Source organism: Afipia birgiae 34632, from assembly GCF_000308295.2.
Classification (GTDB): Bacteria; Pseudomonadota; Alphaproteobacteria; order Rhizobiales; family Xanthobacteraceae; genus Afipia; species Afipia birgiae.
The window spans coordinates 294393-350788 of record NZ_HG326655.1; the positions used below are offsets into that span (position 1 = coordinate 294393).

55 protein-coding genes and 2 pseudogenes are annotated in these 56396 nt (G+C 62.1%); 23 read left to right on the forward strand and 34 right to left on the reverse strand.

The features are described 5' to 3' along the window. Positions 1–219: 219 nt before the first annotated feature. On the reverse strand, positions 220–756 hold the full coding sequence (locus BN32_RS24420; protein WP_040427588.1) for a MarR family winged helix-turn-helix transcriptional regulator: 537 nt from the start codon (positions 754–756) through the stop codon (positions 220–222). Positions 757–934: 178 nt separating this feature from the next. Here BN32_RS24420 and BN32_RS24425 point away from each other — a divergent pair, with 178 nt between their 5' ends. From BN32_RS24425 to BN32_RS24440, 4 genes are all read left to right on the forward strand, one after another. Continuing rightward, the gene (locus BN32_RS24425; protein WP_019199830.1) at positions 935–1975 is read left to right on the forward strand and encodes a branched-chain amino acid ABC transporter permease; all 1041 of its coding nucleotides are present in this window, start codon (positions 935–937) and stop codon (positions 1973–1975) included. 167 nt (positions 1976–2142) lie between these two features. Beyond that, positions 2143–3915: a branched-chain amino acid ABC transporter ATP-binding protein/permease gene (locus BN32_RS24430; protein ID WP_082773503.1), complete on the forward strand. Its 1773-nt coding sequence runs from the start codon at positions 2143–2145 to the stop codon at positions 3913–3915. After that, on the forward strand, positions 3912–4646 hold the full coding sequence (locus BN32_RS24435; protein WP_019199828.1) for an ABC transporter ATP-binding protein: 735 nt from the start codon (positions 3912–3914) through the stop codon (positions 4644–4646). Before BN32_RS24430 ends, BN32_RS24435 begins: the two co-directional genes overlap by 4 nt. Positions 4647–5030: 384 nt before the next feature. Next, positions 5031–5981, forward strand: coding sequence for an adenylate/guanylate cyclase domain-containing protein (locus BN32_RS24440; protein ID WP_244438271.1), 951 nt, complete (start codon positions 5031–5033; stop codon positions 5979–5981). 73 nt (positions 5982–6054) lie between these two features. Here the strand turns inward: BN32_RS24440 and BN32_RS24445 are convergent, their stop codons facing one another. Then, positions 6055–7209 (reverse strand): ABC transporter substrate-binding protein, encoded by a 1155-nt coding sequence (locus BN32_RS24445; protein ID WP_019199826.1) that lies wholly within the window; start codon positions 7207–7209, stop codon positions 6055–6057. 317 nt (positions 7210–7526) lie between these two features. Here BN32_RS24445 and pobA point away from each other — a divergent pair, with 317 nt between their 5' ends. Both pobA and BN32_RS24455 read left to right on the forward strand, forming a co-directional pair. Beyond that, entirely contained in the window at positions 7527–8696 is a 1170-nt protein-coding gene (pobA, locus tag BN32_RS24450; RefSeq protein ID WP_019199825.1) for a 4-hydroxybenzoate 3-monooxygenase, read from the forward strand. A gap of 125 nt (positions 8697–8821) precedes the next feature. Next, on the forward strand, positions 8822–9250 hold the full coding sequence (locus tag BN32_RS24455) for a PaaI family thioesterase (protein WP_019199824.1): 429 nt from the start codon (positions 8822–8824) through the stop codon (positions 9248–9250). A gap of 12 nt (positions 9251–9262) precedes the next feature. Here BN32_RS24455 and BN32_RS24460 read toward each other — a convergent pair whose 3' ends face one another. Beyond that, entirely contained in the window at positions 9263–10162 is a 900-nt protein-coding gene (locus tag BN32_RS24460; RefSeq protein ID WP_019199823.1) for a LysR family transcriptional regulator, read from the reverse strand. 108 nt (positions 10163–10270) lie between these two features. On the opposite strand from BN32_RS24460, the gene BN32_RS24465 reads away from it, so the two are divergent. Further along, complete coding sequence (locus BN32_RS24465; RefSeq protein WP_019199822.1) at positions 10271–10897, forward strand: pyridoxamine 5'-phosphate oxidase family protein; 627 nt, start codon at positions 10271–10273, stop codon at positions 10895–10897. 181 nt (positions 10898–11078) lie between these two features. On the opposite strand, the gene BN32_RS24470 is transcribed toward BN32_RS24465, so the two are convergent. Then, positions 11079–11807, reverse strand: a complete 729-nt coding sequence (locus BN32_RS24470) for a glutathione S-transferase family protein (protein WP_040427692.1) — start codon at positions 11805–11807, stop codon at positions 11079–11081. 93 nt (positions 11808–11900) lie between these two features. Here BN32_RS24470 and BN32_RS24475 point away from each other — a divergent pair, with 93 nt between their 5' ends. From BN32_RS24475 to glnA, 4 genes are all read left to right on the forward strand, one after another. Next, a complete protein-coding gene (locus BN32_RS24475; RefSeq protein WP_019199820.1) occupies positions 11901–12599 on the forward strand; it encodes a helix-turn-helix transcriptional regulator in 699 nt (232 codons plus the stop codon). Positions 12600–12603: 4 nt separating this feature from the next. After that, on the forward strand, positions 12604–12921 hold the full coding sequence (locus BN32_RS24480; protein ID WP_019199819.1) for a YkgJ family cysteine cluster protein: 318 nt from the start codon (positions 12604–12606) through the stop codon (positions 12919–12921). A gap of 63 nt (positions 12922–12984) precedes the next feature. Then, entirely contained in the window at positions 12985–13167 is a 183-nt protein-coding gene (locus BN32_RS24485) for a hypothetical protein (protein WP_019199818.1), read from the forward strand. A gap of 178 nt (positions 13168–13345) precedes the next feature. After that, positions 13346–14776, forward strand: coding sequence for a type I glutamate--ammonia ligase (glnA, locus tag BN32_RS24490; RefSeq protein ID WP_019199817.1), 1431 nt, complete (start codon positions 13346–13348; stop codon positions 14774–14776). A gap of 27 nt (positions 14777–14803) precedes the next feature. Here glnA and BN32_RS24495 read toward each other — a convergent pair whose 3' ends face one another. The 12 genes and pseudogenes from BN32_RS24495 to BN32_RS24545 form a co-directional block, all read right to left on the reverse strand. Continuing rightward, on the reverse strand, positions 14804–15208 hold the full coding sequence (locus BN32_RS24495; protein WP_019199816.1) for a hypothetical protein: 405 nt from the start codon (positions 15206–15208) through the stop codon (positions 14804–14806). A gap of 298 nt (positions 15209–15506) precedes the next feature. Next, the gene (locus BN32_RS24500; protein ID WP_347335478.1) at positions 15507–16130 is read right to left on the reverse strand and encodes a haloalkane dehalogenase; all 624 of its coding nucleotides are present in this window, start codon (positions 16128–16130) and stop codon (positions 15507–15509) included. Between the two features lie 38 nt (positions 16131–16168). After that, positions 16169–16387: pseudogene (locus tag BN32_RS27950) on the reverse strand (alpha/beta fold hydrolase); the annotation flags it as partial. A gap of 9 nt (positions 16388–16396) precedes the next feature. Beyond that, positions 16397–16816 (reverse strand): nuclear transport factor 2 family protein, encoded by a 420-nt coding sequence (locus BN32_RS24505; RefSeq protein ID WP_019199814.1) that lies wholly within the window; start codon positions 16814–16816, stop codon positions 16397–16399. Between the two features lie 21 nt (positions 16817–16837). Continuing rightward, on the reverse strand, positions 16838–17530 hold the full coding sequence (locus BN32_RS24510) for a nitroreductase (protein ID WP_019199813.1): 693 nt from the start codon (positions 17528–17530) through the stop codon (positions 16838–16840). Positions 17531–17535: 5 nt separating this feature from the next. Then, on the reverse strand, positions 17536–18780 hold the full coding sequence (locus BN32_RS24515; protein ID WP_019199812.1) for an acyl-CoA dehydrogenase: 1245 nt from the start codon (positions 18778–18780) through the stop codon (positions 17536–17538). 14 nt (positions 18781–18794) lie between these two features. Continuing rightward, the gene (locus BN32_RS24520) at positions 18795–19922 is read right to left on the reverse strand and encodes an acyl-CoA dehydrogenase family protein (protein ID WP_019199811.1); all 1128 of its coding nucleotides are present in this window, start codon (positions 19920–19922) and stop codon (positions 18795–18797) included. 30 nt (positions 19923–19952) lie between these two features. Next, complete coding sequence (locus tag BN32_RS24525) at positions 19953–21827, reverse strand: AMP-binding protein (RefSeq protein ID WP_019199810.1); 1875 nt, start codon at positions 21825–21827, stop codon at positions 19953–19955. A gap of 55 nt (positions 21828–21882) precedes the next feature. Beyond that, a complete protein-coding gene (locus BN32_RS24530; RefSeq protein WP_040427694.1) occupies positions 21883–22692 on the reverse strand; it encodes an enoyl-CoA hydratase/isomerase family protein in 810 nt (269 codons plus the stop codon). 4 nt (positions 22693–22696) lie between these two features. Beyond that, positions 22697–23455 (reverse strand): SDR family NAD(P)-dependent oxidoreductase, encoded by a 759-nt coding sequence (locus BN32_RS24535; protein WP_019199808.1) that lies wholly within the window; start codon positions 23453–23455, stop codon positions 22697–22699. A gap of 44 nt (positions 23456–23499) precedes the next feature. After that, a complete protein-coding gene (locus tag BN32_RS24540; RefSeq protein WP_019199807.1) occupies positions 23500–24624 on the reverse strand; it encodes a CaiB/BaiF CoA transferase family protein in 1125 nt (374 codons plus the stop codon). Between the two features lie 92 nt (positions 24625–24716). Next, positions 24717–25439, reverse strand: coding sequence for a TetR family transcriptional regulator (locus tag BN32_RS24545; protein WP_019199806.1), 723 nt, complete (start codon positions 25437–25439; stop codon positions 24717–24719). Between the two features lie 139 nt (positions 25440–25578). Between BN32_RS24545 and BN32_RS24550 the strand changes: the two are divergent. Beyond that, positions 25579–26750: pseudogene (locus tag BN32_RS24550) on the forward strand (acetyl-CoA C-acetyltransferase). Positions 26751–26887: 137 nt separating this feature from the next. After that, positions 26888–28441 (forward strand): acyl-CoA synthetase, encoded by a 1554-nt coding sequence (locus BN32_RS24555; RefSeq protein ID WP_040427590.1) that lies wholly within the window; start codon positions 26888–26890, stop codon positions 28439–28441. A gap of 90 nt (positions 28442–28531) precedes the next feature. Here the strand turns inward: BN32_RS24555 and BN32_RS24560 are convergent, their stop codons facing one another. Further along, positions 28532–29269 (reverse strand): hypothetical protein, encoded by a 738-nt coding sequence (locus BN32_RS24560; RefSeq protein WP_430641976.1) that lies wholly within the window; start codon positions 29267–29269, stop codon positions 28532–28534. 11 nt (positions 29270–29280) lie between these two features. Continuing rightward, complete coding sequence (locus BN32_RS24565) at positions 29281–29742, reverse strand: Lrp/AsnC ligand binding domain-containing protein (protein ID WP_019199802.1); 462 nt, start codon at positions 29740–29742, stop codon at positions 29281–29283. A gap of 110 nt (positions 29743–29852) precedes the next feature. Between BN32_RS24565 and putA the strand changes: the two genes are divergently transcribed. Next, positions 29853–32864, forward strand: coding sequence for a bifunctional proline dehydrogenase/L-glutamate gamma-semialdehyde dehydrogenase PutA (putA, locus tag BN32_RS24570; protein ID WP_019199801.1), 3012 nt, complete (start codon positions 29853–29855; stop codon positions 32862–32864). Positions 32865–32873: 9 nt separating this feature from the next. On the opposite strand, the gene BN32_RS24575 is transcribed toward putA, so the two are convergent. Genes BN32_RS24575 through BN32_RS24585 form a run of 3 tightly spaced genes read right to left on the reverse strand, consistent with a single transcriptional unit; the run spans position 32874 to position 34925 of the window. Further along, a complete protein-coding gene (locus tag BN32_RS24575) occupies positions 32874–33371 on the reverse strand; it encodes a TPM domain-containing protein (protein ID WP_019199800.1) in 498 nt (165 codons plus the stop codon). A 14-nt stretch (positions 33372–33385) separates the two neighbouring features. Next, complete coding sequence (locus BN32_RS24580) at positions 33386–34255, reverse strand: TPM domain-containing protein (RefSeq protein ID WP_019199799.1); 870 nt, start codon at positions 34253–34255, stop codon at positions 33386–33388. A 22-nt stretch (positions 34256–34277) separates the two neighbouring features. After that, positions 34278–34925 (reverse strand): LemA family protein, encoded by a 648-nt coding sequence (locus tag BN32_RS24585; RefSeq protein WP_019199798.1) that lies wholly within the window; start codon positions 34923–34925, stop codon positions 34278–34280. Between the two features lie 209 nt (positions 34926–35134). On the opposite strand from BN32_RS24585, the gene BN32_RS24590 reads away from it, so the two are divergent. Beyond that, positions 35135–35986 (forward strand): enoyl-CoA hydratase, encoded by an 852-nt coding sequence (locus BN32_RS24590; protein ID WP_019199797.1) that lies wholly within the window; start codon positions 35135–35137, stop codon positions 35984–35986. A 12-nt stretch (positions 35987–35998) separates the two neighbouring features. On the opposite strand, the gene BN32_RS24595 is transcribed toward BN32_RS24590, so the two are convergent. Next, complete coding sequence (locus BN32_RS24595; protein ID WP_019199796.1) at positions 35999–37879, reverse strand: ABC transporter ATP-binding protein/permease; 1881 nt, start codon at positions 37877–37879, stop codon at positions 35999–36001. A gap of 165 nt (positions 37880–38044) precedes the next feature. Here BN32_RS24595 and rpmE point away from each other — a divergent pair, with 165 nt between their 5' ends. After that, positions 38045–38272: a 50S ribosomal protein L31 gene (rpmE, locus tag BN32_RS24600; protein WP_019199795.1), complete on the forward strand. Its 228-nt coding sequence runs from the start codon at positions 38045–38047 to the stop codon at positions 38270–38272. A 147-nt stretch (positions 38273–38419) separates the two neighbouring features. On the opposite strand, the gene rcdA is transcribed toward rpmE, so the two are convergent. Further along, on the reverse strand, positions 38420–38926 hold the full coding sequence (gene rcdA, locus BN32_RS24605) for a protease adaptor protein RcdA (RefSeq protein WP_019199794.1): 507 nt from the start codon (positions 38924–38926) through the stop codon (positions 38420–38422). A 399-nt stretch (positions 38927–39325) separates the two neighbouring features. Then, on the reverse strand, positions 39326–39517 hold the full coding sequence (locus BN32_RS24610; protein WP_019199793.1) for a DUF1192 domain-containing protein: 192 nt from the start codon (positions 39515–39517) through the stop codon (positions 39326–39328). A gap of 72 nt (positions 39518–39589) precedes the next feature. On the opposite strand from BN32_RS24610, the gene BN32_RS24615 reads away from it, so the two are divergent. Both BN32_RS24615 and BN32_RS24620 read left to right on the forward strand, forming a co-directional pair. Then, positions 39590–40588 (forward strand): NAD(P)H-quinone oxidoreductase, encoded by a 999-nt coding sequence (locus BN32_RS24615; protein ID WP_019199792.1) that lies wholly within the window; start codon positions 39590–39592, stop codon positions 40586–40588. Positions 40589–40786: 198 nt separating this feature from the next. Next, positions 40787–43699 carry a sensor domain-containing phosphodiesterase gene (locus BN32_RS24620; protein WP_051488595.1) on the forward strand — a complete coding sequence of 971 codons (2913 nt, stop codon included), beginning with the start codon at positions 40787–40789 and terminating at the stop codon, positions 43697–43699. A 78-nt stretch (positions 43700–43777) separates the two neighbouring features. On the opposite strand, the gene BN32_RS24625 is transcribed toward BN32_RS24620, so the two are convergent. Continuing rightward, a complete protein-coding gene (locus tag BN32_RS24625; RefSeq protein WP_430641977.1) occupies positions 43778–44419 on the reverse strand; it encodes a YqgE/AlgH family protein in 642 nt (213 codons plus the stop codon). 168 nt (positions 44420–44587) lie between these two features. On the opposite strand from BN32_RS24625, the gene BN32_RS24630 reads away from it, so the two are divergent. Together BN32_RS24630 and BN32_RS24635 are read left to right on the forward strand one after the other, a co-directional pair. Further along, a complete protein-coding gene (locus BN32_RS24630; RefSeq protein WP_040427593.1) occupies positions 44588–45445 on the forward strand; it encodes a protein-disulfide reductase DsbD domain-containing protein in 858 nt (285 codons plus the stop codon). Between the two features lie 115 nt (positions 45446–45560). Beyond that, positions 45561–46046 carry a peroxiredoxin gene (locus BN32_RS24635; protein ID WP_019199788.1) on the forward strand — a complete coding sequence of 162 codons (486 nt, stop codon included), beginning with the start codon at positions 45561–45563 and terminating at the stop codon, positions 46044–46046. Between the two features lie 170 nt (positions 46047–46216). Here BN32_RS24635 and rnhA read toward each other — a convergent pair whose 3' ends face one another. Genes rnhA through ispH form a run of 3 tightly spaced genes read right to left on the reverse strand, consistent with a single transcriptional unit; the run spans position 46217 to position 48643 of the window. Beyond that, on the reverse strand, positions 46217–46657 hold the full coding sequence (gene rnhA / locus BN32_RS24640) for a ribonuclease HI (protein ID WP_040427699.1): 441 nt from the start codon (positions 46655–46657) through the stop codon (positions 46217–46219). Positions 46658–46683: 26 nt separating this feature from the next. Further along, positions 46684–47664 carry a homoserine kinase gene (locus tag BN32_RS24645; protein WP_019199786.1) on the reverse strand — a complete coding sequence of 327 codons (981 nt, stop codon included), beginning with the start codon at positions 47662–47664 and terminating at the stop codon, positions 46684–46686. A 7-nt stretch (positions 47665–47671) separates the two neighbouring features. Then, positions 47672–48643: a 4-hydroxy-3-methylbut-2-enyl diphosphate reductase gene (ispH, locus tag BN32_RS24650; protein WP_040427595.1), complete on the reverse strand. Its 972-nt coding sequence runs from the start codon at positions 48641–48643 to the stop codon at positions 47672–47674. 197 nt (positions 48644–48840) lie between these two features. Between ispH and BN32_RS24655 the strand changes: the two genes are divergently transcribed. The 3 genes from BN32_RS24655 to BN32_RS24670 all read left to right on the forward strand — a co-directional run bounded on the left by BN32_RS24655 (position 48841) and on the right by BN32_RS24670 (position 51584). Then, complete coding sequence (locus BN32_RS24655; RefSeq protein ID WP_019199784.1) at positions 48841–49542, forward strand: DUF1013 domain-containing protein; 702 nt, start codon at positions 48841–48843, stop codon at positions 49540–49542. Between the two features lie 57 nt (positions 49543–49599). After that, positions 49600–49866, forward strand: coding sequence for a hypothetical protein (locus BN32_RS24660; protein ID WP_019199783.1), 267 nt, complete (start codon positions 49600–49602; stop codon positions 49864–49866). A 1028-nt stretch (positions 49867–50894) separates the two neighbouring features. Continuing rightward, on the forward strand, positions 50895–51584 hold the full coding sequence (locus BN32_RS24670) for a Crp/Fnr family transcriptional regulator (protein ID WP_019199781.1): 690 nt from the start codon (positions 50895–50897) through the stop codon (positions 51582–51584). A gap of 45 nt (positions 51585–51629) precedes the next feature. On the opposite strand, the gene BN32_RS24675 is transcribed toward BN32_RS24670, so the two are convergent. The 6 genes from BN32_RS24675 to BN32_RS24695 form a co-directional block, all read right to left on the reverse strand. After that, positions 51630–52301 (reverse strand): DsbA family protein, encoded by a 672-nt coding sequence (locus BN32_RS24675; protein WP_019199780.1) that lies wholly within the window; start codon positions 52299–52301, stop codon positions 51630–51632. Between the two features lie 36 nt (positions 52302–52337). Then, the gene (locus tag BN32_RS24680) at positions 52338–52550 is read right to left on the reverse strand and encodes an alkylphosphonate utilization protein (RefSeq protein WP_040427703.1); all 213 of its coding nucleotides are present in this window, start codon (positions 52548–52550) and stop codon (positions 52338–52340) included. 46 nt (positions 52551–52596) lie between these two features. Next, positions 52597–52857: a hypothetical protein gene (locus BN32_RS26560; RefSeq protein ID WP_082757490.1), complete on the reverse strand. Its 261-nt coding sequence runs from the start codon at positions 52855–52857 to the stop codon at positions 52597–52599. 192 nt (positions 52858–53049) lie between these two features. Next, the gene (locus tag BN32_RS24685) at positions 53050–53256 is read right to left on the reverse strand and encodes a DUF6494 family protein (RefSeq protein ID WP_019199778.1); all 207 of its coding nucleotides are present in this window, start codon (positions 53254–53256) and stop codon (positions 53050–53052) included. 9 nt (positions 53257–53265) lie between these two features. Next, on the reverse strand, positions 53266–55176 hold the full coding sequence (locus BN32_RS24690) for a propionyl-CoA synthetase (RefSeq protein WP_019199777.1): 1911 nt from the start codon (positions 55174–55176) through the stop codon (positions 53266–53268). 176 nt (positions 55177–55352) lie between these two features. Then, positions 55353–56003 carry a DUF1850 domain-containing protein gene (locus tag BN32_RS24695; protein WP_019199776.1) on the reverse strand — a complete coding sequence of 217 codons (651 nt, stop codon included), beginning with the start codon at positions 56001–56003 and terminating at the stop codon, positions 55353–55355. Positions 56004–56396 lie beyond the last annotated feature (393 nt).

Sequence of the window (56396 nt, forward strand, 5' to 3'; positions counted from 1 at the left end):
ACACCTCGACGACATCAAGTGGCCCCTCACCCGGATTGCTCCGCAATCCGACCTCTCCCCGTGAACGGGGAGAGGTGAGAGCCACACAATGTCATTCCGGACAGACCGCGTAGCGGGCTGATCCTGAATCCAGAAAAGTTCACCGAACCGGTCACCGCTGGATTCCGGGCTCGCTCGCAAAGCTCGCGCCCCGGAATGACAATGCGAACGGACGGCGTGCTAGAACTCCCGCGCAATCTTGCCGAGCATCGCCAGCAGCAGGTCGCGGTTGTTATCGCCAAGCAGCTCCTTGAGCCGGGCTTCGTGCCGTGCCTCGATCAGCTTGCGCGCCCGCGACAGAACCGCACGGCCCTTTTCGGTCAACCGCAGGATATGCGAGCGGCGGTCGTTGCTGGACCGGCTTCGCAGGCACAGATCGCGGCTTTCCAGCTCATCCAGCAGCGCCACGAAATTCGGGCGCAGGATACCGAGCGTCGAGGCAATCTCGGTCTGGTTGCGCCCCGGATTGGTCTCCACCAGCATCAGAACTGAAAATTGTGCCGGGGTCAGTTGCAGCGGTGCGACGCAGCGGATGAAATCCTCGAAAATCCGCAGTTGCGCGCGCTTGAGCGAATAGCCGAGGAACTCGGACAGGTCGCCGATCTGGACAGCCTCTGCGGGCGGCGGCGCGGGGATCGGCAATGGGCGTGGTGACGGGCGCGCCGGACGCTTCCTGGGCTTCGCCGCACTGGCGCTCGCAGTCCTGGAAATAGCCATCGTGCGCTTCCCGTCGTCGGTTGTTATAAGGGCGCCTCGACTCGAAGGACGGCCAAGGCTTGTGATTATACTCGATAATCGTTATAAAACATATCAAATAGCGATGGCGGAGTTCAACCGCCGCGCTCGGTGCGGCGGACCCTTCAATCCGCGTGCACGCGACGCTTGAGGGGACGCCTTGGATAGCACGATCCTTCTGTTCCTGCTGCAGGACGGAATAACCAGCGGCGCGATCTACGCGCTGCTCGGGCTTGCGCTCGTGCTGGTGTTCGCGGTGACCCGCGTCATCCTGATCCCGCAGGGCGAATTCATCACCTTCGGTGCGCTGACCTACGCCACGCTGGCCACCGGCAAGGTGCCGGGCACCGCGCTGCTGGCGCTCGGCATGGGCGTCGTCGCCTTCTGCTTCGATATGGTTTCCGGCCGCAACGTCATGAGCGCACGGCGGATGCTGCGGTCGCTGGCGCTGAACATCGTGCTGCCGCTTGCAATCTGGGCCGTCGCCACGGCGATGGCGGGACGGCAGAACAGCGTGGCCATCAACTTCTTGCTGTCGATCGTCATTGTCGCGCCGATCGGCCTTTATCTCTATCGCATCGCCTATCAGCCGATCGCGCATGCCTCTGTGCTGGTGCTGCTGATCGCGTCGGTCGGTATGCACCTCGCGCTGCAGGGGCTGGGCCTCGTGTTCTTCGGTCCGGAAGGCCTGCGCGCGCCGGCGATTTCGGCAGCCGCTTTCACAGTTGGTCCACTGCGGTTCACTGGTCAAAGTATCGGCATCTACGCCATCACGATCCTGCTGATCGTCGGGCTGTGGCTGCTGTTCGGCTACACGCTCTATGGCAAGGCGCTACGCGCCACCGCGGTCAACCGCCTCGGCGCGCGCATCGTCGGCATCCGCACCACCCTGTCGGGGCAGGTCGCGTTTCTGCTCGCCGCCGTAATCGGCACGATCTCGGGAATCCTGATCGTCCCGATCACCACGATCTATTACGACACTGGATTCCTGATCGGCCTGAAGGGCTTCGTCGCCGCCATCATCGGCGGACTTGTCAGCTATCCCCTCACCGCCGCCGCCGCTCTGGTGGTCGGCATCGTTGAAGCGTTCTCGTCGTTCTATGCCAGCAATTTCAAGGAGGTCATCGTCTTCACGCTGCTGCTGCCGGTCCTGATCCTGCGCTCGCTGGCGTCGCCAGAGGTCGAAGAGGAAGAGGACTAAGCCAGTGTGGTGGTTCGCAAGTCCGCATTATTGCTTTCGGCGCGCTCCGTATGCGGACTTGCGAACCAAAACCACACTGGAATCATATTATTTCAGTGTCCTTTCGAATCCGAAGTTCGATACGGAAGGCGCTGAGAAATGATACGAACTTCGGATTCGGGACACTGATGACACAGCGTTGGGGCATGGTCGTATTTGCGCTGGTGATGGCGGTCCTTCCGTTCATTCCCGGCATGCCGCCGTTCTGGATCGTGCTGCTCGACAATATCGGGCTGGCCGCACTGGTGGCGATGGGCCTCGTGCTGCTGACCGGCGTCGGCGGCCTTACCTCGTTTGGCCAGGCCGCGTTCTGCGGCTTCGGCGCCTACACCACCGCGATCCTCACCACCTCCTACGGACTGACGCCGTGGCTGACATTGCCGCTGTCGCTGATCGTCAGCGGCGTCGCGGCCGTGATCCTCGGACTGATCACGGTGCGGCTGTCCGGCCACTACCTTCCGCTCGGCACCATCGCCTGGGGCATCAGCCTGTTCTATCTGTTCAGCAAGCTGGAACTGGTCGGACGCAATGACGGGATTTCAGGAATTCCGCCGCTGTCGATCGGTGCGCTGCAATTCACCGATCCCGGCAAGATCTATTTCGCGATCTGGTTCGCGGTCATTCTCTGTGCGCTGCTGACGATGAACCTGCTCGATTCACGTACCGGGCGCGCGATCCGCGCGCTGCGCCGCGGCCATATCGCGGCAGAAGCGTTCGGGGTGCAGACCGCGCGCGCCAAGCTGCTGGTCTTTATCTATGCCGCCGTGCTCGCAGGTCTCTCCGGCTGGCTCTACGCCCATTTCCAGCGCGCGGTGAATCCGACACCGTTCGGCCTGAATGCCGGCATTGAATATCTGTTCATCGCGGTGGTCGGCGGCGCGGGTTATGTCTGGGGTGCGGTGCTCGGCGCCGGTGTCGTCGTCGTGCTCAAGGAATTCCTGCAGAGCTTCCTGCCCGTGGTGTTTCACGGATCGGCGCAGCTCGAGACCGTGATTTTCGGCATCCTGCTGGTGGTGCTGCTTCAGGTCGCGCCCGGCGGCATGTGGCCGCGCCTCGCCGCCCTGTTGAAATCCAACGCTACAAAGCTTCCCCGGCCAAACGCAGCGGAAGCCCTGCCGCCACGCAGCAAAGCCGTTGCGACCTCCGACACGCTGCTCGACATTCAGGCTGCCCGCAAGCAGTTCGGCGGCGTGATCGCCGTCAACGACGTCTCGTTCGATGTGCAGGCGCGCGAGATCGTCGCACTCATCGGCCCGAATGGCGCCGGCAAGAGCACGACGTTCAACCTCATCACCGGCGTGCTGCGCTCATCCGGCGGAACGATTTCCATTCTCGGCCACAACGTCGACAACGCGCCGCCGCAGGATATCGCCAGGCTCGGCGTCGCCCGCACCTTCCAGCACGTCAAGCTCGTCCCCGACATGAGCGTGCTGGAAAACGTCGCCATCGGCACCCATCTGCGCGGTCATTCCGGCGCAATCGCCAGCATGCTGCGGCTGGACCGCAAGGACGAAACCGCGCTGCTCGCTGAGGCCGCAAGGCAGATCGAACGCGTCGGTCTCGGCGACCAGATGCATCAACTGGCGGGAAGTCTCTCGCTCGGCCAGCAGCGCATCGTGGAAATTGCCCGCGCGCTCTGCGTCGATCCGATCCTGCTGCTGCTCGACGAGCCGGCAGCCGGACTGCGCCACATGGAAAAGCAGAAACTGTCAGCATTGCTGCGCCAGTTACGCGCTGAGGGCATGTCGGTCCTGTTGGTCGAACACGACATGGGCTTCGTGATGGACATCGCGGACCGCATTGTCGTGCTGGAGTTCGGCACCAAGATCGCGCAAGGCACACCGGCGGCCATCCGCGCCAATCCCGACGTGATCAAGGCCTATCTGGGGACGGCGTCATGACGACGAAATTGCTGTCCGTCGAAAACGCACACATCGCCTACGGCAAGGTCGAGGCCGTGCGCGGCGCGACCCTCCACGTCAACACCGACGAGATCGTCACCATCGTCGGCGCCAACGGCGCCGGCAAGACCACCCTGCTCAACGCCATTATGGGCATCCTGCCGCTGACCGGCAGTGTCGTTTTCTCTGGCCAGCAGATTTCCCGCTTTGAGATCGAGGACCGCGTCGCCGCAGGGCTCTGCATCGTGCCGGAACATCGCGAACTGTTCGGCACCATGACGGTCGAGGAAAATCTGCAGCTCGGCGGCTTCCGTGTCTCGCGCGCAAAGGCTGCCACCGAGCAGGAGCGCGTCTACACGCTGTTCCCGCGCCTGAAGGAGCGCCGCACCCAGCTTGCCGGCACACTCTCCGGCGGCGAGCAGCAGATGCTGGCAATGGGCCGCGCCCTGATGAGCCAGCCGCGTCTGCTGATGCTGGACGAACCGTCACTCGGCCTCGCGCCGCTGATCGTCGCGGATATTTTTCGCACCATCGGCGAGTTGAGGCAGGCCGGTGTGTCAGTCTTGCTGGTCGAGCAAAATGCCCGCGCTGCGCTCGAGATCGCAGACCGAGCGTATGTCATGGAGCTTGGCGAGTTCATCATGAGCGGATCGGCCAAGGAGATCAGCGGCGACCAGCGCGTGGTGGCGAGCTATCTCGGCTTCCAGCACGACGAACAGAGCAGGCTGTAGCGAGGGAATACGCCGTCACCCTGAGGTGCCGTAGCGAAGCGAAGGCCTCGAAGGGCGACGGCGTTCTGTGGTTTGTCATCCTTCGAGGCTCGCAAGAGCTCGCACCTCAGGATGACGAGGTCTGCGCTCTGAGCGGGAACGCCAAGCCGGCCTTTTCAATGAACGTCGCCCGGCCTTCGCCGGGACGACGTCGAGTATGTGTTGTGGAATTGACGATCCGAGCCACTCTCAGGTCATCCGGCTTCGGCAGCCGAAATCATCTAACAATATGTCTCGTTCTGGCCGATACTGGCTCCGACAACATCCTTGTGCGGGGGCATTTCGGTTATGGATGCGCGGTCGGAGCGAAAACTACGCTTTTTTGCGGCAATTCTCGGAACCGGAATGCTTGGCGGAATCATCTTCGTCATCGTCCACGTCGGATTTGCGCCTCGGCAAATTTTGATCGGCATCATCTACGGGCTTCTGATCAGCGGCGCGATCGGCTCATTCGAATTCCTTGCATCATCGGGACCGCTGCGCGACTGGCTGGGAAGCCTGTCGTTCAGCGCGAGCCTCGCGGTCCGCAGCATCTTCTATGCGGCAGTGATCATTCCGGTGCAGTATTTCGATCTCGGCGTTCTGATCGCAGGCCTGACGCCCGATCCCAGGCAGGATGTCTGGACGCCCATCATCTTCTCGGCGGTGTTTGCGGTTGCACTAAACCTGCTCTTCGCGGTCACCAACATTATCGGCCCGCGGGCTTTCCTTCATCTCGCGACCGGGCGCTATCACACGCCGGTTGAGGAAAACCGGTTCGTGCTGTTCGTCGATATCGCGGGATCGACGACCCTGGCCGAACGTCTGGGTGGTCTCGGCATTCATCGCTTTCTGGACAAAACCTTCCGCACCTTGACGGGGCCCGTCATCGACTATCGAGGCGAGGTTCTGAATTACGTCGGTGACGAGATCATCGTCACCTGGACGGAGACCTCGGGAGCCGTGGATTGCCGGCCGCTGCGATGCTTCCTTGCGATGCGCGCCATCCTGCAGCAGCTTCAGGGACGGTTCGAAAAAGAGTTCGGTGTCGCACCGCGTATCCGCGGCAGCCTGCATTTTGGAACCGTGATCGTCGGCGAAATCGGCGATATCAAACGCGCCATCGTGTTCAACGGCGATGTCATGAACACGGCTGCACGGCTTGAAGAGCAAAGCCGCAATGTTGAAGGCGGCTTTCTCGCGTCCCGCGCCGCCATCGAACGCTTCAAATCTGCACCGCCGGTTCCGCTGCACGACCTCGGAGTGCGGGACATCCGCGGCAAGTCCGACGGGATCGCCGTTCTAGGTCTTGCATAACGCGCATTGTCCTCGCCAAACAAAATGCCCGGCGCAAGGCCGGGCATTTCATAGAAGATATTGTCAGAGATCGTTACTTCACAACTTCATACTTGCCGTTCTTCACGGTCAGGATGATGCGCGAACGATCATCGGTGCCGAAACGATTGGTCTCGGTGAAATTGTAGACGCCCTGGCTAGCTGCGATTTCCTTCTCCGAGAGCAGTGCCTTGCGGATCGCTTCGCGGAATTCCGGGGTGCCGGGCTTCGCCGTCTTCAAGGCAACCGGCACGACACGCTTCAACACTTCGAAGGCATCGTACATGTGGCCCGCGAACTGGCTGCGGGTGTTGGCGCCGTACTTGGTTTCATACGCGGTGTTCAGCGCCATGCCCGGCTTCTTGGTCAGCGCGCTGTCGGCCTGGCCTTCCGGAGCCATCACCGGACCGGCCGCCATGATGACGCCTTCCGCCGATGGACCCGCGATGCGGATGAAGTCCATCGCCGCCGCACCATGGGTTTGATAGATCAGGCCCTTGTAGCCGCGCTCGCGCAGAGCCGACTGCGGCAGCGCCGCGCCGGTGCCCGATGCACCGATCAGGATCGCATCCGGATTGGCTGCAACCAGCTTCAGCACCTGACCCGCCACCGAGGTGTCGGGACGCGCATAGCGCTCCTCGGCAACGACAGTGATGCCGCCCATGGCGCCGGTCTGGGTCTTGAGATCGTTCAGCCACAGATCGCCGTAGGAATCCGAGAAGCCGATATAACCAACGGTCTTGATGTTGTTCTTCTTCATGTGCTCGTAGAGCACCTTGCCCATGATCGGAACCGGCTGCGGCAGCACGGCGGTCCACTTCTCGCGGGCCGGGGTGATCGGCAGCGGCGCGAGGCTGAACTGCGGCACGCCGACTTCATTGGCGACGGTCGAAATCGCGATCGACGGCGGCGTGGTCGAGGAGCCGATGATGATGTCGGCGTTGGATTCGGTCACGAAGCGGCGCGCATTGGTGGTCGCCGCGGTCGGATCGCCAGCATCATCCAGCAGGATGGTCTTGATCTTGGCGCCGCCGATTTCGGTCGGCACGAATTCGAGCGCGTTCTTCTCGGGGATACCGAGCGCAGCCGCGGGGCCGGTGGTGCTGATGCTGACGCCGATGGTGATGTCCTGCGCAGCGGCCAGGGTCACGGCGCCCGGCAACGTCACGGAAGCCGCCAATACCACGGCGGTCCAGGTTAGCTTCTTCATCAAGTCCTCCCTCAAAATACTCTTTTCAAGTTTCATTCAGTGACCGGCAAACGCGGCAGCACATTCCTTGCGGTGCACCATCGCGTCCGGAATTGGCGTCATTCAGATAGAAGTTATCGGCCATTTGCAATGCCTGCGGCCTCTGCCATTGGTATGACAGTTAAAGCGCGCAGACATTGAGCCGGGCCATTGAGCGAACCGCTGTCGCGGTCGACTTTCGGCCCATGGTCGATAGCCTTTTTCCTATATTGTTATCTGGTATAATCAATTTTCAGCGGCGGGCAAAACCCTATTCGCAGGGCCGGGAGTGACACAGGTTGCGGACACAGGTTGCGATCATCGGCGGAGGCCCGGCGGGTTTGCTGCTCGGACAGTTGCTGCACCGCTACGGCATCGACAACGTCATTTTCGAGCGCAAGGACCGCGACTACATCCTGGCGCGGATCCGCGCGGGCGTGCTCGAACAGGGCACCGTCGGCCTTTTGGACGAGGTCGGCGTCTCGGAACGGCTGCACCATGACGGCCTGATCCATCACGGCATCGAACTGGCGTTCGGCGGGGCGCGCCACCGGATCGACATGACGAAAGCGACCGGAAAAACGGTAACCGTCTACGGGCAGACCGAGGTCACCCGCGACCTGATGGATGCGCGCGTCGCAGCCGGATTGACCACCATCTACGATGCCGACAATGTCAGCCTGCATGACTTTGATGGCGACCAGCCACGGGTGCGCTACGTCAAGGACGGCGTCACCCACGAGGTCGCCTGCGACTTCATCGCGGGCTGCGACGGCTTTCACGGCGTCAGCCGGCAGAGCGTCAGCCAGGATGCGCTGAAACTGTTCGAGCGCGTCTATCCGTTCGGCTGGCTCGGCCTCCTGTCGGAAACGCCGCCGGTCTCGCCAGAACTGATCTACAACAATCACGAGCGCGGCTTCGCGCTATGCTCGATGCGCTCGTCACACCGCAGCCGCTACTATCTGCAATGTGCGCTGGACGATCACATCGACAACTGGTCCGACGACAGGTTCTGGGACGAACTGAAGCGGCGGCTCGACCCGGAAGCCGTCGATCATCTCGTCACCGGACCGTCGATCGAAAAAAGCATTGCACCTCTAAGAAGCTTCGTCGCCGAGCCGATGCGGTTCGTCCGGCTGTTTCTGGCGGGCGACGCCGCGCATATCGTGCCCCCGACCGGCGCCAAAGGCCTCAACCTCGCCGCCAGCGATGTGCATTATCTCTCAACGGCGCTGCGCGAATTCTATGCCGAGAAATCGCACGCGGGTATCGACGACTATTCGCGCCGCGCGCTCGGGCGCGTCTGGAAGGCCGAACGCTTTTCGTGGTGGATGACATCGATGCTGCATCGTTTTCCCAACACCGATGAATTCAGCGCGCGAATCCAGCGCGCGGAGCTGAATTACCTGATCGAGTCCGACGCCGCTAAAACCTCACTGTCGGAAAATTACGTCGGCCTGCCGTTCTGAACCGCGCGACTGCTGTTTCAAACGTCCGTCGACATCACGTTTCAAACTTGATTTCGAATGATCGCGCGCGATACCCGCTATATGATGCGGATCATGCGATATGCAACACGCATTGAAGGACAGCTATGACGGTGATCGATATTCCTGCTGACGTTCCCGCCGGCTTCGCGCGCCATCCGCGGCGCAGTCCGCTCACCGAGCCGTGGGAGCCGATCTATTTTAAGGCGACGCCGGGGGCCTACATTCTTGGGCTACTTCTCGCTGAAGCACATACTAATTCGCGCGGGTTGATCCACGGCGGGTTGATCGCCGCGCTGGCCGACAATGCGATGGGACTGAGTTGCAGCCTCAAGGGCAACCTCTCGGGCATCGTGACAATCAATTTGTCGGTGGATTATCTCGGCTCCGCAAAGATCGGACAGTGGCTTGAGATCGACACCAACTTCATGAAAATCGGGGGATCGATCTGCTTCGCGCAATGCTTGGTCTCCGCCGATGGCGAGCCCTGCGCACGCGCCAACGCGACGTTCAAGATCCCAAACCGAAGGCCCTGATGCTGCCGGCGGTTACGCCGTTCCGAAACGCCAGTTCGCCTGCGCGATCACCAGGTCGGCGAAGGCCCGGACCTTTGCCGACAACAGGCGTGAGGTCGGATACACGAGGTGGATCGGCATTGGCGGGGGCTCGTAGTTGGCGAGCACGATCCTGAGCCGTCCAGCTTTAAGCGAATCCGCAACCTGATAGGCCAGCACGCTGATCAGCCCGCCGCCCTGCTCGGCATGCAGCACCGCCGCGTCGGTGCTGTTGGTGGCGAAGCGTGAGGTGTTCGGCACGCGAAACTCGCGGCCATTTTCGATAAAGCGCCACTCGGACAAGGACGTCGCCCCCGAGAATTGTATGACTTCGTGTTTGGCCAAATCAGACGGTTTCGACGGCACGCCGTGCGCTTTGAGATAACGCGGCGAAGCAACCACGATCCGCCGCATGTCACCCACCGCCCGCGCGACCACGCTCGAATCGGCCAGATGCCCGATGCGCACGGCGAGATCGACGCCCTCGTCTACGAGGTTGACCATCCGGTCCGACAGCCTGAGTTCGGCGCTCACATCCGGATACTTTTTCAGGTACGCCGACATGATCGGGCCAACATGCAGCCGCCCGAACATCAGCGGTGCGGAGACCACGAGCCTGCCCGATGGCTGGGTACGTTCTGCCTGAACCGAACCCTCGGCCTCTTCGAGATCGCCGAGAATCCGCCGGGCCCGTTCGAGATAACGCGCGCCGACATCAGTAAGCGTCACCGACCGCGTTGTGCGCTGAAGCAGCCGCGCGCCGAGATGATTTTCGAGGCTGGCGATCAACCGCGTGACTGCTGACGCCGACAGGCCAAGCTTGCGGGCGGCCGGCGCGAACCCCTGAAGATCCGCCACCGAAACAAAGGCGCGCATGGCGTCGATACGGTCCATCGCATTATTTCATATCCCGCAATGATCAACTGTCAATCCTGACGATTATGTCGCCTGCTCCACCCTCCTAAATCAGGGCTATCCTGCGACCGGACACGGAGGTCCGCCATGACGACCGCCCACACCTATTCAAGCGACGTTGCCTTTACGCCTGCCGTGAAAGCGATCCAGACCCGCAAGGGTTCACGCGGAGGCTATGCCCATATGGAGGACGGCGGCGGATTTCGCACCGAGATCGATCCATCCCTCGCCGCCTTTATCGGCGAGCAGACCAGTTTCTTCCTGGCAACGGCAAACGCCGGGGGCCAGCCCTACATCCAGCATCGCGGCGGGCCGGCGGGCTTCATTAAAATTCTCGACAAGAACACGCTGGCCTTCGCAGATTATCGCGGCAACCGGCAATACATCACGCAGGGCAACCTCAGCGAGAATCCCAAGGCATACATCTTCCTGATCGACTACGTGAACCGCCGCCGGATCAAGATCTGGGGCGAGGCGCGCGTGGTCGAGGACGATCCTGCGTTGACCGCCTCGCTGATGCCGAAGGACTACAAGGCGAAACCCGAGCAGGCGATCCTGTTCAGGCTCACCGCATGGGACAGCAACTGCCCACAGCACATTCCGATGAAGTTTGACGCCGCCGATGTCGCGGCGGCCGTCGCCGCCCGTGATGAGCGCATCGCCGAGCTTGAGGCGGAAGTGGCGCAGTTGAAGCTGCGGCTCTTGTCTTCGTGATGACACGAAGCGTCACGCAGGTGAACCGTGCTCCCTCTCCCCGTCTGCGGGGAGAGGGTTGGGGTGAGGGGCGAAAGTCCGTTGGCACAGGAAGTCATTAGCCCCTCACCCGGATCGCTTCGCGATCCGACCTCTCCCCGCAAGCACGGGGAGAGGTGAGAGAGGCGGATACATTCGCTTGTCAGGCTGCTACGGCCGGCCGCTGCCACTGATGCTCCGGATAGTATCGCGCCATCATCCGGTCCACGTAGGCGACGAGGTTGGAGAACTCCAGCGCGTGCTGGCGCAGCGGCGAATCGAAGAACGGCGCCATCAGCCCGGCCAGTGACGAGAAGGCCATGGCATCGGTGCCGCAGGGTCTGTCGCCCATCAGATAAGGCTTCCAGCCGAGCAGCATCGACAGCGCGGACAGCGAGCGGGCGCCGAGTTCGGTGATTTCCTCCGGCGTGTGGCGGGCCAGTCCGGCGATCCGCATGTTTTCCGCGACGCGGCCACGGACATCCTCGCGCAGTGCATCGCGGATACTCTCGGGCGCTCCGTCGAAGAAATGCGCCGGCCCCTTGGCGAAGTTCTCCGGCATCATCCAGCGCGTGTAGGTGACCGCCCAGGTGAAATGATTTTCGATCATGCGCTCGATCGCCCATGCTTCGGCCCGCTGACGCTCGTCAAGTGCCGCGTCGAGATCGAGGCCATGCTTCCTTTCCAGATGCTGGCGAATGAAGGTCGAATCGGCCACTCGCTCGTCGCCGTCGGCGATATAGGGCAACTGCCCCTTCGGCGACGTATCCGGCATCACCTGCTGCTTGACGTATTTCAGGCCCGCCATTTTGAGCTGGACCTCGGTTTTGGTGACGTAGGGGCTGATTTCCGGGAGGCCGAAGCCGGGGCCAATGCCATAGAGGGTGATCATGGAGAGCATCCTTCTGCGTTGAAAAGATGCGTGTTTGTAGATACCCCCTGCTGCCACCATACTGTCAGCAGCAAGCGACCCAAGAGACCGTAAATGAGGCGCGCCGACCGGCTGTTCCAGATCATCCAGGTGCTCCGGCGCACCCGCAAGCCGCTGACCGCCGAGGCCCTCGCCAAAGAGCTGGAAACCTCCAAGCGCACGATTTACCGCGATATCGCCACCCTGATCGGCCAGCGCGTCCCGATCCGGGGCGAGGCCGGCACCGGCTATGTGCTGGAAAAGGGCTTCGACATGCCGCCCCTGATGCTGACGCCCGACGAGATCGAGGCGGCGGTTCTGGGCGCGCAGTGGGTGGCGGGGCGGGCCGATCCGGTGCTGGCGAAGGCGGCGCAGGATCTGATCGCCAAGATCGTCGAGACCGTGCCCGAGCGGCTGCAGCCGCTGGCCCTCGAACCTGCCAGCGGGACGCCGCCGAAATGGGACGCGCCACCCGAGAGCATCGATATGACGCAATTGCGCGCGCATATCTACGCGAGCAAGAAAATCCTGCTGCACTACCGCGACGAGCAGGGCCGCGACAGCAAGCGCACAGTGTGGCCGATCGCGGTGGGTTATCTTGAAACCGTCCGGATGCTGGCGGCGTGGTGCGAGTTGCGAAAGGATTTTCGCAGCTTCCGGATCGACCGCATGACGGACGCCGTGTTTCTCGATGAAAAATATCCCGAGCGCCGCACCGCTTTGCGGACGAAATGGATGAAGACCTTTTCGCTCAACAACATGCGCGAGCGCTGACGTTATGACCGACAATCCCTGCCAGAGCTGCGGCGCCTGCTGCTCCTACTCGAGCAACTGGCCACGCTTCACGGTGGAAGACGACGACGCGCTCGATCTCATCCCCGAGAAGTTCGTCAACGATCGACTCTCGGGGATGCGCTGCGACGGCGACCGCTGCACGGCGCTGACCGGCAAGGTCGGTGCCTTCACCGCTTGTGGGATCTACGACGTACGGCCCGAAGTCTGCCGCACCTGCATGCCCGGCGACCCGGAATGCGGCATGGCGCGACGGCGGTTCGGGCTGCCGGAACTTGCTGCCGGCTCGGCTGGCGGCGAATAGTCGGGAACTAATGTTCCCTTCAGGCGTCAACCTTTGGCCCCTGAACAAGAGGAGCATGACGCCATGCGGGAAATGGAAATTCATGACTATGCGCGTCAATTGCTGGAAGCACACGGGCCTCAGGCCATTGCCGAAGCCGCTCAGAAGGCCATTGAGTGCGAAAAGCAAGGCGAGGTCGAACTGGCCAAAGACTGGCGGCATGTCGAGGCTGCGCTCAAGATGATGCGCGGCCCGCACCAAAGCTGAAGCTGCGGGTCACCATTGACGAGGCTTGTTTGAATACCGGCGTCGCCACGCCGGATCAGGGTAGGCGCGGCGCGGGGTGTGGACCTTTGAGCTTAATCTAAAGTCCGCGCCGCGCCGTCTGCCAGTGGCCTAACGGCCATGCGCTCTGGGAATCGCTCTCCGTTACTGGAGTGAAGCCATGGTTCCAAATTGCTCCTCGACCGAAGATGTCCTCAAGACGATCAAGGACCAGAAGGTCGAGATGATTGATCTGCGATTCACCGACTTGCCGGGTGTCTGGCAGCATTTCTCCGTCCCGCCGAGCGCAATGAATGCCGGCGCTCTCAACGAGGGCATCGGATTCGATGGCTCATCGATCCGCGGCTTCCAGGAGATTCAGGAAAGCGACATGCTGGTCGTGCCCGATCCGACGACCGCCTTCATCGACCCTTTCACTTCGGCAACAACGCTCGTCCTGATCTGCAACATCAGGGACCCGGTGACCGGTCAATCCTACAGTCGCGACGCGCGTTATATCGCCCAGAAGGCCGAGACGTACCTGAAGGGTAGCGGCACCGCCGAAACGAGCTATTTCGGCCCGGAGGCGGAGTTCTTCGTCTTTAACGATGTGCGCTATGGACAAGGCATCAACTACGCCTTCCACGAAATCGATTCCAGCGAAGGCAGTTGGAACACCGGCAAGAAGGAAGCGCCGAATCTGGGCCACAAGCCGCGCCCGAAAGAGGGATACTTTCCGGTTCCCCCGACCGACAGCCTGCAGGATCTCCGCACCGAAATGGTGCTGACGATGGAGTCGCTGGGGATCGCGATCGAAGCCCATCACCATGAAGTTGCGACCGGCGGACAAAACGAAATCGACATGCGCTTCACGACGCTCACCCGCATGGCTGACAACCTGATGATCTACAAGTACGTGGTCAAGAACACCGCTCTGCAGCACGGCATGACCGCGACGTTCATGCCCAAACCGCTGTTCGAGGACAACGCCTCGGGGATGCATGTGCATCAGAGTCTGTGGAACGGCGAGACCAATCTGTTCTACGGCAAGGCCGATTATGCCGAATTGAGCGAGCTTGGCCGCTACTACATCGGCGGGCTTCTGACACACGCCTGGGCCTTATGCGGCCTTTGCGCCCCGACCACGAATTCCTATCGGCGTCTGGTGCCGGGTTACGAAGCTCCAATCAACCTGGTGTACTCCCAGCGCAATCGCTCGGCGTGTTGCCGGATTCCGATGTATTCGCCGAACCCGCGGGCGAAGCGCGTCGAGTTCCGTTCGCCGGACCCCTCCTGCAATCCCTACCTCGCCTTTTCTGCGATGCTGATGGCCGGCCTCGACGGCATCGAGAAGCGCATGGATCCGGGCAGGCCGATCGACAAAAATCTTTATGATCTGCCCCCGGCCGAAGCGAAGGAGGTGAAATCGACGCCCTGGTCGCTGGATCAGGCGCTCGATGCACTCGAACGCGATCACGCGTTCTTGCTGCGCGGCGATGTATTTACCCGCGATGTGATCGAAACCTGGCTCGACTACAAACGAAAGAAGGAGATCGATGCCATTCGGCTTCGCCCCCATCCTCATGAGTTTCATCTCTACTATGATATCTAGCGCCCGTTCAGCCCAAGTCGCGGCGGCTTACGCCGGCATCGCCGCGAGATCGCTGTCGTCATCGATATCATCGGCGATAGGGGCGAACGTGCTGAGCGGCTTGGTCGACAGCGTGATATTGCGGCGGCTGCCGTAAGCCGATGCGGATGTTGACGCCGACGGCGCTTCCCGGGACATCGCGAACAGGGTCGATCCGACGATGCCGCCCTGCTCCACCAGATCGCGTTCCGTGCAGGTCGCGGCAATCGCGAGGCTCATACCGTGCAGATGCGCGCGTTTGTAGCAGAACAGCGCCAGCATGGCCCTGACGTCTGACGATACCGATTCCACAAGCTGAGGAAGGCCATGTTCGCTCGCTCGGTACAGGCTTCCGAGCATTTCGTCGCCCACCGGGCAGACATCGTTCTCAAAGGCTTCGCGGCTGGATAACATTGGAAATCTCCCCAGCACATGATCCGCCAGCATGGGCGGTTTGGCGGAAAATCATGCGCCACTTCGTTCCCGGAAGATGCAATGCAAATTCCTAACGCAGGGTTAACCACGCTCCCCGGTTCGTCCGCGCATTCATTGAATGTTAGAAAGATGGAACCTGTTGCGCGGCGCGAATCAACCGATGATTCGGCGAGGTAGGGAGAAGGCAGAGGTGACGGACCGCACAAGCGCGCGCAGGCGGGGACGAGCGGGATAGAATCTGATTCAAGAGACAGATCTGTTTATCGACTCACGCGCCCTAGACGTGCTTGTCCCTGATCCAGCCCGCGATGGCGCGGCCGATTGCTGGGCCGGAATCTTCCTGGATGAAATGGCTGCCGGGCACCGTGACCTCCGTCTGGTTCTTCCAGCCGCGGCAGAACTCCCGCACCTCGCCGATCAGGATCGCTCCGGGCTCGGCATTGACGAACAGCTTCGGGACATCGTTCTGCGCCATCCACGTAGCGTAGGCATCAACGATGGCGACCACGTCGGCAGGCTCGCCGCCAATCGGAATCTGGCGCGGCCAGGTCAGGGTCGGCCAGCGGTCTTCGGGCTTGAGGAACGGTTTGCGGTATTCCGCCATTTCCGCGTCGGTCAGCTTGCGCAGCACCGAGCCCGGAAGCACCCGCTCGATGAACAGGTTGCGGTCGAGGATCATCTGCTCGCCCTTGTCGGAGCGGAACCCCTGAAACACCGGCGTCGCCGCCTCGCTCCACTCGTCCCAGCCAGCGACAGGCCGCACGATACCTTCCATGTAGACGATGCCGCGCACGCGGTCGCGGTGCTGGTTGCCCCAGTCGAAACCGAGCGCCGAGCCCCAATCGTGAATGACCAGCAGAACTTTTCGTTCGGGCCGATCACTGCGTCGATGAACGCCCAGAGATGATCGCGATGGGTGGTGAAACGGTAGGTATCCGGCTTCACATCCGGCAACTTGCTGGAATCCCCCATGCCGATCAGATCAGGCGCGATCAGGCGGCCCTGCCCTTCAAGCTCGGGAATCACATCGCGCCAGAGATAGGACGAGGTCGGATTGCCGTGCAGGAACAGGATCGGCGCGCCCTCGCCGCGCTCGTGATAGGCCATGCGGTGACCGAGCACGTTGACAAATTTCTTTGCGAGCGGCTGTTCGGTCATGGCGCGTCCTTACGACAGAAGTTGATCGATCAGGGCTTGATCCTGATCGTAGACCCAGCATTCGTGGAGCCGGTCATCGAGGATCGAATACACCAATAGCCGCTGCATGTCCGTGGTTTTGCCGTCATGGCTGAACTGCTCGCGCGCCAAAACCGCACCGCGCTCGGGACCAGCCATGATGTGATCGACGCTGAGCAGCTTGCGGCGGGTGCGTTTGCGAAATTCTTCCAGTACCGCAAGGCAGGCCGCCTTGCCCTTGTGCACGCCGGACAAAGGATTATTGCCCGCATAGTGGAGCGTGAACTGCTCGTGATAGCAGTCGCGGACCGTCGGAAAGTCACCGGCGGCCCATGCCGTCGCGTAGCGCGTGACGACGCGGCGGACACGCTCCGTCGCGGCTGCGTCGTCCGTCGCGTTCATATCCGCCATCGCAATGTCTTTCTGGCGAACCTAGCCGCCGATAAAGGTCACCGCCTCCGGAATGCTCGCGCGGTTGGTGCGGTAGCTGTTGGCGAGATGCGCTTCATCGGCGTAGCCGAACGAAATACCGCACACGACGCGGCGGTCGGCGGGAAGGCCGAGGTGCTCGCGCACCACATTGGACTGGCCTGCCAGCGCCGCCTGCGGAATCGTCGCAAGGCCTGCCGCCTGCGCGGCGAGCAAAAAGCTGCTCACATAGCCGCCACAGTCGACGGCGCCGTAAACGCCGAGCGCATCATCGCTGGTGATAATGGCCACATGCGGCGCGCCGAAGAAGCGGAAGTTCTCCAGCATCTGCTTATGGTAAGCAATCTTGTCGCCGCGCTCGATACCCAGCGCGTTGTAGAGCTGGAAGCCGCTCTCGCGGCGACGATCGAGATAGACGCCGCGATACTCGCGCGGAAACGGAAAGTCAGCCGAGAACTTTCCCTCGCTCGCATTCTTGTACAGAGCTTCGCCAAAGGCGCGGGTCGCGTCACCGCTGACGATCGTCACCTGCCACGGCTGGCTGTTGCACCACGACGCGGTCTTCTGTGCGGCACTCAGCACCCGCTCGATAATCGAGCGTGGCACGGACTCGGGCTTGAACGCGCGGCAGGAATACCGCGCGGCCAGGAGCTTCTCCACGACTTCGATATCGCGGCTGTCGGGCTGTGCAAGCATGGTCCTCAGCGTCCTTTGGTCGGAATCGCGTTGAAGGGAACATCCTTGTCGACGCGGATATCACCCGGCAGACCGAGCACGCGCTCGGCGATGATGTTGCGCAGGATTTCGTCGGTGCCGCCGGCGATGCGATCCGACGGCGAGCGCAGCAGGATCGACTGGAACTGCCCGCCGACCGAAAGACTGTCCGCATCGGTCAGTGCGCCGGATGCACCCTGGAGATCCATCGCGAACATCGCGATGTCCTGCAACATCGTGCCGGCCACGAGCTTGCCGATGGAATTTTCCGGGCCCGGACGCTCACCGCGCGACAGCGCCGAGATCGAACGGTAGCTGGTGTATTTCAGGCCACTGGCCTTGACCGCCCAGCTCGCAAGCTTCGAGCGCACGTTCTTGTCGTCGATGGCCGGACCATCCTCCAGCATCAGATCATTGCAGAACGCGAACAGTTCCGGGAAGCCGGTCGACTGCCGCGCGCCGATCGACATGCGCTCGTTCATCAGCGTGGTCAGCGACACGTTCCAGCCATCGCCGACCTTGCCGAGCCGTTGCGAGTCCGGGATTTTCACGTCGGTGAAATACACCTCGTTGAACTCCGACTGGCCATTGGCCTGCTTGATCGGCTTGACCACGACGCCCGGCGATTTCATGTCGAGCCAGAACATGGTCAGGCCCTTGTGCTTGGGCTGGGTCGGATCGGTGCGCGTGATCACGATGCCGTAGTCGGAGAAATGCGCACCGGTGGTCCAGACTTTCTGGCCGTTGATGATCCAGTCATCGCCCTTCTTTTCCGCGCGGGTGCGCAGACCGGCGACGTCGGAACCGGCGGAAGGTTCTGAGAACAACTGACACCAGACGTGCTCACCGGATGCGAGCGGCGGCAGATATGTCTTCTTGTCGCTGTCGCTGCCGAAAGCCATCAGCGTCGGGCCGCACATGCCCTGCCCGATCAGGAACACGCCTTCCAGCTTGCCGTAGAAGCCTTCTTCCTGCTGCCAGATCACGCGTTCGATCGGCGAGGCGCCGCGGCCGCCGAATTCCTTCGGCCAGTGCAGACAGGCCCAGCCGGCCGCGGCCTTCTTCTTCTGCCACTTCTTGGATTCCTCCAGGATGTCGCGATTCTTCAGCTTGATGCGGCCGACCGTCGGCTGCGATAGCTCGGCTTCGAGTTCCTTCGGCGCGTTGGCCTGAATCCAGGCGCGGGCTTCAGCGCGAAACGCGGCTTCCTGCGGGGTGTCATCGAAATTCATGTGAATGATCCTTCTTAAGAGGCGTTCTTGAAGCGCAGACGATCGATCAACTGGTTTTCCCAGTAGGTCAGGCTTCCGAGCGACAGCGCCAGCACGTTGGCGCGCCGGTAATACAGATGGCAGTCGAACTCCCAGGTGAACCCCATGCCGCCATGCACCTGAATGTTGTTCTTGGCGCAATGCTGGAACGCCTGCGTTGCGCTGATGCGAGCGGTTGCCGCCGCTTCCGGCAGCTCCGCAGCATCGGTCGAAAGCGCCCATGCGCCGTAATAGCAATTGGAGCGAGCCAGCGTCGCCGACACATACATGTCAGCGAGGATGTGCTTCACCGCCTGGAACGACCCGATCGGGCGACCGAAGGCGATACGGTCGAGCGCGTAGTCGCGGCCCATTTCGAGCGCGCGATCGGCGCCGCCCACCTGCTCGAACGCCGTCAGCACCGCTGCGCGGTCGAGCACGCGGGTCAGGATGCTCCAGCCTTCACCGGCAGCACCGAGCGGCTCCGCCTTCGCGCGGTCGAAAGTGATCTCCGCCTGACCATGCGCCTGATCGAGATTCGAAAGCGCCTTGCGCGTCACGCCATCGCCGTTGAGGTCGACGATGAACAGACCGATATCGGCTTCGCGTCCGGTCGATCCGGTTCGCGCCGCGACGATGGCGAAATCCGCAATCGCGCCATCCGCCACCGGCGTCTTGGTGCCGGATACCGCGCCCTGCGATGCCGAAACCTTGATCGCCTTATGCGACGGATTGCCGACGCCCTCGAACAGCGCCAGCGTGCCGATGGCTTCCCCCGACGCGATCTTCGGCAGCCATTTCGCCTTCTGCGCATCGCTGCCCGCGAGCATCAGTGCTTCGGCAGCGAGATAGATTGTCGACGAAAACGGCGCCGGCGCCAGCGCACGGCCGATTTCCTCGGCGATCACGCACAGTTCGAGATGACCAGCGCCCGCGCCGCCGAACTCTTCCGGGATCGCGACGCCAAGAAAGCCCATCTCGGCAAGGCCCTTCCACAGCGCCTTGTCATAGGGCGCCTTGCCTTCCAGCACCGCGCGCACCGCCTTCGGCGGCGAATGCTCCGCGAGGTAGCGCCGCGCCTGATCGCGCAACTGCTTCTGGTCTTCCGAGAATTCAAAGTTCATCTGGTTTGACTCGTGTTGTGAACGTGAAAGTTATCCGAGAACGATGACGTCCGGCCCCGGCTGGTCTGCATAAAGTTGCTCGACCAGCGCGGCGCGGCGCTCAAGCCCCGCGCGCTGGTTGATGTAGCCTTTGTCGGTCAGTTCATTGCCGTCGATGGACGGCGGCTCCGTCATCAGCATCACGCGGGCGATGGTCATGCTGGTCACGCCGTTGACGGCCTTGTTGTGCGCCAGCAATCCGTCGCACAGATGCGCGCGGACCTTCGGGTTATTCACCACCGTTTCCATCGATGCATCCATGTCGCCGATCAGGCGGCGGCAGGCATCGAGATTTGGCCACGCCAGCAGGCCGATGAAGGGGCGATCCTGCCCCGCGACCAGCGAGTCCTGGATCACCGGCGACGCAGCGGCAATCGCATCGGTGCGCAGCGAGCCGACCAGAATGAATGTGCCGGTGGTGAGCTTGAAGTCTTCCACGACGCGTCCGGAGAAGATCAGCCCCTTCGCGGGATCTTCGGGATCGACGAACACGCCGGCATCGCCGATGCAATAGAAGCCTTCCTCGTCGAACGCTTTTTGCGTCAATTCAGGCTGGCCGTGATATCCCGGCGTCACATTGACGCCGCGCAATCGTAATTCGTATTGCGCGCCTGCCGGCACCATCTTCAATTCAACGCCGGGGAACGGCAGGCCGATCAGGCCGACGCGCTCAGTGTCCCAATAGGTGCCGGTCGATGTCGGCGCGGTCTCCGTCGAACCCCAACCGGTGTAGAAAACAATGCGCTCGCCGGTGGCGCGCACAGCCAGTGCCTGCACACGGTCATAAAGATCGTCCGGCAGCCGCGCGCCGCCATAGGCGATCAGTCCGAGATTCCTGAAGAAGTTGCGGCACAGCGCATCATCCTTCTCCATTGCTGCGGCGAGTGCCGCATAACCGGCCGGGACGTTGGCGTAATAGGTCGGAGAAATCTCGCGCAGGTTGCGCAACGTCTCGTCGATCATGCCGGGCAGCGGACGGCCATCATCAATGTAAAGCGTGCCGCCTTCGACCAGCACCGGGTTGAACAGCGCGTTGCCGCCCATGGTGTGATTCCACGGCATCCAGTCGAGATAGATCGCCTCGGAATGACCGGGCGGACGCAGCCGCACCTGCATCATCATCCGGGCATTGGCGCACATCATCTTCTGGGTGTTGATGACGGCCTTCGGCATGCCGGTCGAACCCGACGTGAACAGCAGCTTGCCCACAGAATCCGGCGTGATCCGGGCAATCGACGCATCGACCGCCGGTGTCACCTTCGTCGCGGCGATATCTGCATAGGCGACACTTTTGATGTTGGCCGGGGGGCGATCGACATGGATCACCGTGATGCCGTCGAGATCGAGCGCGGCGAGCGCCTTCTCGAAGGTGGCGCCATCCTGCACCATCACCACCGCAGGTTTCACGAGACCGAACAGATACTTCAGCTTGGCGTGATCCTGACTCATCAGCGAGTACGCGGGAGAAACCGGCGCCGCCGGTATCCGCGCCTGCATCGCCGCCTGTGTCATCAGCGCGTGTTCGAGGGAGTTGCCGCTGAGGATCGCGATCGGCCGCCCTTCGGGAACATTCATGTCGAGCAGCGCCTGTGTCAGCGCATCGACCGTCCGCTTCGCCTCCCCATAGGACACCTTGCGCCACTGCCGCTCGGGGCCGCGGCGCTGCGCCAGCCAGGTGTGATCCGGGCGCTCGGCGGCCCACTTCGCCAGCGACGCCGGAATGTGGGGCTCGTACGGATCGAGCGGAATGCGGGACTTCAGAACGATCACGCCGTCGGCCCGACGGTCGACCGCGATGTCGCGCGGCAGCCACTCGATCTTCCGGAATGCGGGCTTCGTCAACACTGCTGCCGTCTCCGCGTTCACTTCGCTTCTCCCTAAACGCGGCCTCTTGTGAGGCCTTCTGTTTGTTGGTGCGCAACTACATATTGCGGTAGATCGGCTTCCTCTTCTCCAGAAAGGCCCGCACGCCTTCCTTGAAATCCTCGGACCGCGAGGTCAGCACCTGATTGCGGTCTTCCATCGCGATCACAGCTTCAATCGATGACGCATCGACGCTCATGTTGAGGCACTCCTTGGAGAGCCGCAGGCCGAGCGGCGATGCCGCCAGCATGGAGTCGATGTATGGCGCAGCGGCGGCATCGAGTCCGCCGTCGTCAACAACCTCCGACACAAGCCCGACCGCATGCGCGCGCTGGGCATGGATGAAGCGTCCGGTCAGAATCAGTTCTGACGCGACGGAGACGCCGACAAGCCGCGGCAGGAAATAGCTGGTGCCGATGTCACAGCCGCCAAGCCCAAGACGAATGAAGGCGCAATTCATCCGCGCCGACTTTGCGGCGATGCGAATGTCGGCGGCCAGCGCTAGCGCAAAACCGCCGCCCGAGGCCGCACCCTGCACCAGCGCAATGATCGGCTGCGGACAGCGCCGCATCAGCATCACGATATCGGCGATGGAGCGCTGATGATCGAGCGCATCGGCCACGCTGGCCGGCGGCGTGCCAGGCGGACGCCGGCTCATCGCCTCTTTCAGGTCGAGCCCGGCGCAGAACGCCCGGCCCGCCCCTTTCAGCACGACGATCCGGGTGCGTGTGTTGCGCGCCAGATCGCCGAAGTACTGATTCAGTGCATCGACCATCTGATCGTCGAGCGCGTTCAGGCTGTCCGGGCGATTGAGGGTCACCCAGTCCACACCGTCGGCATGCTCGACAAGCAGAGGCGTTGCGGTCATCGCGTTACCGCGGCGCCATGCGGATCGCGCCGTCGAGGCGGATCGTTTCGCCATTGAGCATCGGGTTCTCGACAATCGCGACCGCGAGCTGGGCGTACTCGCTCGGATCGCCGAGACGCGCCGGATGCGGCACCTGCGCGCCGAGGCTCTTCTGCGCTTCTTCCGAGAGGCCCATCAGCAGCGGCGTCAGGAACAGGCCCGGCGCGATGGTCATGACGCGGATGTTGAGCGAAGCGAGATCGCGCGCCACCGGCAGCGTCAGGCCGACGATGCCGCCCTTCGAGGCGGAGTACGCGGCTTGGCCAATCTGGCCGTCAAAGGCGGCGACGCTCGCGGTGTTGATGCACACGCCGCGCTCTTCGCCGATCGGCGGCGCGGTCTGCATGCGCTCGGCGACGAGACGGATGCAGTTGAACGAGCCGATCAGATTGACCTTGATGATGCGCGAGAAGTGATCGAGCGGATATGCGCCGTTCTTGCCGACAGTCTTCACCGCCCCGCCGATGCCGGCGCAGTTCACCAGCACGCGGATGGTGCCGTGCGCGGCTTCGGCCTTCGCGATGGCTTCCTTGACCGGCGCTTCCTCGGAGACGTCGCCGACCAGCGCAAGGCCCTTGATCTCCTTGGCGACGGCTTCCGCGCCTTCCTTGTTCATGTCGATGACGGCGACCTTCGCGCCCTTTGCGGCCATCGCGCGCGCAGTTGCCGCGCCCAAGCCTGAGCCGCCGCCGGTGATGAGTACTGAAACATCCTTGAGCTGCATAAGTCGTTTTCCTTAGGTGACGGATTGTTTAAGTCGTGATGACTTCAGGACGCTTTCGCGGAGGCCGCCTGCGACCACTGCGAAAGGATTTCGGCGGCATCGACCGGCGGCACAGCCGGTGATCCCTGAATGTTTGAAGGCGTCCGCGAGAAACGCGGCGCGGGCGCCGGTTGCACATGGCCATCGACATTGACGAAGGTCTGGCGGGCCGCGAGATGCGGATGCTTTGGGGCATCGAACAGGCCGCGCACGGCCGCGGCGCAGGCGTCCGATCCTTCCAGAATCTCTGCCCACTCATCGCGCGTCTTGCTCTTGAACAGTGCGGTCATTTTCTCATGCAGATGTGGCCAGCCCTTGCGGTCCATCTGCGCGTCGTAACAATCTTCGCTCAATCCGGCGAGCTTGCGCAGTTCCGCATAGAACTGCGGCTCGAGCGCGCCGATCGCCATGAAGCCGCCGTCCTTGCACTCATAGGTGCGATAGAACGGCGCGCCGCCGTCAAGCAGATTTGTGCGCGGCTGATCGGTCCATCGTCCGGTCGCTTTCATGCTGTGGAACATGGTCAGCATGCTCGATACACCGTCGCACATCGCCGCATCGACGACCTGGCCCTTACCCGAGGCGCGCGCCTCGATCACACCCGCCAGCACGCCAACGACGAGATACATCGCGCCGCCGCCGTAATCGCCGACAAGATTCAGCGGCGAAACAGTTTCACCGTTCGCGGCGCGGAATGAATCGAGCGCACCGGTGATGGCGATGTAATTGATGTCATGACCTGCCGCCTGCGCCAGCGGCCCTTCCTGGCCCCAGCCGGTCATGCGGCCATAGACCAGCTTCGGATTGCGCTTGAGCACAACGTCCGGCCCGAGGCCAAGCCGCTCCATCACCTGCGGCCGGAAGCCTTCGATCAGCACATCCGCAGCGCCGATCAAATCCAGAGCCTGAGTAACGTGAGCGGGATTCTTCAGATCCAGCTCGATGACGCGCCGGCCGCGATTGACGAAATCACGCACATCGCGCTTGCCCTGTCCGGGCCGCGCAATCGACACCACGTCCGCACCCATGTCGGACAGCAGCATCGAGGCGAACGGCCCCGGTCCGATGCCGGCGAATTCAACCACGCGTACGCCACGCAGCGGACCTGTTGCCGCCGAACGATCCTTCATTGTTGTTCTCTCCCGAACTCAAGTCTTCTTGTTGTTTGCACGCCGGATTAAGCAATCAGACGCGCCGCTTATCTTCAAACTGGCAAAATCTATCATGCCTTGCCGGACGACGATCCTTCCGTGTCGAAGGACATGGCTGCCTTGTCCGTCAGCAATCCGCCGAGGAACAGCGTCGTCATGTGCTTGATGTATTGACGCCTGACCTCGTCGGTGATGCCATTCGATCCAAGGAACCGCGCATTCATCTGGCGGCCGTAGAACAGGTTGTCGCACGCGCCGTTGAGGCTGATGTAGAACAGCGCGGGATCAACCTTGCGGAATTCACCCGCCGCAACGCCCTGTTCGAGCAGCCCGCGTACGAAATCGAACAGCGGGTTGATGAAAAAGCGATGCACCTCTTTTGAGGTGGCCTCACTGCCCTGATGCAGCAACAGATGAATCAGCCGGCTCAGATACGGCACCCGGTAATAGGCATTGATGATGCCGGCGATATGCCGCCGCATCTTCTCCGTCGGCGAAATCGGCTGATCGAGCACGAAAGCCAGATTCGTCATTTCCGCCGCAGCATCGCGCGCCAGCAGCGCCAGCAGCAGACCATCCTTGTTGCCGAAGTGATATTTCACCAGCGCGGCGTTCACACCGGACTTCTGCGCGATTTCGCTCAGTGACACTTCGGTCGAGTGCCGCTCGATCATAAGATCACCCGCGGCCACCAGCAATTTCGCAGCGGTCGCGTTCATCGGCGCGGCTTCCTTGTCGGGAACCTGCTTCGATGCTGGCCGGCGCGGCGCTTTGGCGGTCAAGGTCGGTGACATGTGCGGTCTCGAGAACGTTGTGAACCGCCAGCTAACCTGATGATCGGGCCGCGCTCAAGAGTTAATTGACCGATTGACTAAATCTCGCGCCGTGCTTTTATCGCGCCCAACCGAAAACAACCCAACAGGGAGCACCACCATGGCTGAAGCCTACATCGTCGCCACCGCCCGGACCGCAGGGGGACGCAAGGGGGGCGCCTCGCCGGCTGGCATCCGGTCGATCTCGCAGCCTCGGTGCTGGATTCGCTGGTGGACCGCACTGGCGTCGATCCCGCACAGATCGAAGACGTTATTATGGGCTGCGTCATGCAGGCCGGTGAACAGTCGAACAATGTCGCGCGCAACGCCGTGATGGCCTCGAAGCTTCCGGAAAGCGTGCCCGGCACCTCGGTCGACCGCCAGTGCGGCTCTTCGCAGCAGGCGCTTCACTTCGCCGCGCAGGCGGTGATGGCGGGTTCGATGGACATCGTGATTGCCGCTGGCGTCGAAGGCATGACCCGCGTCCCGATGGGGCTTCCAGCCACGCTGGCTGCAAAGAATGGCTTCGGCAACTATTACAGCCCGAACATCCAGGCGAAATATCCGAACATCCAGTTTAGCCAGTTCACCGGCGCTGAAATGATGGCGGAGAAGTACGGCCTCGCGAAAGAAGACCTCGACCAGTACTCCTACCAGAGCCACCAGAAGGCGATCGCCGCAACGCAGGCCGGCGCGTTCAAGGACGAGATCGTTCCGCTCAAGATCACCCGCGCCGACGGCTCGACCGATACTCACAACATCGACGAAGGCATTCGCTTCGATGCGACCATCGACGGCATCCGCGGCGTCAAGACGATTGCCGAGAACGGCAAGCTCACCGCCGCCAGCGCCAGCCAGATCTGCGACGGCGCGTCCGGCGTCATGATCGTCAACGAGAAAGGCCTGAAGGCGCTCGGTATCGCGCCGCTGGCGCGTATCCATCACATGACCATGATCGGCGGCGACCCGATCATCATGCTGGAAGCGCCGCTGCCCGCGACCCATCGCGCACTGAAGAAAGCCGGCATGAAGATCGACGACATCGATCTGTTCGAGGTCAACGAAGCCTTCGCCTCGGTGCCGACCGCATGGCTCAAGGACACCGGCGCCGATCCGTCGCGGCTCAACGTCAATGGCGGCGCGATCGCGCTTGGCCACCCGCTCGGCGGCTCCGGCACCAAGCTGATGACAACGCTGGTCAACGCACTGAAGCAGCGCAACAAGCGCTACGGTCTCCAGACCATGTGCGAAGGCGGCGGCATGGCCAACGTCACCATCATCGAGCGGCTGTAACAGCAGCTTTTGAGGGCGGGTTCATCACCCGCCCTTTTTTTGTGCCGTGGAGCATCCATCGCGGCACCTTCAAAGCCCAACAACGAGCGGCACAAGCCGCCGGAGCATCGAAACCGAGGAAACGCCCAGGGAGCTCAATGTCTCACCCTTCGATTCACGCCCAGTCGACGCCCGACAAAATCGCTTACCAGATGGCCGGCAGCGGCGATGCCATCACCTACCGCGATCTCGATCGCCGCTCCAACCAGGGCGCGCAGCTGTTCCGTTCACTCGGATTGAAGCAGGGCGATCACATCGCGCTGCTGATGGAAAACGCCATCGCCTTCATGGAGATCTGCTGGGCGGCCCAGCGCAGCGGCCTCTATTACACCGCCATCAGCCGCTACCTCACACCCGACGAGATCGCCTACATCGTCAAGGATTGCGGTGCCAAGGTCGTGATCACCTCGCCGAAATGCATCGGCTCGATCGCGCCGCTGCTCGGCGACGCGCCGGGCGCGCCGCATTTCTTCATCACCGGCGCGGCGCAGGGCGGGTTCAAGTCGTGGGACGACGCGCTGTCGGCGCAACCGGCCACGCCCATCGCCGACGAATCCGCCGGCTACGACATGCTGTATTCTTCGGGCACCACCGGGCGGCCGAAGGGCATCAAGCGTCCGCTGACCGAGCCCTCCATCCTGGTGCCCAATCCGCTGCTCAAGCTGTTGTGCTCGACCATGTGCGGCATGAACGAGACCAGCGTGTATCTATCGCCCGCGCCGCTCTATCACGCGGCTCCGCTGCGCTTCAACATGATGTGCGGCGCGCTCGGCGGCACCTCGATCATTATGGAATCGTTCGACGCCGAGGAATTCCTGCGGCTGGTCGAAAAGCACAAGGCGACGCAATCGCAGCTCGTGCCGACGATGTTCGTGCGCATGCTCAAGCTGCCGGACGAGGTGCGCACAAAGTACGACACCTCGACACTGAAAGGCGCGGTGCACGCCGCCGCTCCCTGCCCCGCCGACGTCAAGGGGAAGATGATCGACTGGTGGGGGCCGATCCTGATCGAATACTATGCCGGCTCCGAAGGAAATGGCGTCACCGTCTCGACCTCGAAGGACTGGCTGGCGCATCGCGGCACCGTCGGCCGCGCGGTCGTCGGCGAGCTCAAGATTCTCGACGACGATGGACACGAACTGCCGGTGGGCGAAACCGGCACTGTGTATTTTGCCGGCGGACCCGCATTTGCCTATCATAACGATAGCGACAAGACCCAGCGTGCCTACAACGACCGCGGCTGGTCGACGCTTGGCGATGTCGGGTACATGGACAACGATGGCTTTCTCTATCTCACCGACCGCAAGGCCTACATGATCATTTCGGGCGGGGTGAACATCTACCCGCAGGAAACCGAGGACGTGATGATCTCTCATCCGGCGGTAGCGGACGTCGCGGTGTTCGGTGTTCCGAACGAGGAAATGGGCGAAGAGGTCAAGGCCGTGGTGCAGCCGCACGACATGTCACGCGCGGGGAAGGACCTTGAGGCCGAACTGATCCTGTTTTGCCGCAAGCATCTGTCGCCGATCAAATGCCCGAAGAGCGTGGATTTCGAGGCCGAGCTGCCGCGAACGCCGACCGGCAAGCTGGTAAAACGTCATCTGCGCGACAAGTACTGGGCAAAGGTCAAGAAGGCGTCCGCGCAGGCGTGAGTTCAACGTCATTGCGAGGAGCACTAGCGACGAAGCAATCCAGCCCTTTTGGCATTCTGGATTGCTTCGCTTCGCTCGCAATGACGAGATTTACTCCTCCTTCAACCACTGCTCCACGAGCATGACGTCGGGCGGCTGGAGGTAGCGCGTCGTCCACATATCGACGACCCATTCGATCCGGCTTTCCTTCTCGACGATGACGGCCGTGTTGTGCGGCAGCTGCATCGCGAGGATGTTGCCGCGATAGCGCGGATTGCCGACGGTGTGGTGCTTCAGCAGGCCCCACTCCTGCAGCACCAGCAGCAAGCTGGACACATTGCGGGTCGAATCCCAGCAATCGAAATTCTTCGCATCCGCTCCGCTACGGATATCGGCGCGGGCGATGCGCGTGGTGGTGCCGATGGTCGGGCCGACCTTGCGGTCGAACCACATCACCGCCTTCTGGATCGCGGCGCGCTCGGCAATCGCGGAGGCCTTGCCCGCTGCGATGATCTGGGCCAGCGCCTTCCGGTCCACCGGCGTGAAATCAAGTTCGATGCGGCGGCGGCACACGAAACCGTAGCAGACCGTCATCGTCTCCGCCGTAGGCGGACTGGTCGAAACCGATGTGTAGAGTTCGCTCTGCTGCGGGGTGAGCTGCATGGCGGACGCAGGCTGCGCCGCGAGCGTGAATCCGAACGCAAGCCCGGAAACGACCGCCGCGGCTGAAACGACACGGAACACGAAAGGAAGATGGAACAACGCACGATCCTGAAAAGCCAGCCCCGCAGAACTATGGCGGATTTCTCGCGCGATCAACAGCTCGCTCCACTCGCCGTCAACATTCATGTGAACCGCGATCACACCGGGAGCGGCGCATCGCGTTTCACTTCTTCCATGACAGCATAAGTGCGCGTCTCACGCACACCGGGCAGAGCCAGCAATGTCTCGCCGAGGAACCGGCGATACGCTGTCATGTCGGCAACACGCGCCTTCACGAGATAGTCGAAGCCGCCGGCCACCATGTGGCACTCCAGCACTTCCGGTGCGAGCTTCACCGCGTCCGCGAAGCGCGCGAACACGTCCGCCGTGGTCTTGTCGAGCAGCACTTCGACGAACACCAGAAGACCCAATCCCAGCCGGTGCGGGTTGAGCCGCGCGCCGTAACCTTCGATGAAGCCGTCACGCTGTAACCGCTTCAATCGTTCCCCGATCGATGTCGGCGACAAGCCGATGCGTTCCGCCAGTTCGACGTTAGCGATCCGCCCGTCGGCCTGCAGAATATCGAGGATTTTCCGGTCTATCTTGTCTATGTCGCCCATTTATCCTGAATTTTTTCAGATATTCCGTAATTGATAAGGCAAAATAGCGAATTTGTCTATCGAACCACGGCAGGTATCGGAGATAGAATCGGGCAACGCAAGAGGATGCCATGCCCGACCGCCCCGACCTCGACCAATCCTTTTCAGCGCCGTTTGCAGCCGACGACAGCGTGATTGCTGCGCGGCTGCTTACGGCCGCTCCGCTCTCTGCCGAACAGAATGCCCGCATCGACACAACAACCACGCGGCTGATCGAGGCGGTGCGCGGCCATGACGGCGGCTTCGGCGGCGTCGAGGACATGCTGCGCGAGTTCTCGCTCTCGACCAAGGAGGGCCTCGCCCTGATGGTGATGGCTGAGGCGCTGCTGCGGGTACCGGACTCCGCAACTGCCGACCGCTTCATCGAGGACAAGCTTGGCCAGGGCGATTTCGCTCATCACAAGACGCGATCCCATGCGCTGCTGGTCAATGCCTCGGCGTGGGCGCTCGGTCTGTCCGCGCGCGTGATCCAGCCGGGTGAAACCCCGCAGGGCACCATCGGGCTGATCGCCAAGCGGATCGGTCTTCCGGCCGTGCGCGCCGCAACCCGGCAGGCGATGCGTCTGATGGGCAATCATTTCGTGCTTGGCGAAACCATCGAGGCCGCGCTCGCACGCGCGGCGGATGACGATGGTCCGCATCATCACCATCGCTATTCGTTCGACATGCTCGGCGAGGGCGCACGTACCGCCGCCGACGCCGCGCGCTATTTCGAGTCCTACGCCGCGGCGATCGAAGCCATCGGCGGCGCGGCGCACGACAAGGCGCTGCCGGACCGGCCGGGAATTTCCGTCAAACTGTCTGCGCTGCATCCGCGCTACGAGGCACTGAGCCGCTCGCGCGTGATGGCCGAACTCGTGCCGCTGACGCTTGATCTCGCACGCCGCGCCAAAGCACATGACATGAATTTCACCGTCGACGCCGAGGAGGCCGACCGCCTCGAACTGTCGCTCGATGTCATCGATGCGGTGTTCGCCGATCCGTCGCTTGATGGCTGGGACGGATTCGGGCTCGCGGTGCAGGCCTATCAGAAGCGCGCAGAGGCCGTGATCGATCATGTCTACGCTCTCGCGGAGCACGCCAATCGCCGCATCACCGTACGCCTCGTGAAGGGCGCCTATTGGGACACCGAGATCAAGCGCGCGCAGGAGCGCGGGCTCGAGGGCTATCCGGTGTTCACCCGCAAGGCGATGACCGATCTCAACTACATCGCCTGCGCGCGAAAGCTGCTCGCATTGCGCCCACGCATTTTCCCGCAATTCGCCACTCATAACGCGCTGTCGGTCGCGACAGTTGCGGAACTAGCGAGCGGCGATGACGGCTTCGAGTTCCAGCGCCTCCACGGCATGGGCGACGCGCTCTACGCGCAACTTCATGCGGATAGACCGGGACTCGCCTGCCGCATCTATGCGCCGGTCGGCAGCCATCGCGACCTGCTCGCCTATCTGGTTCGGCGGCTTCTGGAGAACGGCGCAAACTCCTCGTTCGTCGCATTGGCCGCGGACGACAGCATTCCCGTCGCGACACTGCTGGAACGGCCGGAGCAAATGATCCGGGCGCCGGATCGGGCCCGCAACTCCCGCCTGCCGCTGCCGCGTGAGCTTTATCTGCCACGTCTCAATTCGTGCGGCATCGAATTCGGAGACCGCGTCGCCCTGGACCTTCTGCTCAAGGCAGTTGCCGGCGAGATCTTGCCAACCGCCGCTGTGAATATCGCGACCGAGAAAGACGCCGCGGTTGCCGCGGCGCTCGCGCGCACCGGTTTCGCATTCTGGAGCCGGACGTCCGCAGAGACGCGCGCCGCCGCGCTGGAACGCGCAGCGGACCTGCTGGAGCGGCGGATGCCGCGCTTCATCGCACTGCTGCAAACCGAAGGCGGCAAGACCATCGACGATGCGGTCTCCGAAGTGCGCGAGGCAGTGGATTTCTGCCGTTACTATGCCGTGGAAGGCCGCAAGCTCTTCGGTGACGGTCTGCCGCTGCCCGGCCCGACCGGCGAGAGCAACACGCTTCGTTTGCGCGGGCGCGGTGTCATGGTCGCGATTTCGCCGTGGAATTTTCCGCTGGCGATTTTCGTAGGCCAGGTGGTGGCATGCCTGATGGCCGGCAACGCGGTCGCCGCAAAACCCGCCGAGCAGACCCCGCGCATTGCGGCGGAAACTGTGGCGCTCCTGCACGAGGCAGGTGTCCCGGACTCGGCGCTTCATCTCGTGCAGGGCGACGGCAAGATCGGCGCGGCGCTGGTCGCGGACGATCATATCGCAGGCGTGGTATTTACCGGCTCCACCGATGTCGCCCGCTCGATCAATCGTACACTCGCTACGAAGGATGGCCCGATCGTACCGCTGATCGCCGAGACCGGCGGCATCAATGCCATGATCGTCGATGCCACCGCACTGCCCGAACAGGTCGCCGACGATGTGGTGATATCGGCCTTTCGGTCGGCCGGCCAGCGCTGCTCGGCCTTGCGTCTGCTGTTCGTGCAGGACGACGTGGCGGACCGCATGATCGACATGATCGCAGGCGCGGCGCGCGAACTGACCGTCGGCGATCCGCGCGATCCGGCGACGCAGGTCGGGCCAGTGATCGATGCCGAGGCCAAGCAGCGGCTCGATGCGCACATTACCCAGATGAAAAGCACGGCGCGCGTGCATTTCGCCGGTGACGCGCCCTCATCAGGCAACTTCGTCGCGCCGCACATCTTTGAACTCGAAAGTGCGGATCAACTGACCGAGGAAGTATTCGGCCCGATCCTGCATGTGGTGCGCTACAAGGCGGCGGATTTCGAACATGTACTGCAATCCATCGCTTCAAGCGGCTACGGCCTGACGCTCGGCGTTCATTCGCGTATCGACGATGCCGTCGAAACCGTGGTGGAGCGGCTCGCAGTGGGCAACGTCTACGTTAACCGCAACATGATCGGGGCTGTGGTTGGCGTGCAACCGTTCGGCGGACATGGACTGTCGGGCACCGGGCCCAAGGCGGGTGGCCCGCATTATCTGCCGCGTCTCGCCACCGAGCAGACGGTGACCATCAACACCGCAGCGGCAGGCGGCAATGTCGGGCTGATGACGAATGAATGACCTCGCGGGCTAAAGCATCACCGGCTTGTCGGGCAGTTCGTTCTTGTTCGGCCCGGATCGCGGAAAATGCCTTGCGAGCAGCCTGGTGACCGCAGCAATGCCCTTGAGCACCCCGCCCTCGAAATTTCCGGCACGAAACTCCATTTCCATCACGCGGCAGATTGTCTCCCACTCCGCCTGCTGGACCTTCTCGTTGATGCCGCGATCGGCGACGATTTCAACATCGTGGTCGGCGAGCAGCAAATAGATCAGAACGCCATTGCTGTTCTCGGTGTCCCACACCCGCAGATGCGCAAACATATCGATGGAGCGCGCACGCGCGGACTGGTCCTTGAACAGCGGCACGCCATCGAGAGCGCCTTCCGCCGCGAAGCGGATTTGGCCGGTATGCGTCGCCTCGCTGGCCTTGATGGCCTTCTCGATGTTGACAAGTGCCTGCCGCGGAAATGCACGCCGGACCCGCCAGCGGTTGAGAAGAAGATGTTTGCCGATGCGCTTGATACCCATTGCTGTGCTCTCGGCTACCAACTGCCCGATGCGCCGCCGCCGCCGAAGCTGCCGCCGCCTCCGCTGAACCCGCCAGAACTGCTCGACCCGCCGGAACTGAATCCGCCGCCATAGCCGCCGCGGCCACCGCCGGATGACACGATACTATCCCCAATCATTGTGACGACGAAGGCGATCAATCCGCCGACAGCGGCGATCGGCAATACGCCGAGAAAGAACCAGATGAAGAAAGCAACGCCCCCGCCCGCGACAAGGGAACCAAGCAATCGCCCGAAGATTGCCCTGAAAATTCCGCCGCCGACCAGCACGATGATCAGGAGAAACGGGAAATACTCGCCGATCGCGCTGAGATCCGGCAGTTCGCCCTCAGGCTTCGGCGCGGGTAGCGGCTCGCCATCGATCACTTTCAGGATCCGATCCGCGCCGTCGGAGATGCCACCCGTGAAATCGCCATTCCTGAATTTCGGCGTAATGATCTCGTCGATAATCCGCTTCGAAGTGGCGTCGTTCAGCGCGCCTTCGAGGCCGTAGCCGACCTCGATGCGCAGCTTGCGGTCATTCTTGGCGATCAGCAGCAACGCGCCGTCGTCCACCTTTTTGCGCCCGAGTTTCCATTGCTCGACCACCCGCAGCGCGTACTGCTCGATGGTTTCCGGTTGCGTGGTCGGCACAATCAGCACCGCTAGCTGGCTGCCCTTGCGGTCCTCGAACGCCTTCAATTTTTGTTCGAGCGCCGCGACCTGATCCACCGACAGCGTCGCCGTCAGATCGACGACGCGTCCGGTCAGAGGCGGCACCGCGACATCGGCCAGCGCGACAAACGTCGCGCCGGCAAACGCCCAGCACAGCATGAATGTGAGAATGACCGCCCTTGCCGCTTTCATCGCGCGCGCTCGTTGCGCGCCCCTATTTCGCGGGCGCAGGCGTTGTTGAAGGTGCCGCCGGTGTGGGCGCCGGTGTGGCTGGAACGTTGAAATCGACCTTCGGCGCGGTCGAAATCGACTTCTCGTTCTCCACCGTAAAGTTGGCCTTTTCCTTATAGCCGAACACCATCGCGGTCAGGTTGTTCGGGAAAGTCCGGATGCCGACGTTATAGTCCTGCACCGCCTTGATGTAGCGGTTGCGCGCCACAGCGATGCGATTCTCGGTACCCTCAAGCTGCGCCACCAGATCGCGGAACAACTGATCGGATTTCAATTGCGGATAGTTTTCGGTCACCACCAGCAAGCGTGACAGCGCGCTGGTGAGCTCGCTTTGCGCGGCCTGGAATTTCTGCAGCGCCGCCGGATCGTTCAGGACGTCCGGTGTCACCTGCACACTGCCAACCTTGGCGCGCGCGTTGGTCACGCCGAGCAGCACGTCCTTTTCCTGCTGTGCGAAGCCTTTGACGGAATTGACGAGGTTCGGCACCAGATCGGCGCGGCGCTGGTACTGGTTGACGACTTCGGACCAGCCCGACTTCACCGACTCGTCGTTCTGCTGGATCGCATTGTATCCGCAATTGGTGAGGCTCAGCGACGCGAGCGCTGCGAGGACCGTCAAAATCTTGCGCATGAATGATCTCCATTAAAACGCCGGACGCCGGCAAACTGAACGAACAGGCGGGTGACCCTACGATGGTCTTGTGACGGCGAGCATACACACTCGCGCGGGCCGGGTGAACCTTGCGAAACATGACAGCGTTGCGCGAGGTTTTGCTGGCAATCTGCGCTGGCAACGTTCTAGGTTCTGTTTCGAAACCAACTCGACACGGAACAGCGACCATGACAGCCACCGCGATTACCTCATCCGAAACCGCGATCGACACCGGCACCGAGGAACTGCTTTGCGCGGTTCGCGAGCGCGTCGCGGTCATTACGCTTAATCGCCCCCACGCCCGCAACTCGCTCTCTGACAACCTGACCCCGGCGCTGCGGCGCATGATCAAGCTCTGCGGTGAAGACCCGGCCGTTGGCGCCATTCTCATCACCGGCGCGGGCGACGCGTTCTGCGCCGGCGGCGACATCAAGGGCATGGGCGGCAAGAGCGGCAGCAGCAATGCACCGGAACTGACATTCGACGAGAAGGTCGCACGGCTGCAGGAACGTCAGCGCACGTTGACCGGCGCGCTGGTCAAGGTGCGCAAACCAACCATCGCGGCGCTGCCCGGTCCGGCCGCCGGCGCCGGGCTTTCGCTGGCGCTGGCCTGCGACCTGCGCATCGCGGCAGAGTCAGCCTTCGTCACCACCGCCTATGTGAAAATCGGACTCAGCGGCGATTACGGCATGGCGTGGCTGCTGACACGTCTTGTCGGGACGTCACGCGCGCGCGAACTGATGTTCTTCGGCGAGAAGATCGATGCCAAACGATGCGAGACGCTCGGCATCGTCAATCGCGTGGTGCCGGACGACAGGCTGCGCGAGGAAGCATTCGCAATGGCGAAGAAGCTCGCCGACGGTCCTTCGACGGCGTTGCGTTTTCTCAAGGACAATCTCGACGAAGCGCTGATGAACGATTTTCTGACATCGCTCGATCATGAAGCCGAGCGCATGGTGCGATCCGCCGGCACCGCGGATCACAAGGAAGCCGTGAAAGCTTTCGTCGAGAAGCGCAAACCAGTGTTCAAGCGCAGCTAGCTCGCGGGTGAATCAAACACCCTCGAACTGCAACCGCGCCAGCCGGGCATAGAGGCCGTTCGCTGCGACCAGCGAGGCGTGCGTGCCCTGCTCGACGATGCGGCCGTTTTCCATCACCAGGATGCGGTCGCAGGACAGAACGGTGGCGAGACGATGCGCGATCACCAGCGTGGTGCGGTGGCTCATCAGTTCTTCCAGCGCGGTCTGCACCAGCGTCTCGCTCTCGGCGTCGAGCGATGACGTCGCTTCGTCAAGCAACAGCAGTGGCGCATCGCGCAGGATCGCGCGTGCAATCGCAATGCGCTGGCGCTGTCCGCCGGACAGCGTCACGCCGCGTTCGCCGAGCTGCGTGTCGAAGCCCAGCGGCAACCGCGTGATGAATTCGGTGGCGTGGGCCAGATCGGCGGCGCGGGCGACCTCTGCATCGCTGGCGTCGGGACGTCCGAAACGGATGTTCTCGCGGGCGCTGGTGGCGAACACCGCCGAATCCTGCGGCACCAGCGCGATGCGTGAACGCACCGCGGACGGATCAGCCTCGCGGACCGGAACGCCGTCGACCGAGATCACACCGGAGGCGGGATCGTAGAACCGCAGCAACAGATGAAACAGTGTGCTCTTGCCGGCACCCGATGGTCCGACCACCGCAACCTTTTCGCCGGCCTTCACCGCGAACGACACGCCATCGACGGCCAGATGATCGGGCCGCGTCGGATAGGAGAACCGCACATCGTCGAACACAACGTCACCACGCGGCGGCACCGGCAGCGCGCGTGGACTGGCGGGCGCGGCGATGTCCGGCTTGATGCGCAGGATTTCGAACAACCGCTCCGAAGCGCCGGAGGCCTGCGAAATCTCGCCCCACACCTGACTGAGTTCGCCAAGGGCACCAGCCGCGAACGCCGCATAGAGAATGAACTGGCTGAGACGTCCGGCGCTGATTTGGTTGGTCAGCACGTCATGCGAACCGACCCACAGGATCGCAATGACGCTGGCGAAAATCAGGAAGATCACTGTCGCGGTGAGAAACGCGCGCGCGCGGGTCGAACTGCGCGCCGCGACATAAGCCCGCTCGACTTCGCCGCCGAACCGCGCCTCCGCGAGGCGTTCATTGGTGAAGGCCTGCAGCGTGCGGATCGCACCGATCAATTCCGATGCATAGGATGAGGCTTCCGCCAGCGTGTCCTGTGCGCCGCGCGACAGTTTCTGCACGCGGCGGCCGAACGCGACCAGCGGCAGCACGATCAGCGGGATCACCGCGAGTACGAAGCCGGAAAGCTTCGGGCTGGTGACAACCATCATGGTGGACGCGCCGATGAACAGCACGAGATTACGCAGCGCGATCGAGACCGATGCGCCCACCGCCGACTTGATCTGCGTGGTGTCGGCCGTCAGGCGCGAGACCAGTTCGCCGCTGTGCGCGGTGTCGAAGAAGGATGGAGACAGCGACGTCAGATGCCTGAACACATCGCGGCGCAGGTCGGCGACGATCCGCTCGCCCAATGTGATAACGAGGTAGTAGCGCGCGGCGCTGGCGCAGGCGAGGACCGCCACCACGGCGATCATCACCGCGAAGTAGCTGTTGATCAGCGCAAGACCTTCGGGACTGAAACCGAAATCGATCATGCGGCGCACCGCAAGCGGCACCACCAGCGTCGCGGCGGAGGCGATAATCAGCGCCACCAGCGCCGCGAAGGCCTGTCCGCGATAGCGCGCCACGTAGGGCGCCAGCGCCATCAGGGGCCGCAGCTTCACGCCGCGGGATTTCTTCTGCGACGTCTCCGGCGTGTCAGGTGACGGCCCGGCATCAGGCGTGGAAACCCCTTTGGCCGCTCCCGCCTCCCGCGCCAGCGCGGATGGCAGACCCGGGTCTTCAACGCGTTCCACTGCACTCATTTTGTATTGGCCACCGTGTTGCTTTCTGGCCCTCAAATAGGCCCCATGGCAGGCGCTGGCAAATGACGTTCTCAGCTTGTTTCACGGCCTGTCCTGCGATATAGAGCGGCCAAATTCGTCCCGAACATTCCCGATCTGTGGGCGCACGGCGCCAGAGGATTTGCCATGAAAGCCGAAATTCACCCGGATTATCATACAATTAAGGTCGTTATGACCGACGGGACCGAGTACCTGACCCGCTCGACCTATGGCAAGGAAGGCGACACGCTGAACCTGGATATCGACTCCAAGTCGCATCCGGCCTGGACTGGCGGTACCCAGCAGTTGCTGGACCGTGGCGGCCGCGTTTCGCGCTTCCAGAAGAAGTTTTCGGGCTTCCTCAAGAAGGACTGATCCTTCTCAGGGTTCGGACACTCCGGCATTCGACACCAAAACGCCCCCGCTGTCGCAGGGGCGTTTTTCGTTTTGAGCATGCGCGTGACGCGGATTTCTTATTTTCACCTCTCCCCGCAAGAGCGGGCGAGGTAACAACCGGAACGCTTATCGCTCGAACGCGGCCTTCAGCATGTTCATCTGCGGCACCAGCGGATTGCCGATCGAAAGATGCTCCGAGGCGGGCGTATGGATCGTCATATCGAGCCGGCGCACCTTCGCCTGCAGCGCCATTGAGCGGGATACAAGATCCTGCAACCGCTCCGGCAACTTCGTGATGATGTCGTCCGGACCGGGATCGGCCGCGGTCAGCTTGACCTTGGTCTTTTCGCGATTGGCCTGATGCAGCGTCATCTCGCCTTCCTTGACCGCGCGATGTAGCAGCAGCCAGGACGCCAGTTGCATGAGCCGCGTTGTCAGCCGCATGCTTTCAGTCGCATAGCTCAGACTGACAGAGCGCTCGAGCGCCCTGGCCTCAAGCCGGCCCGGCCCGTCGAGATAGGCCGCGGTCTCTTCGACGAGATCCATGCCTTCCCGGAACAAGGTCCCGAAGGCGGGTGAATTGGTGATCCGCTCACTGAGAAGAACGAGATCGGCTGCGCCCTGGTCGGACATGGTTAACGCCTCACGCGGTTACGCTGATTTTTTTATGATGAACAAATGATTGCGCGCCCGTGGCCGGGAGTCCAGCCACTTGCGATAACAATGAGGAGATATGGTTTCCAGCGGGATGCCGCACGCGGCAAAACGGGCCCGCAAAGATTAACGCAGCGGGCAAAAAAGAGCCGCCGTTTCCGGCGGCTTTTGAAAGTTGATAACAGGGAGGCGTCAAACAGAGTGGACAGGAGCCACTCGGTGTCCAAACAAGGACAATCAAAGTCATAAACCCGAAAGCTTAATACGCCGTAAATGAACGATTCCATTTACGGTTCCTTCGTAATTGCTTGGAACCGGATGTCCTACATCCTTCGTTCGTTTCATGTTGCGGCACTCTCTGCGAACCACCGCACGAGTTCACGATTTGAAAAACGCATTCGCAGCCTCGCGGCTGGCGCGTTTCTTCGCGGCGTCGGCTTTCAGCCGTTCGATCTCGGCGGCCAGTGCTGCAATGCGGTCTTCGATATCCTCGAACGACAGCAGCGACAGATCCTGCCCCAGTTCATGGGTGATTTTCTTCCTCGGCTTGTCGTCATCATCGCCGGCCATGCTTCCCTCCTGTGGCTCGCCCGATTATAGCTGACATCCTTCATTCTCGCCCCACCGCCGCAAGGACACATCATGGACAAGCTGCCCGCACAAATGACCGCGATCGCGATTTCGAAGCCCGGCGGCCCCGAGGTGCTCGTGCCAGAACAGCGTCCGGTGCCGAAGCCGGGGCCAAATGAAATTCTCATCAAGGTCGCCGCCGCCGGCGTGAACCGTCCTGACGTGTTGCAGCGCCTGGGACTCTATCCGGTGCCTCCCGGCGCGAGCGACCTTCCCGGTCTCGAAATCTCCGGCGAAGTGGTCGCACTCGGTGAGGGTGTCACCAAGCGCAAGATCGGCGACAAGGTGATGTCGCTGGTCGCGGGCGGCGGCTATGCCGAATATTGCATCACCCACGAGACCCACGCGATGTCGGTGCCGAAAGGGCTTTCGATGATCGACGCCGGCGCGGTCGCTGAAACGCTGATGACCGTCTGGCACAACGTGTTCGAGCGCGGCGGCCTGAAGCCCAATGAGACGCTGCTGATTCACGGCGGCTCCTCAGGCATCGGCACCATGGCCATTCAAATGGCGAAGGCGCATGGCGCCAAGGTGTTCGTCACCGTCGGCGGGCAGGACAAGGTCGATGCGTGCCTCAAGCTCGGCGCGGACGCGGCAATCAACTACAAGACCGAGGACTTCGTCGAAAGGATCAAGGCCCTGACCGATGGCGCGGGCGTCAACGTCATTCTCGATATGGTCGGCGGCGATTATATCGATCGCAACTATGAGGCTGCCGCGATCGAGGGCCGCATCGTCCAGATCGCGTTCCTCGGCGGCTCGAAGGCCACACCGAATTTCGCCAAGCTGATGATGAAGCGGCTCCACCACACCGGCTCGACGCTGCGTCCGCGATCGGTCGCCGACAAGGCAGCCATGGTCAGTGCAATTGAGGCCAAGGCCATGCCTTGGCTCGCCGATGGCCGCGTCAAACCCCTGATGGATAGCTCATTCCCGCTGAAAGACGCCTCAAAAGCCCATGCGCGGATGGAAACCAGCCAACATATTGGCAAAATTGTGCTGACGCTTTAGGGCTGGGGAACCCATCGAAACCCTTTGATTTGCTTCATATTCGTGGCATTTATCGCGTTCCTTCCGGCGGGCCTTGATTGACCCGCCGCGTTTCAACGCGGAGAGCTGACTTTGCGCTCGATCAGAGGCTTCGCGCTGCAAGTGTTCCACATCCGAAGTTCGCTTCGTATCGCAGCGCTCTCATTTCTGCTGAGCTTGATGCTCTTCGCCGCCGCTCAGCCGGTGCATGCGCTCGACGCGATCAGCGTCCGTAGCGACGCGCCTGCGATCGACCTCACCGGCGTGCTCGAGTTCCAGCGCAGCGACACTGACCGCATCCAGGTTTCGACCGCGCCAGGCACCGATGGCATCGTCCGCCGCATCGAAGTACGTGCGCGCGAAGGCGGCCAGAACTGGATCGTGTTCGCGCTGACCAACAACACCGACGACCAGCTCGATCGTCTGATCGTGGTGCCGCATTACCGTATCGTGTCGTCGGGATTGCTGTGGCCCGATCTCGGCCTGTCGCGCATCGCCTCGATCACGCCTTCGACCGGCGACCGGCCCGAGCGGCAGGACAACGCCACCGCCGACGTCTTTCGCATCACCCTTGATCCGGGTGCGGTGATCACCTTCGTCGCCGAACTGCGCACCGACAAGATTCCGCAGCTCTATCTCTGGGAGCCGGAAGCCTACAAGGACAAGGTCAATTCGTTCACGCTCTATCAGGGTATCGTGATCGGCATTTCCGGATTGCTGGCGCTGGTGCTGACCATCCTGTTCGTGGTCAAAGGCAGCATCATGTTCCCGGCCGCCGCAGCGCTGGCATGGGCGGTTCTGGTTTACATCGGCGTCGATTTCGGATTCTGGGGCAAGGTGTTCGACATGTCAGCCGGCGCGGAGCGCGCGTGGCGCGCCTCCGGCGAGGCCATGCTGGCGGCGACCCTGCTGGTGTTTCTGTTCGCCTATCTCAACCTGTCGCGATGGCATGTGCGCTACTCGCACATCACCATGGGCTGGCTGGTGTTCCTCGGCGCGCTGGTCGCGCTCGCCCTGTTCGATCCCGCCGTTGCATCCGGCATCGCGCGCATCTCGCTGGCACTGATCGCGGTGTTTGGCTTCGCGCTGATCGTTTACCTGTCGACCCACGGCTTCGACCGCGCCGTGCTGCTGATCCCGACATGGTTCCTCCTGATCGTCTGGGTCGCCGCCGCAGGCATGACCATCGCGGGCGGCGTCACCAACGACATCGTCGGACCAGCGTTGCTCGGCGGTCTCGTACTGATCGTGATGCTGATCGGATTCACGGTGATGCAGCACGCCTTCGCGGGCGGCGGCGCCACCAACGGCGTGGTGTCCGATGTCGAGCGCCGCGCGCTGGCGCTGACCGGCTCCGGCGATCTGATCTGGGACTGGGACGTCTCGGCCGACAAGGTGTTCACCAGCCCTGAAACCGAAGTTCTGCTCGGGCTGAAGCGCGGCACCCTCGAAGGGCCGGCGGCAAAGTGGCTGGAGGTGCTGCACCCGCTCGACCAGGACCGCTTCCGCGCCGCGCTGGACAGTGTGCTCGATCAGCGTCGCGGACGTCTGGTTCAGGACTTCCGGCTGCGCACGCCCGACGGCCACTTCATGTGGTTCGCGCTCAAGGCGCGCCCGGTGGTCGGCTCGGATGGCGAAGTCTCCCGCGTGGTCGGCACGCTTACCGATGTCACCGAAACCAAGAATTCCGAGGAGCGGTTGCTTCACGACTCGGTGCACGACAATCTCACCGGCCTGCCGAACCGCCAGCTCTTCATCGATCGCCTCGGCTCCGTCGCGATGTTCGCCAAGACAACGCCGAACCTGCGCCCCACCGTGATGGTGATCGATCTCGACCGCTTCAAGCAGGTCAACGATTCCGTCGGCATCGCCGTCGGCGACTCGATTCTGCTGACGCTGGCCCGCCGCCTCGCGCGCATCCTTAAACCCCAGGACACGCTGGCGCGTCTGGCCGGCGACCAGTTCGGCCTGATCCTGACCTCGGAGCATGAGCCCGCACGGATCACAGCCTTCGCCGAAACCCTCCGCAAGACCATCCGCGCACCGATCGCCTTCGACGGCCGCGAGATCTTCCTGACCGCATCGATCGGTCTCGCTCTGAGCGACCCGCAGATTCCGCTGACCGAAGAGATCATCAAGGACGCCGAGCTGGCGATGTATCACTCCAAGCGCATCGGCGGCGACCGCATCGACGTCTACAAGCCCGCGATGCGTGCGCGCAAAACCGACCGCCTCGCGCTGGAAGCCGAACTGCGCCGGGCCATCGAGCGCGAAGAAATCACAATTCTCTATCAACCCATCGTGCGGCTGGAAGATCGCACCATCGCTGGCTTCGAGGCACTGGCACGCTGGGATCATCCCAAGCTCGGCCGCATGTCGCCGTCGGAATTCATTTCGATCGCGGAAGAGATCGGCCTGATCGTCGAACTCGGCCTGTTCGTGATGGACACCACCGCCAAGCAGCTCGCGGTCTGGCAGCGCACGGTACGCGCGCGCGAGCCGATCTTCGCCAGCGTCAATGTCTCGTCGCGGCAGTTGCTGCGCCACGATCTCATCCACGACGTGCGCGGCGTGCTGTCACGCTCGGCCGTGGCGCGCGGATCGCTCAAGCTCGAGCTGACCGAGTCGCTGGTGATGGAAAATCCCGAACACGCCTCCCAGATGCTGCACCGGATCAAGGAGCTTGGTGTCGGCTTGTCGCTGGACGACTTCGGCACCGGCCACTCGTCGCTGGCGTATCTGCAGCGTTTCCCGTTCGACACCATCAAGATCGACCAGTCGTTTGTGCGCACCTCCAGCCGCGGTGCGCGGCCGGTCCTGCTGAAATCGATCGTCGCTCTGGCGCACGACCTCAGTATGGAAGTGGTCGCCGAAGGCGCGGAGACCGATTCCGACGCGGTCGAATTGTTCCAGCTCGGTTGCGAATACGCGCAAGGCTTTGCCTTCGGCGAGCCGATCGACGCCGACGCCACGATCCGGCTGCTCACGGGCGAGAAGGTTCCGCAGCCGCGCAACCGCCGTCAAAGCGCGCGCAACATCACCGTTCCGGCAACCCAGCCCACGGCTACCGTGCCCGGCCCCGGACCGGCCTAAGACCTCGCGACGCGCCATCAAGGGTTTGGCTCAGGCGCGTTGCGAGAACGCTAGCGATCCTGCTTCAGTTGCAGACGCCTAAGCGTGGCCGGCTTCGTTCGACAGCATCGCCAGATCAATGCCAATCTTCTCCAGCGCACGCTGATACTTGTCCTCGGCATCCAGTCCGAAAATCAGATCCGCATCGGCGGGGCAATGCAGCCATCCGTTGTGCTGAATCTCGTTCTCAAGCTGGCCCGGCGCCCATCCGGCATAGCCCAGCGCCAGAAGGGCGTGCTTGGGGCCTGATCCGGCGGCGATGGCCTTGAGAATATCCAGCGTCGCGGTGAGACAGATGCCGTCATCGATCGGCAGCGTCGCATCCTTGATGAAGAAATCGCTCGAATGAAGCACGAAGCCGCGGCTGGTATCGACCGGCCCGCCTTTCAGGACTTTCATGTCCTCGGCGCTGCCGCGCAGTTTGATCTGGTCGGCCTTGTTGATGATGTCGAGTTGCACCAGCAATTGCGGGAAGTCGATGCTGCCTGCGGGGCGATTGACGATAATGCCCATCGCGCCTTCGGACGAATGAGCGCACAGATAGATCACCGAGCGGGCAAAGCGCTCATCGTCCATCACGGGCATGGCAATCAGCAACTGACCGTCGAGATAACCGGCGCCGGACGTCTCGCCTTCGGCCACGATCTGGCCGACAGCAGGCTTTTCGGTCTTCTTGCGCATGACCTTCATTTGGCGGCGACTCTCACGCTGTCTATCCATCCTGATATCGGGCGCCTGTTCTGTCAATCAAGCGCCGCCGCGGCGCAGTGAGCGACGTTTGGTCGCGAAAACGACCTCATCACGGGCAATTCAATGGTCCATGGAGATACCATCCTGTAAGGACGTCTCATGACACTTATGGTTCCCGTTCGCGCAGCTTCCAGCATTGCGCTGGCTGCACTCGCCTGTCTCGCTCCCCTGCGCGCTAGCGCGCAGGATGTCTCGCCATGGATCAAGGATACCAACTCCGCAGTGCGGCTGATCGCCGGTTCGCGTAGCGGCAACGTGCTGCTCGGCGGCATCGGTTTCCAGTTGCAGCCGGGCTGGAAAACCTACTGGCGCACGCCGGGAGATTCCGGCGTGCCGGCGCGGATCGATTTCGCGAAGTCCGACAATGTCGAGTCCGTCGAAATCCTCTGGCCGGCGCCGATGCAGTTCCCCGATGGCGCAGGCGGGATCTCGTTCGGGTACCAGAAGCAGGTGCTGCTGCCGTTGCGGATCATTGCAAAGAGTCCTGACAAGCCGGTGACGCTGCGCGCCGAGATCAACTACGCGGTGTGTGAAAAACTCTGCATTCCGGTCGAGGCGCAGGCGGAGATTGCCTTTGTCAGCATCGCCAGCACCGAAGACGGCGCGATTGCCGCGGCTCTCGCAACCGTCCCGAAACCCGCGAAGGTCGGCGACGCTGGCCCGCTCGCCATTCGCGACGTCCGGCGCGAGGGCAAGCTCGTGCAGGTCGATGTCGCCGTACAGGACGACAAAAATGCTCCCGGCAAAGGCAAGAACGTCGAGCTCTTTGCCGAAGGCCCGACGCCGGACTGGGCCCTGCCCGTCCCCAAGCTCGTCAAGCACGACACCGGAGGCGTTCAGCGCTTCCAGTTCGAACTCGACGGACTTCCTTCGGACGCAAGCGCCGAGGGCGCGACGTTGAAGCTGACCGTCGCCGGACCGGGCGGCGCCGTTGAGGTCAACGCCCCCCTGCCGTAGCACGCCGAAATGAGATTGCACCGCAGCACGCCGCAGATCTCTCTGGCCGCAAAACGTGTTCCCACCTTTGAGGAAACCGCGCTATGACACTGCATCGATCCCACGGAGAGACCCGATGACCATCAAAGTTGGCGACAAGCTGCCCGAGTCCAAGTTTCGCGTCATGACCGCGGAAGGTCCGCAGGTCAAAACCACAGATGATATTTTCAAGGGCAAGAAGGTCGCGCTGTTCGCCGTGCCGGGCGCCTACACCGGCACCTGCCACAAGATGCACATGCCGAGCATTTTCCTGAACGCCTATGCCCTCAAGGACAAGGGCGTCGACACCATCGCCGTCGTGTCCGTCAACGATGCGTTCGTGATGAACGCCTGGAAGCGCGACACCGATCAGCGCGACGAAGCGGTGTTCCTGGCCGATGGCAACGCCGATTTCGCCAAGGCGATCGGCATGGAACTGGATGCATCGGGCAACGGCCTCGGCATCCGCTCCAAGCGCTATTCGATGCTGGTGGAAGACGGCACGGTGAAGATCCTCAACCTTGAAGCCGTGCCGAGCAAGGTCGAAGTGTCCGGCGGCGATACGCTGCTGTCGCAGCTTTAAGAGCTTCGCTTTCCCACCAGACGCACAGCACACGAGATGTCGTCCCCGCGAAAGCGGGGACCCATACGTCCTGAACAAGCTGTCGGCACCAATAATCTTCAGTGGTTCTGGGTCCCCGCTTTCGCGGGGACGACGCAGAGAATGATGCAGCGGCATCCGCGAAATCGGCCTTAGCGGCCTCGATTCTCCGCCAGCCCGTCCCGCGCGAGCTGATCGGCGCGCTCGTTCTCGGCGTGACCGGCATGGCCCTTGATCCAGTGCCAGCGAACCGTGTGAGCCTTCAGCGCGGCATCGAGCCGCTGCCACAGATCGGCATTCTTGACAGGCTTCTTGTCGGCCGTGCGCCAGCCGTTGCGCTTCCAGTTGTGAATCCAGCTGGTGATGCCCTGACGGACATACTGGCTGTCGGTGGTCAGATCGACGGAAGCCGGCTTCTTCAGGGCCTCGAGCGCCGAGATCGCCGCCATCAATTCCATGCGGTTGTTGGTGGACGGATTTTCACCGCCCTTCAGTTCCTTCTCGACATCGCCGAAACGAAGGATCGCGCCCCACCCGCCCGGCCCCGGATTTCCGGAACACGCGCCGTCGGTGAAAATCGTCACATGCGGCAGATCCTTAGGCGAAGGCTTTGCGTCACTCACGCCACGAATCCGGACTGTTCGACGCCGTAGTCGCTCATACTCTTCACACCCTGATGGAAGCGGAGCTTGCGGACATATTCGAGCGGGTCCTTCGGCTTCACCATGGCTCCGGGCGGCACGTTGAGCCAGTCCACCAGCCGCGTCAGCAGGAAGCGCATCGCGGCCCCCCGCGCCAGCAGCGGCAGCGCGTCCTGTTCAGCGGCGGAGAGTTTGCGCTCGCGCGTATAGGCATTGAGGAATGCACGCGCCTTGGTGACGTTGAAGGAATGATCGATCTCGAAACACCAGGCATTGAGGCAAATCGCAACGTCGTAGGCGAGCATGTCGTTGCAGGCGAAGTAGAAGTCGATCAATCCCGACAGCCTGTCGCCGAGAAACAGCACGTTGTCCGGGAACAGATCGGCGTGGATCACGCCTTTCGGCAGATCGCTGGGCCAATGTCGTTCGAGGTGCTCGAGTTCGGTGCCGAGCAACGCGCCCAATCCATGATGCACACCATTCGCACGGGATGCCGCCTGATCGAACAGCGGCCGCCAGCCCTTCACCGACAACGCATTGGCGCGCGACATGGAAAAATCCGCGCCGGCCAAATGCATTTTTGCGAGCGCCTGACCGACCGCGGCACAGTGCGTCGCGTTTGGCCTGCGCGGCCAGACACCTTCGAGAAAATCGATGATCGCAGCAGGCCGTCCCGCCAGCGTGCCCAGCGCTTCGCCGCTGTTGGTGACCACGGGTTGCGGGCAATTGATCCCGTGCTTGGCGAGATGCGCCATCAGCCCGAGAAAGAACGGCAGATCCTTCATCGCGACGCGCTTCTCATAGAGCGTCAGGAAGAAGTAGCCCTTGCTGGTGTGCAGAAGATAGTTGGAATTCTCCACGCCTTCGGCGATGCCCTTGTAGGACAACAGATCGCCGATCCCGTAAGGGACGAGAAAATCCGCAAGCTCTTCGGCGGTGACGTCGGTGTAAACCGCCATAGAAATATTACTCCGCCGCGTCGTTCCGCAGCGGACGCGGCAGCGGGAAGAATTCGTTTTCCTGTGCGGCGGACACGGTCTCGACGCTCAGCTTGTAGTGAGCGGCGAACGCATCCATGATTTCCTCGACGATGATTTCCGGCGCGGACGCGCCCGCCGTGATGCCGAGCGTCTTGATGCCCTCGAACTTCGACCAGTCGAGCTCGGAGGCGCGCTGCACCAGCACGGAGACCTTGCAGCCTTCCCGTTCAGCGACTTCGCGCAGCCGCTGCGAATTCGACGAGTTCGGCGAGCCTACGACAATCATGGCTTCGACCTGAGGCGCCACCTTCTTCACCGCAAGCTGGCGGTTGGTGGTGGCGTAGCAGATGTCTTCCTTGTGCGGGCCGTCGATGTCCGGGAAACGCTCCTTGAGCACGGCGACGATTTCCGCAGTGTCGTCGATCGACAGCGTGGTCTGCGTCACGAAGGCCAGCTTTGAGGCGTCCTTCGGCTGGAAGGTGCGCGCCGCTTCCATGGTCTCGATCAGGACCACCGCGCCCTTCGGCAACTGGCCCAGCGTGCCGACCACCTCCGGGTGACCGGCATGGCCGATCAGGATGATTTCACGGCCGCGCTTGAAATGGATCGCCGCCTCGCGGTGCACCTTGGTCACCAGCGGACAGGTCGCGTCCAGCGTGAAGAAATTGCGCTTGTCGGCCTCGTTGGGGATCGCCTTCGGCACGCCATGGGCGGAAAACACCACCGGAGCGTCGGTCTGGGGAATTTCGTTCAGTTCCGCGACGAAAATGGCCCCTTTTTCGCGCAGGCTCTCCACCACATAGCGGTTATGCACGATTTCGTGACGGACATAGACCGGCGCGCCGTAAAGCTTCAGGGCGCGTTCCACGGTGTCGATGGCCCTCACAACGCCGGCACAGAACCCCCGCGGGGAACAAAGCACGACTGAAAGCAGGGGTTTTTGAGCTTCAGGGGTCATTTTTAAGCCGGAATCAAGCATTTCGGAGCCAATAAAAGGGACTTGGGGCCGTGGTCCCCATTCTGTCAAGGGCGATCAAAACCATTGAACGGTCAGCCCTCCGCAGACTATATAGGGACGAATTCCCGTCATCACCGATGACCAGACGGCTTTACCCCCCAAAAAATCTGGCGGGCGAAGCGTAAAGGAGATTTGCCATGAGCAATGCACCGCTGATGCCGAAGGCGACTGCCGTGTGGCTGGTTGATAATACCGCGCTGACGTTCGACCAGGTGGCAGAGTTCACCAAGATGCATCCGCTGGAAATTCGCGCCATCGCGGACGGCGACGCGGCGCAGGGCATCAAGGGCATGGACCCGATCTCGACCGGCCAGCTCTCCCGCGAGGAAATCGAAAAGGGTGAAGCCGACCCGGACTATCGCCTGAAACTCGGCGAATCCAAGGTGATCCTGCCGGAAGCCAAGAAGAAGAAGGGCCCGCGCTATACGCCGGTGTCGCGACGCCACGAGCGGCCGAGCGCGATCCTGTGGCTGGTGCGCAGCCATCCCGAACTGAAGGACAGCCAGATCATGCGCCTCGTCGGCACCACCAAGACGACGATCGCAAGCGTGCGCGACCGCACTCACTGGAACGCGTCGACCCTGACCCCGATGGACCCGGTGACGCTCGGCCTGTGCTCGCAGATCGAGCTCGATTTCGAAGTGCAGCGCGCGGCCAAGGAAAAGCCTGCAGCCACGCAATATGGCGGCGCGACCCTGCTGCCGGCGTCGGAGACCACCCGCAAGGACGCCGAGCACGAAGCGGCCGCGACCACCGAAAAACAGCGCGACGACATGAACGTCGACGCCGTCTTCGCCAAGCTGAAGACCATCGGCGGCAAGAAGGCCGAGGACGAATAAGCTTTTTGACCCAAACAGGGCATGACGTAACTGCCCACGGAATGGTACAGGAGTGTGATGCGCCATCGTGTCACGCTCCTTTTTGTTGCAGCGACCCTGACCGGCCTTGCGGCCGCGACCGTCAGCGGTCTCCCGGCGCGCGCCCAAAAGATCGTGGACCCCAACACGGTTGCACCTGAATTCCGCGAGGCTGCCGAGAAGCGTCTGGCCGAACAGCTCAAGCTGAATGAATGCAACAACGCCGCGAAGGTCGCTAAAATTCAGAGACGCGACATGGCGCAATTTGTTGCCGATTGCTTCGACAAACCGGCCGACAGGCAGTAGTCCAATCCATCCAAGTCCAAGCGATCTCGCGGCGCAATTGAATGCGTCCGAGGTATGATGCGCTCCGCGCAGAAGCGCGAAGGCGATGGAGCCTCGGGAGGCGCCGGGGTGTTTGCGAGACACCCGTAAGGCGAACCTTGCGATCGGTCCGCCTGCGCAGCCTTGCGAGGGCCGCGCGCGCCAAATGACTTTGGCGCTGCGCCTCCCGGCGCTCCACCGTCGTCACTTCGCCCTCCTGTCAGGACGCTGATCAGTCGTCCCGACCGATATAAGATTATATTCCTACAACTGCGTTGTCAACCGGAATGGGGCTTGAATGCTCTGACGCCCCATGTCGTGCGGCTGAGCAATATTGGACAGCGGGGCGGAGCCAAAGACGGCAGGATGGTTCATCACCGCCTGTCCTTGGCGTCTACCGGTGACTGAGAGTGTTGTGCTCCCGCCCATCCGTACAGGGATTTGAGTAATGTCTCTCTCTACCCACGACCCCATCGCAAGGAAGTGGAAGATCATCGCGGATATCGCGCGAAACGAGGCGGAAAAACTTCCCCCCGGGAAAGACCGGGACGCGTTGCTCAAAAAAGCCCGTCAACTGGACACAGCTTCGCACATCAACGAATGGCTTTCATCGCCCGGGCTCAGGACGCCAGCGGGAAAATAGCGGATCGCAGTTCCCGTTGATTCCGGTTTTGCTGGTGGTAAAATATTTACGGACCCGGCCGCGTTCCATCCGATGAATAGTGCTTACCCAGAACAGCTGAACTGGAGCACGGATCGAGACTGCTATGTTTACGGCGCAGCTCAAAAAAAATCGCCAAGGTGATCAAAATTGCACAGACCTGGCGGTTTGCCGCGGTCAGTTTTGTGACCGTCAGGCGTCTAGGTTCGCCCCAAATAGGCCGATCTGACCGAGCAACGGGAGCCCCGTCTTCAACACGGGCCTCCCGTTCTTATGCCAGTCACAATTACCGAAGGTGTGAGTTTTGACATAGCCGCCGTCACGGCGCGACGCGTTCGAGGACAACACGTTGAGCAAAGCGACCAAGAAAGCCGTCAGGAAAGTATTCGACGCCAAGAGTTTTCTCGCAAATCTGGGCCCAGGCAAGACCATCCTGACGTTTGGCGCCGAAGAAAATATCTACGCGCAAGGCGATGTGGCGGATTCGGTATTTTACATTCAGAAGGGCAAGGTCAAGCTGACCGTCGTCTCCAAGGAGGGCAAGGAAGCCGTCGTTGCCATTTTAGGAACGGGACAGTTTTTCGGCGAGGGATGCCTCAACGGCCAGAGCCTGCGCATCGCCACCACCAGAACAATGGTAGAGTCCCAGATCATCGCCATCACGAAGAGCGCGATGACCACAGCGCTCAAGGACGAGCCAAAGTTTTCCGAGCTGTTCATCAGCTATCTGCTGACCCGCAACAGCCGGATCGAGGAAGACCTTATCGATCAACTTTTCAATTCGAGCGAGCGGCGGCTTGCACGCTTGCTCCTGCTGCTGGCGAATTTCGGAAAGGAAGGTAGTCCGCAACCTATCGACACGAAAATCAGTCAGGAAACCCTGGCCGACATGATCGGCACGACGAGGTCGCGCGTGAGCTTTTTCATGAACAAGTTCCGCAAGCTCGGCTTCATCAGCTACAACGGAACAATCGAAGTCCACAATTCGCTGCTGCATGCAGTGCTGCATGAAAAGCCGCACGTGAAAGCCGAGGAGTGATTTGCATCACCGGGCCGCTGATCGCAGCCGCCTCTCAGCGATGTGCTACTTCCCCTTCGGCTGCTGTTTCTTCGCTGCCTTGCGCGCATCCGCGATCGCCAGCTTGAACTGCTCCGCGGTCAGGGCGCCGGGGACGCGGAAGGTGCCGACCACGAACGCGGGCGTGCCGCGAAAGCCGAACTCTTCCGCCTGCTCGTTGTTGCGCTTCAGCAGCCCATCAATGGCGGCCTGGTTGGCGGCGAGATCTGCCTTCGCCTTCGCGACATCGACACCGGCCTTCGTCAGGGTTTCATCGATAACAGCTTCGGTCAGGCGGCCGACCTTGGCCATCAGCGCACGGTGGGCGGCCTCATACTTGTTCTGATATTTCGCGGCCAGCACCAGCCGCGCAGCGTATCCGGACGGTTCGCCGAGGATCGGCCAGTCCTTAAACACCAGCCGCACCTTCTTGTCCTCGTTCACCACCTGATCGAGCACCGGCGAGATCTTCTTGCAGTACGGGCACTGGTAATCGAAATACTCGACGATGGTGATGTCGCCCTGCGGATTGCTCAGCACGGGATTCTCCGGGTCGCGCAGCACCGCGTCCTTGCTCAAGACATCGGAGGTGGCGCCCTGCTCCTGCGCCGACGCGATTTGCGCGGACTCGAAGGACAGCAGCATTACCGCAAGCGCGATGACAGCGAAGTTGAGCACATATCGTGCGACGAGTTTCATCAGGTTCAGCTTTCAAAAAGCCCGCTGCGCGGGACGTTACGCTTTCTTGAGGAATTCGGTGCGGAGCACCAGGCCCTTGATCTTGTCGGTGCGGCCCTCGATCTCGTCGTCGTTGTCAGTAAGGTGAATGTTCTTCACCACTGTGCCGCGCTTGAGACCGCTGGATGACCCCTTTACCTTCAGATCCTTGATGACCGTGACGGTATCGCCCTCCTTCAACTCGGTGCCGTTGCTGTCCCTGACCGCCATGATATGTCCCTTGATAGGCGCGGCTGAGGTGCAGCGCGCAGCAGCATTATCGCGGATTGTTGAGCATGTCTTCCGCGAGATTGCGGTGGGCGCGTTCGATCCGCGAACCGCCACCAGCCGCGCGGCTGGCTGCGACATCGCGATCTTTCCGGCAAGCCGCATAGGCTGGCGAACCGGGCTCACCGCTGTTTGTGCGGCAATAAGCATCGTCATCCACCGTTGCGACAGGCTGGTTACGCTCGAACTGGGCGCACCCGGCCAGCAGCACGGCTGCAAGCACAAGGAAAATTGATCCGGTGTGTTTCATACGTGGATGCCAGTTTGCCACTATTCCGTCATGCCCGGGCTAGAGACCCCTACCATCCACGTCTTTGATCACAACAACCGGCAAAAGCAAGGCGGGATCACCGGGGCAAGCCCGGTGATGACGATTGTGATTACCTCACGCTCTGAGCCCACCTGCAAAAGTTCAAAACTCCGAGGAAACCGCGTCCTCGGCCTACCCGAGCTCGAGTTCGCCATCAACCGTGAATGAGAGGGCGACGCCGCCGACTGTGAGGACCATTTTGGCAGGCAGCTTTTCGCTGCCCTTGAGACGGCCAGATGCGACCGCATCGCGGACGGCCTTCTCGATCTCGCGTTGCGAGGTGACGCCGACCTGCTTCAGAAACTTTCGCACGCTGGTGTTGAAGACATCCTCGTTCATCGTTTCCTCCTAGGTTCGGTTGCTGAGCGCTGCCGTGATCTCGTCCAGCACGGCCGGGTCTTCGATGGTCGCGGGCATGGCCCACGGCTCATGGTCGGCAATCTTCTTGATCGTTCCGCGCAGGATCTTGCCCGAGCGCGTCTTCGGCAGCCGCGCCACGGTGATCGCGAGCTTGAACGCCGCCACCGGACCGATCTTGTCGCGCACCAGCGCGACGATCTCCTTCTCGATCTCAGCCACCGGCCGCGTCACGCCGGCCTTGAGCACGAGAAGACCGCAGGGCACCTCGCCCTTCACTGAATCCTTAATTCCAAGCACCGCGCATTCGGCGACATCGGGATGCGAGGCCAGCACCTCCTCCATGCCGCCGGTGGAGAGACGATGCCCCGCGACATTGATGATGTCGTCGGTGCGGCCCATCACGAAGATGTAACCATCCTCGTCCTTGTAGCCGGCATCGGAGGTTTTGTAATAGCCGGGAAACTCATTGAAATAGGCTTCCTTGCAGCGCTCGTCCTGCTTCCACAGTGTCGGCAGGTTGCCGGGCGGCAGCGGTAGCCTGATGACGATGGAGCCCATTGAATTCGGCGGCAGCGGCTTCGCCGCTTCGTCGACTACGTCGACCTGATAGCCCGGCATCGGCACCGTCGGCGAGCCGTGTTTCACCGGCAGCGCGCCGAGGCCGACCGGATTGCCGGCAATACACCAGCCGGTTTCCGTCTGCCACCAGTGATCGATCACCGGCACCTTCAACTGCTGCTCGGCCCATTCCACAGTCGGCGGATCGGCGCGCTCGCCGGCGAGAAACAACGTGCGGAATTTCGACAGGTCGTACTTGCGGATGAAGTCGCCGTTCGGGTCTTCCTTCTTGATGGCCCGGAACGCGGTCGGCGCCGTGAAGAACGCCACGGCGTTGTGCTGCGAGATCACGCGCCAGAACGCGCCGGCATCGGGCGTGCCGACAGGTTTGCCTTCGTACATGATCGAGGTCGCACCGTGAAACAGCGGGCCGTAGATGATGTAGCTGTGGCCGACCACCCAGCCGATATCTGAGCCGCACCACCACGTCTCGCCCGGCTTCACGCCATAGAGATTGAACATCGACCATTTCAGCGCCACCAGATGTCCGCCGTTGTCGCGCACCACGCCCTTGGGTTTTCCGGTCGTGCCCGAGGTGTAGAGGATGTAGAGTGGATCGGTTGCCAGCACCGGCACGCAGCCCGCGGATTTCTTCGCCTTGATGGCGGCGTCGCGCAGTTCGTTCCAGTCGTGATCGCGGCCTTTGACCAGATCGCAGGTCTGTTGTTGGCGTTGCAGGATGATGCAGGCCTGCGGCTTCACGCTGGAGAGATTGATCGCCTCATCGAGCAGCGGCTTGTACTTGACGATGCGGCCCGGCTCGAGGCCGCAGCTTGCGGACAGAATGAGTTTCGGCTCGGCATCCTCGATACGTGTCGCAAGCTCCTTGGCGGCGAACCCGCCGAACACCACGGAATGAATCGCGCCGATGCGCGCGCAGGCCAGCATCGCCACCATCGCCTGCGGCACCATCGGCATGTAGAGAATGACGCGGTCGCCCTTCACGACGCCGAAATCCTGCAGCACGGCAGCGAGCGTCTGCACTTCATGCAGCAATTCAGCGTAGGTGTATTTGGTGACCGTGTTGGTCAGCGGCGAGTCGTGAATCAGCGCGGTCTGGCTGGCGCGGCCGCCTGCGACGTGACGATCCAGTGCGTTGTAGCAGGTGTTCACCACGGCGCCGGCGAACCAGCGGCCATAGAGCCCCATCGAGGGATCGAAGACTTTCTTCGCCGACTCGATCCAGTCGATCTCGCGCGCCGCTTCGGCCCAGAATCCTTCCGGATCACGCAGCGAACGCGCGTGGACTTCGGCATAGCGGCTGTTGGATATGGCATTCATTTGCGATCACTCCCGGACGCGAATTGTAGCGGGCTTTTCCTATTTGTGGACACCAGCATTGTCACGGCTCGCGCCACAAGTTCAAGCAGCAACGGCTGCGACGCTGTGATGATACGCCCTGTCAGCCTGAGGTGCGAGGACCTGCGAGCCGCAAAGGATGACGGATCGACATCCAGCTATTTCTTCAGCGGCATCTGCGCCCCAGCGCGTTCGATCTCGCTGAAAAGACTCTTGCGGTTGATGCGCGCCGCCTCGAAATCCGGCTTGAGCCTGAGCGCCGCATCGAAATCCGACAGCGCCCGGCGGCGATCGCCTTTGGCGCGCCATGCCATTCCCCGGCCGTGAAGCGCTTCCGCTGAAGCCGGTTCAACCTTCAGCGCGGCATCGTAATCGGCGATGGCCAGGTCGAATTCACCCTTGATGTTGAAATCGTCACCACGCGCCAGCAGCGTCTTCACGTCCAGCGTGCACACGCTCATCGTTGTGACGCCCATGCCGACGGGCCTCCCGAAAATCGCGGACAACTCCTGACACTTGCCGTCGGTGCAGAGCCGCCGCTCACCGGCCACACCGGAATTGCCGAGCGCAACCTCCGGCACCACCGGCAATTTCGGTGTCCAGCGAAACCAGCCGTCCGCCAGCCGCGCGTCCGGCGGCGTGCCGGCGTTCGATCCCTTGACGCGGGCCTCGACGATTTCAAGCCCTTGCGGTGTGATCCGCCAGTCCTCCTGCCACTCGGTCTTCTCGACCGGATGGGTCCATGTCAGCATGAACGACGCCACCGCCAGCGACTTGACGACGCCCGCGGTGGCAAGACACAGGCTCACATCATCACCTCAAAAGCTCATTCAGGCTGTCACAGCAACTGCTGCCGGCTTCCTGCGCCATTGCCGGAGCACGGCATCTTTTTGAAATTTGCCGGAAATTGGACGGATGAGCGGGCGCGGTCAACCCGACAGACGCGAAAGCACCGGCCGCGAATGCGGCTCCGAACATAGACGTTCGTCTAGGGGAAGCGCGTTCTGCAAAATGCTTTGCTGCACTGCGATGAAGGCCACTTCATGCGATCGCAACACCACATTCTGAAGGTAAGGTCGCCATCAGGATGGCAGCCATCTGTCACCATCGCTCACATGGTCAAGGTGACCGGCTTGCTCTAGAACGCTGATAGCGTCGAAACATACGGCGCAACAAACAAGGCCCGTACAACAGACGGGTGG

What these genes read in the sequence shown, in the direction of transcription:
- BN32_RS24595 (WP_019199796.1), bottom strand. Translation starts at nt 37,879, where the DNA reads ATGAGTGCAGTGGAACGCGTTGAAGACCCGGGTCTGCCATCCGCGCTG.
- BN32_RS24690 (WP_019199777.1), bottom strand. Translation starts at nt 55,176, where the DNA reads ATGAATGCCATATCCAACAGCCGCTATGCCGAAGTCCACGCGCGTTCG.
- BN32_RS24580 (WP_019199799.1), bottom strand. Translation starts at nt 34,255, where the DNA reads ATGAAAGCGGCAAGGGCGGTCATTCTCACATTCATGCTGTGCTGGGCG.
- BN32_RS24515 (WP_019199812.1), bottom strand. Translation starts at nt 18,780, where the DNA reads ATGAATTTCGATGACACCCCGCAGGAAGCCGCGTTTCGCGCTGAAGCC.
- BN32_RS24475 (WP_019199820.1), top strand. Translation starts at nt 11,901, where the DNA reads ATGAGGCGCGCCGACCGGCTGTTCCAGATCATCCAGGTGCTCCGGCGC.
- BN32_RS24555 (WP_040427590.1), top strand. Translation starts at nt 26,888, where the DNA reads ATGTCTCACCCTTCGATTCACGCCCAGTCGACGCCCGACAAAATCGCT.
- BN32_RS24620 (WP_051488595.1), top strand. Translation starts at nt 40,787, where the DNA reads ATGCTCTTCGCCGCCGCTCAGCCGGTGCATGCGCTCGACGCGATCAGC.
- BN32_RS24485 (WP_019199818.1), top strand. Translation starts at nt 12,985, where the DNA reads ATGCGGGAAATGGAAATTCATGACTATGCGCGTCAATTGCTGGAAGCA.
- BN32_RS24480 (WP_019199819.1), top strand. Translation starts at nt 12,604, where the DNA reads ATGACCGACAATCCCTGCCAGAGCTGCGGCGCCTGCTGCTCCTACTCG.
- BN32_RS24685 (WP_019199778.1), bottom strand. Translation starts at nt 53,256, where the DNA reads ATGAACGAGGATGTCTTCAACACCAGCGTGCGAAAGTTTCTGAAGCAG.
- BN32_RS24675 (WP_019199780.1), bottom strand. Translation starts at nt 52,301, where the DNA reads ATGAAACTCGTCGCACGATATGTGCTCAACTTCGCTGTCATCGCGCTT.
- BN32_RS24625 (WP_430641977.1), bottom strand. Translation starts at nt 44,419, where the DNA reads ATGCGCAAGAAGACCGAAAAGCCTGCTGTCGGCCAGATCGTGGCCGAA.
- BN32_RS24660 (WP_019199783.1), top strand. Translation starts at nt 49,600, where the DNA reads ATGCGCCATCGTGTCACGCTCCTTTTTGTTGCAGCGACCCTGACCGGC.
- BN32_RS24505 (WP_019199814.1), bottom strand. Translation starts at nt 16,816, where the DNA reads ATGGCGGATATGAACGCGACGGACGACGCAGCCGCGACGGAGCGTGTC.
- BN32_RS24590 (WP_019199797.1), top strand. Translation starts at nt 35,135, where the DNA reads ATGACAGCCACCGCGATTACCTCATCCGAAACCGCGATCGACACCGGC.
- BN32_RS24430 (WP_082773503.1), top strand. Translation starts at nt 2,143, where the DNA reads ATGACACAGCGTTGGGGCATGGTCGTATTTGCGCTGGTGATGGCGGTC.
- BN32_RS26560 (WP_082757490.1), bottom strand. Translation starts at nt 52,857, where the DNA reads ATGAAACACACCGGATCAATTTTCCTTGTGCTTGCAGCCGTGCTGCTG.
- BN32_RS24645 (WP_019199786.1), bottom strand. Translation starts at nt 47,664, where the DNA reads ATGGCGGTTTACACCGACGTCACCGCCGAAGAGCTTGCGGATTTTCTC.
- putA (WP_019199801.1), top strand. Translation starts at nt 29,853, where the DNA reads ATGCCCGACCGCCCCGACCTCGACCAATCCTTTTCAGCGCCGTTTGCA.
- glnA (WP_019199817.1), top strand. Translation starts at nt 13,346, where the DNA reads ATGGTTCCAAATTGCTCCTCGACCGAAGATGTCCTCAAGACGATCAAG.
- rpmE (WP_019199795.1), top strand. Translation starts at nt 38,045, where the DNA reads ATGAAAGCCGAAATTCACCCGGATTATCATACAATTAAGGTCGTTATG.
- BN32_RS24630 (WP_040427593.1), top strand. Translation starts at nt 44,588, where the DNA reads ATGACACTTATGGTTCCCGTTCGCGCAGCTTCCAGCATTGCGCTGGCT.
- BN32_RS24435 (WP_019199828.1), top strand. Translation starts at nt 3,912, where the DNA reads ATGACGACGAAATTGCTGTCCGTCGAAAACGCACACATCGCCTACGGC.
- BN32_RS24465 (WP_019199822.1), top strand. Translation starts at nt 10,271, where the DNA reads ATGACGACCGCCCACACCTATTCAAGCGACGTTGCCTTTACGCCTGCC.
- BN32_RS24460 (WP_019199823.1), bottom strand. Translation starts at nt 10,162, where the DNA reads ATGGACCGTATCGACGCCATGCGCGCCTTTGTTTCGGTGGCGGATCTT.
- BN32_RS24635 (WP_019199788.1), top strand. Translation starts at nt 45,561, where the DNA reads ATGACCATCAAAGTTGGCGACAAGCTGCCCGAGTCCAAGTTTCGCGTC.
- BN32_RS24455 (WP_019199824.1), top strand. Translation starts at nt 8,822, where the DNA reads ATGACGGTGATCGATATTCCTGCTGACGTTCCCGCCGGCTTCGCGCGC.
- BN32_RS24535 (WP_019199808.1), bottom strand. Translation starts at nt 23,455, where the DNA reads ATGCAGCTCAAGGATGTTTCAGTACTCATCACCGGCGGCGGCTCAGGC.
- BN32_RS24655 (WP_019199784.1), top strand. Translation starts at nt 48,841, where the DNA reads ATGAGCAATGCACCGCTGATGCCGAAGGCGACTGCCGTGTGGCTGGTT.
- BN32_RS24610 (WP_019199793.1), bottom strand. Translation starts at nt 39,517, where the DNA reads ATGGCCGGCGATGATGACGACAAGCCGAGGAAGAAAATCACCCATGAA.
- BN32_RS24530 (WP_040427694.1), bottom strand. Translation starts at nt 22,692, where the DNA reads ATGACCGCAACGCCTCTGCTTGTCGAGCATGCCGACGGTGTGGACTGG.
- BN32_RS24545 (WP_019199806.1), bottom strand. Translation starts at nt 25,439, where the DNA reads ATGTCACCGACCTTGACCGCCAAAGCGCCGCGCCGGCCAGCATCGAAG.
- BN32_RS24495 (WP_019199816.1), bottom strand. Translation starts at nt 15,208, where the DNA reads ATGTTATCCAGCCGCGAAGCCTTTGAGAACGATGTCTGCCCGGTGGGC.
- BN32_RS24680 (WP_040427703.1), bottom strand. Translation starts at nt 52,550, where the DNA reads ATGGCGGTCAGGGACAGCAACGGCACCGAGTTGAAGGAGGGCGATACC.
- BN32_RS24575 (WP_019199800.1), bottom strand. Translation starts at nt 33,371, where the DNA reads ATGGGTATCAAGCGCATCGGCAAACATCTTCTTCTCAACCGCTGGCGG.
- BN32_RS24565 (WP_019199802.1), bottom strand. Translation starts at nt 29,742, where the DNA reads ATGGGCGACATAGACAAGATAGACCGGAAAATCCTCGATATTCTGCAG.
- BN32_RS24440 (WP_244438271.1), top strand. Translation starts at nt 5,031, where the DNA reads ATGCTTGGCGGAATCATCTTCGTCATCGTCCACGTCGGATTTGCGCCT.
- BN32_RS24510 (WP_019199813.1), bottom strand. Translation starts at nt 17,530, where the DNA reads ATGCTTGCACAGCCCGACAGCCGCGATATCGAAGTCGTGGAGAAGCTC.
- BN32_RS24445 (WP_019199826.1), bottom strand. Translation starts at nt 7,209, where the DNA reads ATGAAGAAGCTAACCTGGACCGCCGTGGTATTGGCGGCTTCCGTGACG.
- BN32_RS24615 (WP_019199792.1), top strand. Translation starts at nt 39,590, where the DNA reads ATGGACAAGCTGCCCGCACAAATGACCGCGATCGCGATTTCGAAGCCC.
- BN32_RS24540 (WP_019199807.1), bottom strand. Translation starts at nt 24,624, where the DNA reads ATGAAGGATCGTTCGGCGGCAACAGGTCCGCTGCGTGGCGTACGCGTG.
- BN32_RS24420 (WP_040427588.1), bottom strand. Translation starts at nt 756, where the DNA reads ATGGCTATTTCCAGGACTGCGAGCGCCAGTGCGGCGAAGCCCAGGAAG.
- BN32_RS24560 (WP_430641976.1), bottom strand. Translation starts at nt 29,269, where the DNA reads ATGAATGTTGACGGCGAGTGGAGCGAGCTGTTGATCGCGCGAGAAATC.
- BN32_RS24520 (WP_019199811.1), bottom strand. Translation starts at nt 19,922, where the DNA reads ATGAACTTTGAATTCTCGGAAGACCAGAAGCAGTTGCGCGATCAGGCG.
- rcdA (WP_019199794.1), bottom strand. Translation starts at nt 38,926, where the DNA reads ATGTCCGACCAGGGCGCAGCCGATCTCGTTCTTCTCAGTGAGCGGATC.
- BN32_RS24470 (WP_040427692.1), bottom strand. Translation starts at nt 11,807, where the DNA reads ATGATCACCCTCTATGGCATTGGCCCCGGCTTCGGCCTCCCGGAAATC.
- ispH (WP_040427595.1), bottom strand. Translation starts at nt 48,643, where the DNA reads ATGACCCCTGAAGCTCAAAAACCCCTGCTTTCAGTCGTGCTTTGTTCC.
- BN32_RS24585 (WP_019199798.1), bottom strand. Translation starts at nt 34,925, where the DNA reads ATGCGCAAGATTTTGACGGTCCTCGCAGCGCTCGCGTCGCTGAGCCTC.